This is a genomic window from Microbacterium oleivorans (genome assembly GCF_001644225.1).
In the GTDB taxonomy this organism is placed as follows: Bacteria; Actinomycetota; Actinomycetes; order Actinomycetales; family Microbacteriaceae; genus Microbacterium; species Microbacterium gawkjiense.
In genome coordinates this window covers 401,983-456,164 of sequence record NZ_LSTV01000005.1, presented here as the reverse complement: position 1 = coordinate 456,164, position 54,182 = coordinate 401,983, and the positions used below count along the sequence as shown (strand labels likewise).

The following is a 54,182-nucleotide window of genomic DNA, read 5'->3' as shown; positions in this document are numbered from 1 at the left end:
GGTCCACAAGGCGGCCGACCTCGTGCGCGGCTACCGCGACGACATGGAGTCGATCATCCAGGCCGTCGACAGCCGCGTGAACGGCGACCTGGCCACGGCGCTGCAGGGCAACGCGGGCACGGCGCAGGTCGAGGGGTGGAACCGCAACCGTTCCGACAACATGCAGAAGCTGCTCGACGTGCTCGGCCCCGCGGCGACGGGCATAGACATCGCGGGCGGCATCGTCCTCGCGATGAAGATCAAGGTCATCGCCGAGGTGACACTCACGCTCATGCAGCTCGTCCCCCTGCTCGCCGCGGGTCCCTTCGGCGCCGGCGGCGCGGCGGTGCTGCTGCTCGCCCGCAAGAAGCTGCTCGCGATGGCGATGGAGGCGACGATCGAGCAGGGCATCAACGAGGTGCTGCCCCTCGCCGTCGAGCCGCTCGTCGAGCAGGTCCCGGTGATCGTCATGGCCCTCATGGACGCGCCCGTCGTCGAGGGCGCCGTCGGAGACGTCGACGAGTTCGAGGCCGACATCGAGGCGCTCGAGGCGGCCGCCGACGAGATGGACGCGCAGGCCGTCGACATCGAGGACCGCACCGATCGGCTGCTCGCGGACCTTGCCAACCTGCAGATCTCGGGAGACTGACATGACGATGAAGAGCCTCATGCGCGAGATCGTCGACGCCGTCGACGGCGCCGGCCGCGAGTTCAAGAAGGGATTCGGGAGCGCGTTCCGCAAGCGCGGCGGCAAGCACCGCGCCGACGCCGCCCGCATCCGCGGCACGGACCGGCGCAACGCCGCGGACGCCGGGAAGCACCGTCGCGACGCCCCAGTGGCCAGCCACGCCAAGAAGTACGACCTGCTCACCGACGTCACCCGCGGCCGTCAACAGCTCGGCCACACCGGACGCCACGCCGCGCCCGACTACAACGTCGCGAACGACCTCGGGACCTCGATCGGCAAGGCGGTGCGCGAGACCCCCGGCGAGGTGGGCAAGGAGGTGCTCGGCACGCCGAAGAAGATCCCCGGGCAGATCGTCGAGGAGCTGTACGAGGACGCCATCGGACAGGACAACCCGGATGCCTACGGGCAGACCAGCAGCGGGGACATGGAGTTCCTCGCCCCCGCCGGCGAGGCGGCCGAGCTGCGCCGCCTGAGCCGGGGCGCCCTCGAGCAGCGCTTCGACCTCCCGCCCGGCACGCTCGACGGCGCGACGTTCGAGGTCCGCCCCGTCCCCGGCACGAACTTCGTCACCCTCGACATCTCGCGCCCCGACAACTGACGCCGACCTCGAGCCGACGCCACCGGCATCCGTTCAAGGCGGATGACCGCCGTTCCCGTCGGCTCGAGGCGTCGCAGATGGTCGCGGCGGGTGCGGCGGGGCGACCATCTGCGACGTCTGCGACGTCTGCGACGTCTCGACGTCTCGGCGGCGGGTCAGCCGTGCAGCGCGCCGGGCGCGACGCCGAGCAGCGCGGCGAGCGCGCGGCGGGTGAGGTCGGCGCGCGAGGGATCGTCGCGCCAGCGAACGAGGCCATGGGCTCCGAGGCCGTCGATCATCGCGAGCAGGTGCCAGGCGACGGCATCCGCATCGACCTCGGCGAATTCGCCCCGCCCGGTTCCGCGCACGATCTCGGCCGCGAGCGCGCGCTGCCACGCGTCCATCTCGGCGCGTACGCGTGCGGCGAGCGCCTCGTTGCGGGCGCCGAGTGCCCAGCCCTGGACCCAGACGAGCGTGACGGCGCTCGGCTCATCCCCGAGGACGGTGTCGAGCAGGATGCCGAGCCGCGCCGTCGCGGCATCTTTCACCCTGATCGCGGCCACGACGGCGCGCAGCTCGTCCGCGACGACGGCGCCGAACGCCTCGGCGACGAGCGCGTCCATCCCGTCGGCGTGGTGCGCGACGAGTCCGGGGGCCACGCCGACGCGCGCGGCGACGGCGCGCAGCGTGACGGCGTCGAGACCGTCGGCGAGCGCGATCCCGCGCGCCGCGGCCGCGATCTCGTCGCGGCGTTCGGCGGGCGTCTTGCGCCGCCGGCGGACGGTTGACGTCTGCGTCATGGACTCGATACCCTCCCCTTGTTGATCAAACGATCAATAAGCTACCCGACACCCGAGGGAGACGCCATGGCCTGGCGGATGCCGAGCGAGACCGCCCCGCACGAGCGCACGTGGATGGCGTTCCCCCGAGAGGGTCTCACCCTGGGTGACACCGACGCCGAACGCGAAGAGGGGTACGCCACCTGGGCCGCCGTCGCGGCCGCCGTCGCGCGGTTCGAGCCGGTGACGATGGTCGTCGATCCGACCGAGACGGCGCGCGCACGCCGCATGCTCCCCGGCGAAGTGACGCTTTTCGAGGCCCCCGTCGACGAGTACTGGATGCGGGACCACGGCCCCACCTTCGTCGTCGACGACGAGCGCCCCGGCGTCCTCGGCGCGGTCGACTGGATCTTCAACGGCTGGGGTGCGCCCGACTGGGCGCAGTGGCAGGATTCCGCGGCGCACGCGCGCCTCATCGCCGCCGAGGTGGGCGCCGAGCTCGTCTCGTCCGTCCTCGTGAACGAGGGCGGCGGCATCCACGTCGACGGCGAAGGGACCGTACTGCTCACCGAGACCGTGCAGCTCGACCCGCGGAGGAACCCCTTCGCCGACCGCGCCCGCGTCGAGGCCGAGATGGCCCGCACGCTCGGTGCTGCGAAGGCGGTCTGGCTGAGCCGCGGCCTGACCCGCGACTACGACGAGTTCGGCACGAACGGGCACGTCGACATCGTGGCGACGATCCCCTCGCCCGGCCGCATCCTGCTGCACGATCAACGCGACCCGGCGCACCCCGACCACGCCGTCACCGCGCAGCTGCACACCGAGCTCAAGGGGCAGACGGATGCCGCCGGTCGCCGCTTCGAGATCGTGTCGCTCCCCGCCCCCGAGACCCTGACCGACGCCCACGGGCCGGTCGACTGGAGCTACGTCAACCACCTCGTCGTCAACGGCGGCGTGATCGCCTGCGGCTTCGGCGAGGAGAAGGCCGACGCGCAGGCCCGCACGATCCTGGCCGAGGCGTACCCGGGCCGAGAGGTCGTCACGGTCGACGCCCGCGGCCTGTTCGCCCGCGGCGGCGGCATCCACTGCATCACCCAGCAGCAGCCGGCGGTGACGGCATGATCGACGTCGTCGAGGCGCCGATCGCCGACCTGCGCGCCGCCCTCGAGTCCGGAGAAGCCACGGCGGTCGAGCTCGTGGACGCCTACCTCGCGCGCATCGACGCGTACGACGGGCCCGACACCGAGACGGCGTTGAACGCCGTCGTGGTCCGCAACCCAGACGCGCGAGCCGAGGCCGCGGCATCCGATGCGCGTCGCGCCCGCGGCGAGACCCTCGGACCCCTCGACGGCATCCCCTACACGGCGAAGGACAGCTACCTCGTGCGCGGGCTGACCGCCGCGGCCGGGTCGCCTGCCTTCGCCGACCTCGTCGCGCAGCGGGACGCGTTCACGATCGAGCGCCTGCGCGCGGGCGGCGCGATCTGCCTCGGCCTCACGAACATGCCCCCGATGGCGAACGGCGGCATGCAGCGCGGCGCGTACGGCCGCGCCGAGAGTCCGTATGACGCCGCGTGGCTGACCGCGCCGTTCGCGTCCGGCTCGTCCAACGGGTCGGGTACGGCGACCGCCGCGAGCTTCGCCGCGTTCGGCCTCGGCGAGGAGACGTGGTCGTCGGGTCGCGGCCCCGCGTCGAACAACGCGCTCTGCGCCTACACGCCCTCGCGCGGTGTCATCTCGGTGCGCGGCAACTGGCCGCTCGTGCCGACGATGGACGTCGTCGTGCCGCACACCCGCACGATGGCCGACCTGCTCGAGGTGCTCGACGTCATCGTCGCCGACGACACCGAGACCCGCGGCGACTTCTGGCGGGTGCAGCCGTGGGTGACGCTCCCCGCGGCGTCGCAGGTGCGGCCCGCGTCGTATCCCGCGCTCGCGGAGGGCGCCTCGCTCGCCGGGGTGCGTCTCGGCATCCCGCGGATGTACATCGGTGAGGACCCGGATGCCGGGACCGGCACGGGCATCGGCGGTCCGACGGGTCAGCGGATCGAGACCCGCCCGTCGATCCTCGCGCTGTGGCGTGCGGCCCGCGCCGACCTCGAAGCCGCGGGCGCGACCGTCGTCGAGGTCGACTTCCCCGTCGTGAGCCGGTACGAGGGCGACCGCGCGGGAGCCTCGACCATCCGCGACCGCGTCCCCGAGGGGTATCTGCAGCGCGAGATCGTCGACCTGTCGGCGTGGGCGTGGGACGACTTCCTCGCCGCCAACGGCGACCCCGCGCTCTCGACCCTCGCCGACGTCGACGGCGCGACGATCTTCCCGCATCCGCCCGGGGCGCTCCCCGACCGGTACACCGGCTTCGACGACGACATCGCCGAGTACCCCGACTGGGTGCGCGCGCATCCGGGCGCCGGGCTGGGCGACATGCCCGAGCTCGAGGAGGGTCTGCGTGCCCTCGAACGCGTCCGCCGCACCGACCTGGAGGAGTGGATGGATGCCGCCGGCCTCGACGCCGTCGTCTTCCCCGCCGTCGCCGACGTGGGTCCCGCCGACATGGACGTGAACCCGGTCTCGGCCGACCTCGGCTGGCGCAACGGCGTCTGGATCGCCAACGGCAACCTCGCGATCCGGCATCTCGGCATCCCGACCGTGACCGTGCCGCTGGGCACGATGACCGACACGCGGATGCCGGTGGGCCTCACGATCGCGGGCCGCGCCTACGACGACACCGCGCTGCTGCGCCTGGGCGTAGCCTTCGAACGTCTGGGCACCCGCCGGACCCGACCGCCGCGCACACCCGCGCTCCCCCGCTCGACCTCGGAGAACCGATGACCCAGCCCGCCCGTATGCACGACGTGACCGACGAGACCCGTCAGATCGTCGACCTCGTCCTCGACTACTCGCGGCAGCGGCTGCTGACGGACGACAATCCGCTCGACAAGCCGTTGCCGCCCGCCGAGCTCGCCCGCCTGGCCGGCGTGACGATCACCGAGCAGGGCATCGGGGCGCGCAAGGCGCTCGGCGTCTTCGAGCACGTGCTCGCTCCCGCGTGCATCACGACCGACGACCCGCGGTACCTGTCGTTCATCCCGAGCGCGCCGTCGAAGGCGGCTGCCGCGTTCGACCTCGTCGTCTCGGCGAGCGCGCTCTACGGCGGGTCCTGGCTCGAGGGCGCGGGCGCCGTCCACGCCGAGAACGAGGTGCTCCGGTGGCTCGCCGGCGAGTTCGGTCTGCCCGCGACGGCCGGCGGCGTCTTCGTGCAGGGCGGCACCCTCGGCAACCTGTCGGCGCTCGTGGCCGCACGCGAGACCGCGCGGGACCGCGGCATCCGTCCCGACCGCTGGCGCGTCGTCTGCTCCGCCGAGGCGCACTCGTCGATCGCGTCGGCGGCCCGTGTGATGGACGTCGAGGTCGTGCCCGTGGCTCCGGATGCCGGGGGTGTCCTGCACGGCGACGCGGTGCGCGCCGCCCTCGAGGAGCACGGCGACAGCGTCTTCGCCGTCGTGGCCACCGCGGGCTCGACGAACTTCGGGATCGTCGACGACGTCGCCTCGGTCGCCGAGGTGACCCGCGAGTTCGGGGCGTGGCTGCACGTCGACGGCGCCTACGGCCTCGCGGCTGCACTCTCACCCGAGGCCCGGCACTACTTCGCCGGCATCGAGCACGCCGACTCGCTCATCGTCGACCCGCACAAGTGGCTGTTCGCCCCGTTCGACGCGTGTGCGCTGCTGTACCGCGACCCCGAGCTCGGCCGTCGCGCGCACACGCAGCACGCGGAGTACCTCGACACCCTCACCGAGACGAGCGACTGGAGCCCGTCGGACTTCGCCGCGCACCTCACGCGACGGGCCCGCGGACTGCCGCTGTGGTTCTCGCTCGCGACCTACGGCGCCGAGGTCTACCGCGAGGCGATCACGTGTTCCATCTCGCTCGCCGAGCGCATCGCCGCCGAGATCGAGTCGCGCGAGGAGCTCGAACTCGTGCGCCGTCCGCAGTTGAGCGTCGTCGTCTTCGAGCGGCGCGGCTGGAGCAAGGACGACTACACGGCCTGGTCGAACCGCCTGCTCGACGACCAGCACGCCTTCGTCACCCCGTCCAGCCACGCCGGCCGCACGAACGCCCGATTCGCGATCCTCAACCCCCGCACGACGTTCGAGGACCTCGTCGGGATCTTGGACACGATGCGCTGACACGATGCGCTGACGCCCGGCATCCGCTCCCCCATCCACAACGACGTACGGAGGAACCCATGGCAGCATCCGAGACCGAGCTGCAGGCGATGGCCCGCGACCACCTGTGGCTGCATTTCGCGCGGCAGTCGTCGATGACCGAGGGGGCGGGCGTCCCGATCATCGTCAAGGGCGAGGGGCACCACATCTGGGATGCGAGCGGCAAGAAGTACATCGACGGGCTGTCGGGTCTTTTCGTCGTCGCCGCGGGGCACGGCCGTGCCCGGCTGGCTCAGGCGGCGGCGCGGCAGGCCGAGGAGCTCGCGTTCTTCCCCATCTGGTCGTACGCGCATCCGTCCGCGATCGAGCTCGCCGACCGCCTCGCGCACCTCGCCCCCGGCGATCTGAACCGCGTGTTCTTCTCGACCGGCGGCGGCGAGGCGGTCGAGACGGCGTTCAAGCTCGCCAAGCAGTACTGGCGGCTGCAGGGCAAGCCCACGAAGCACAAGGTGATCTCGCGTTTCGTCGCCTACCACGGCACGCCGCAGGGCGCGCTGGCGATCACGGGGCTGCCCGCCATGAAGTCGATGTTCGAGCCGGTGACCCCGGGCGGATTCCGCGTGCCGAACACGAACTGGTACCGCGCCGCCGAGCAGGGCTTCACCGGCACCACCCCTGAGGAGTACGGGACCTGGGCGGCAGACCGCATCGAGGAGGCGATCCTCTTCGAGGGAGCCGACACTGTCGCGGCGGTCTTCCTCGAACCGGTGCAGAACTCGGGTGGATGCTTCCCGCCGCCGCCCGGCTACTTCGCGCGCGTCCGCGAGATCTGCGACCGGCACGACGTGCTGCTCGTCTCGGATGAGGTGATCTGCGCGTTCGGCCGCCTGGGCGAGTGGTTCGGTGCCGACCGCTACGGCTACCAGCCCGACATGATCACGTTCGCGAAGGCCGTCACGAGCGGGTACTCGCCGCTCGGCGGCACGATCGTCAGCGACCGCATCCATGAGCCGTTCTCGCACGGGACGACGTCGTTCCCGCACGGGTACACGTTCGGCGGGCACCCCGTCTCGACGGCGGTGGCGATGGAGAACCTCGACATCTTCGAGGAGGAGGGGCTGCTGCAGAACGTCCGCGAGAACTCGCCCGTCTTCCGCGCGTCGCTCGAGCGGCTCCTCGACCTGCCGATCGTCGGCGACGTCCGCGGTGACGGCTACTTCTTCGGCATCGAGCTGGTGAAGGACAAGGCGACGAAGCAGACCTTCGACGCCGCCGAATCCGAGCGCCTGCTGCGCGGCTTCCTCTCGAAGGCGCTGTTCGACGCGGGTCTCTACTGCCGCGCCGACGACCGCGGCGACCCCGTCATCCAGCTCGCCCCGCCCCTCACCATGGGGCCGGCCGAGTTCGCTGAGATCGAGGGGATCCTGCGGAGCGTGCTGACCGAGGCATCCGCTCGGCTCTGAATCGCCGAGCCGGGCTCACGCGATGACGTTGCGTCGCGTGAGCTCGGGCTCGCGGGGCGGCACGAGCCAGTTCACGGCCGCGATCCCGAGCGGCAGGGCGACGGCGAGCGCCCCGAGCAGCCACCACGGGATGTCGGCGAGGTTCATCGGCTCCCCGGACGTCTGCGACTGCAGCCAGAACCCGATCGGTGGAAGGATGCCGGCGGCCGCCCCCGCGAACGTGCCGAACCCGGCGATCACGAGCCCCTGCCACAACCCGATGCGACGCCGGAGTCCCGGCGTGCCGCCCACGGCGGCGAGGGTCGCGTCGTCGGGCCGACGCTCGAACCGCGCGAGCCCGAGCGCGACGGCGCTCGCGCCGAGCACGAGGACGGCGACGGCCGCGAGCAGCGGGACGAGCCAGGCAGCGGGGCTCGGCGGGCCGGTCTCCACGGAAACGTAGACCGAGTGGTCGTTGGTCGTCAGGCTGTCCCCCAGCGCGTACGCCCGATCCCAGTTCCGATACGGGGAGTCCTCGGGCATCGCCGCGAACAGGGCCGTCGGCTCCAGGTTCAGGCCGAGCTCCTCAGCGGCAGACGGATGCAGCACAACGCTCAGCGGCTGATCCGGCGCGTCGAGCGCGATCGCGGGGAGGGTCGTCCGCCACTGCGGCTCGGCGAACGCGGCATCGTTCGCTGGAGCGAAGATGTTGTCCGGCGCCTTGCCCGTCGCCCATTCCTGCTCGGTCCACGCGGCGACGTCGATGCGTCCATCGGTGATCAGGTCGCTGTCAGTGATCAGCGCAGCGCCCTGCTCGAACGCCCTCTTGTCGGCGGCGCTCAGTTCGACCCCCATCACGGTCGGAACGTCCGACGCGTCCATCACGGCGATGTTGTTGGTCGGATCGTCGAAGACTCCCGACCATCCCTGATCGGTGTCGTCCCCGCTGAGCAGGTTCCGCTGGGGAACCATGACGGTCGCCCGCACAGCGTCGCCGGGGATGACCTCCTCGCCGCTCCAGTACAGCTGGTATTGGCGCTGCACGAGCGCGGTCGCCGTCGCCCCCGCCTGCTCGAAGGCGTCGCGGACGTCCTCGAACACGGCGAGCCGTACGGTCGGGTCGAGCTGGTCCCCGTCCATGCTCGACACGTCGGCGGTCACGGTCCCGATCGGCGCGGAGTAGTCCCACGTCCGCACCTGCGTCCCGGCCGACATCATCCCGACCCCGACCGCGAACACGCCGACGAACACCGTGGCGCCGATGGCCGCGAACGCCGGCACCGTCCGAGCGCCGTTCGCGACCGCATCTCGCGACGCCATCCGCGCCGCTATGCCGAACCGAGACAGCAGCCGTGAAGCCAGCCAGAGCAGCCACCGCCCGGAGATGAGGATGCCCACCTGCGCCAGGACGGGCCCCGCGATGATGCCCACAACGGGGAGCCACCGGAAGGGCGAGTCCCAGGGGAGCATCGTGTCCGCAGCGACGGCCGCTGCCGCCACGCCGCAGAGGATCGTGACGACGACGCCGACGAGGATCAGCAGCGATCCCCACAGCGGCCGCGCAGCATTCACCCGCTGGGGACGACGTGCTCCGCGAAGCGCGCTGATCGTGTCCGATCGCCCGACGGACCGGGCGGGCACGAATGCGGACGCCGTCCCGACGAGCGTCGAGAAGAGCAGGATGCCGATGAGGATGACCCAGGGCACATGGAAGCCCCAGAACTGCATCGCCGAGCCGGTGTCCGTCAGCCGCATCACGACGGCCGCCAATCCGACGCCGGCGGCGAGCCCCACGCCGCCGGCGACGAGACCGAGCACCGTCCCCTGGAGGAGGACGATTCTGCGCACGTCCCGCGTGTCGGCACCCACGCTGGCCGCGATAGCGAGAGCACGCTGCTGTCGCCGCGCACTCACCGCGAAGGCCGCTCCAGCGAGCATCACCACCATGTAGGCGGCCGCGAGGCCACCCGCGCCCAGGCCCGCTGCCAGGGCGAGCAGTCCTTGCTCTTCCGCTGTCGCCGCGGTGTACACCTGAGAACCGTCCGGCCAAGAGAACGCCGGTGGGTCGAGGACCACCTCGCGCGAGTAGACCCCGATGCCCTGCTCGTTCAACTTCCGGATCTCCGTCCACGACAGGGAGGTCTCGGGCAGGTACCAGGTCGCCCCCTCGAAGCGGTCCGCGTCCGGGAAGGCGACAGCGCTCTCGGTATCGGCGAGCTCCGCGGCATCGAAGGTGCCGACGATCCGAAGGACGTCATCCGAGTCGACCAGGCGCAGCTCTCCGCCCACCCGCGCCCCCACACGATCGAGTGTCGCGGTGGTCACCATGACCTCGCCGTCGCCGTTCGGCGCGTTCCCCGAGACCATGTCGAAACGACCCGTGAACCGAGGATCCCCGATGTCGCCCGCCCAGGCCCGGATCGCCGCGATCCCCGCGCTCGTCTGGACGCGCTCGCGTCCCTGCGACACCTCGATCGTCTCGGTCCCCGCGGGCAGCGCGGAGGTGGGGTCCGATAACGGTTCCCCCTCTGCCTCGGAGGTCCACTCCGGCCCTGTCCCGTACCCGTACGAGTACGGCTCGTCCGGCGCCTGCCAGAACCCCGCATCGGGGACGCCGATCGGCTCCACCCAGCCCTGCATCTCTCCGAGTTGCACCGCCACGCGCTCCGCCGGTGTCGCGATCATGCTCGCGACGTACACCGCGACCCCCGCCATCCCCGCGATCGGTAGCGCGATGAGCGTCATGATGAGCAGCGACGACACCCACGCGCGGCGCACCTGGCGCCGAGCGATGCGCACGGCGACGCGCACCCGCGCCGTGCGCGACGGCGTGGGCCGCTCGGCGCGGCGGCGCGCCCCGGCATCCGCTCGGGGCCGGTCCTGCACCGCGGTCATCGCGTGCCCGACAGCAACGCGTCCGCGCCGTGACGCTGCGACTCGTCGACGATGCGACCGTCGCGGAGGAACACGATGCGGTCCGCCCACGCCGCATGGCGCGGCTCATGGGTGACGAGGATGCCGGCGGCCCCCTGGTCGACGCGGTGGCGGATCATCTTCATGACCGCCTCCCCCGTGGCCGAGTCGAGCGCACCGGTCGGCTCGTCGGCGAGGATCAGTCGGCGGCCGCCGACCACCGCGCGGGCGATCGCGACGCGCTGCTGCTGACCGCCCGACAGGTCGTCGGGGTAGGCGTCCACCTTGTCCTCGAGACCGACCGAGGCGAGCGCATCCCGACCCGCACGGCGCGCCACTCGGGCCCGGAAGCCGTCGAGCTCGAGCGGCAGCGTCACGTTCTCGACGGCCGTGAGGGTCGGGATGAGATTGAAGTCCTGGAAGACGAATCCCAGGGAGCGCCGCCGGAGCTGCGCGAGATCGCGACGTGTCGCCGTCGAAAGGTACGTCCCCTCGACGACGACTTCGCCGCTGGTGGGCTTCTGCAACCCGCCCGCGATCGACAGGAGCGTGGATTTGCCCGAACCGGACGCTCCCATGATCGCGACGAGCTCCCCCTTGTCGACCGTCAAATCGACGCCCGACAGTGCCGAGACGCTCGTCTCGCCCTCGCCGTACTGCTGCGTGACCCCCACCAGCTGCAGGACGGCGGCGCTCACCGCACGACCGCCTCGGCGTTGCCCGTCTCGGATCTGGCAGGCCTTCCCCGCTTGGGTGTCTCGGTGGACAGCTCCAATCCCATCGTGTGGTGAGGATGCCGCGCGAGCCGCTGCTCGGTGTGGTCGAGCCATCGCACCTCGGCCTCGGCGGAGAAGATCATCGAATCGACCACGAGCGACCAGGCGAGTTCCTCGGGGCCGTCGGGGTTCGCACCGGCGTACTTGGCGCGGTTCAGTTCCTGCAGCTGCCGCAGCGACGCAGAGCGCTGCCGTTGGATCACGGCGGCCAGGTCGACCCCCGGCAGGGTGGCGGCGACGGCGAGCTTGATCGCCAGCTCGTCGCGGGTGCCCTGCGAGCGCTCGACGGGAGCGTCGAGCCACGCGCGGACCTCGGCGGATCCGGCATCCGTGATCTGCCAGTAGACGTGACCCTGCTCGTCGACGTCACCCTTCTCGACCAGGCCGTCGCGCTCGAGGCGGTCGAGCGTGTTGTAGATCTGACCCACGTTGAGGGGCCAGGTCGACCCGGTGCGGCGGTCGAACTCCGCCCGCAGCTGGTAGCCATAGCAGGGACCCTGATCCAGGATCGCCAACAGGCTCGAACGTACCGACATCGGGACTCCTCGCTGCATACCGGGTATGTGTTTTCTGAGTATATGCATACTCGGCAACGCCGCCGCAAGGACGCCGCGCCTTACGCTGGAGGAATGGCCGATGACCGCGGCATGGACGACGACCCCCGAGTGAGGGCAGCGCGGTACCGCGTGGAGCAGGCGGCGCGCGAGCACGGCGACGAGCGGCCCGCCGAACCCGAACGCCACGCGGGCACACCGACCGGCACCGAACGCGCGATGTACGTCGAGACCGCCATCCAGCAGGCGATCCGCCGCGGCGATTTCGACGACCTGCCCGGCGCCGGCAAGCCCCTCGAAGGGCTCGGCGGGTCGCACGACCCCGACTGGTGGATCAAGCGCAAGATCCAGACGGAGCAGCTGTCCGGGCTCGGACCGCCCGCCCTGCGGTTGCGCATCGAGCACGCCGAGTTCGAGCAGCGCGTCGACGTCTTCCACCGGGAGGAGGACGTCCGCGAGTACACCGCGGACTTCTCCCGCCGCGTCGTCGAAGCGCGCCGTCAACTGCTCGGCGGACCGCCCGTCGTCACCCCGACTCGGGACCCCGACGCGGAGGTCGCCGCGTGGCGCGCCCGGCGCGCGGCGCGGGCCGCGGCATCCGCTCCCCCGCCCGAGCCCGAGAAACCGCACCGTCGCCGGTGGTGGCGGACCCGCTGACGCTCAGGCGATGCCGCCGCGCCACTCCGCGAGCAGCCGCGCGATCGTGCGGGTCTCGGCCCACGGGATCTCGGGCGCCTCGGTCCGCCCCTCGCGGAGGGCGCGGATGGTGGCATCCGCTTCGGCCGCCATCGGCTGCACGGTCGGCACCTCGATCTCCTCACGGGTGCCGTCGGTGCGGATCAGCGTCGCCGCCGCGGTGCTGTCGGTCCGGCTCCCCCACACGTTCGGGATCTCCAGGCTCGCCTCGCGCCCGACGACGCGGGTGAGGCGCGGCAGGTCGTGGACGATCGCGGTGCGGATGTTCGCCGACGCACCCCCGAGATCGACGGATGCCGCTGCGCTCTCGTCGACGCCGGTCCCACCGATCGTGCCGGCCACCGCCTGCACCTCGAGTCCGTCGAGGTCGTGCCCCGCCCACGCCGCGACGCCGACGACGAGCGACAACGGGTAGCACCCGACGTCGAGGATCGCTCCGCCCGCCGTCGCCGGGTCGAAGAGGCGTCCGGTGCGGCTGCCCGCGGCGAAGCCGAGCGAGGACTCGATCTCGACCAGGTCGCCCAGGGCTCCCCCGCCCACCAGCTCGCGGAGGCGGTCGGCGAACGGTCCGAAGCGGTACTTGAAGGCCTCGACGAGAGGCAGTCCGGCAGCGCGAGCGGCCGCGATCGCGGCATCCGTCTCGGCAGGATCGACGCCGAGCGGCTTCTCGCACAGCACGGCCTTGCCCGCGGCCAGCGCCTGCTGCACGAGGTCCGTGTGCGTCGTGTGCACCGTGCCGACGTAGACGGCGTCGATGTCGTCGCGGTCGAGTATCTCGTCGTACGTCCCCACCACGGGGGCGCCGTGCGCGGCGGCGAACTCCTCCGCCCGCGAGACGTCCCGCGCGCCGACCGCGTACAGCCGGCCGAGGTCGGAGTCGGGCAGCGCGTGCGCGAAGTCGCCGCTGATCGCGCCGGCACCGAGGATGGCCCATCTTGCGTGTGTCATCCGGCCACGCTATCGCCCGCCCGAGACCTCACCCCGCCCGAGCGGCGGAGATCCTCGCCGACACGCCACCCGTTCACCCCGCCACGTCGGCGAGTCGCGAGAATCTCCGCGGTTGCGCTCGCGCCCGCCGGCGTCAGGCCTGCAGCGCCTGCTCGATGTCGGCGAGCAGGTCGGCGGCGTCCTCGATGCCGACCGACAGGCGCACGACCTCGACGGGGACGGCCGCCTCGGTGCCGCGGACCGAGGCGTGGGTCATCGCGTCGGGGTAGTTGACGAGCGACTCGACGCCGCCGAGCGACTCGGCGAGCGTGAACAGCCGCAGCGACTCGGCGAACCGGCGCGCCGCCTCGCCCGACTCGAGCGCCAGCGAGACGATGCCGCCGAAGCCCGCCATCTGCCGCGATGCGAGCTCGTGTCCGGGGTGCGACGCGAGGCCCGGGTAGTAGACCTGCGCGACCCGGTCGTGTCCGTCGAGGAAGGATGCCACGGCGAGCCCGTTCTCGCTGTGCTGACGCATCCGCACGGCGAGCGTCTTGATGCCGCGGGTCGTCAGCCACGCGTCGAGGGGTCCCGACACGGCGCCGACGGCGAACTGCAGGAAGCCGATCTTCTCGGCGAGCTCGTCGTCGTTCAGCACGAGCGCACCGCCGACGACGTCGGAATGACCGCCGAGGTACTTCGTCGTCGAGTGGACCACGACGTCGGCGCCGAACGACAGCGGGCGCTGCAGCGCGGGGGTCGCGAAGGTGTTGTCGACGACGACGAGCGCGCCGACGCCGTGGCCGATCTCGGCGAGGCCGGCGATGTCGGTGATGCGCAGCAGCGGGTTCGAGGGCGTCTCGACCCAGAGGATGCGGGGCGCCCGCTCGGCGACGGCGGCCCGGACCTTCTCGGGGTCGCTCATGTCGACGACGCGCAGCTTCACGCCCCAGTCGCCGAGGACGCGGGAGATGAGCCGGAACGTGCCGCCGTAGACGTCGTTGCCGAGCAGGACCTCGTCGCCGGGGCGCAGCACGGCGCGCAGCAGTGCGTCCTCGGCGGCGAGCCCCGAGGCGAACGAGAGCGCGTGAGTGCCTCCCTCGATCGCGGCGAGCTGGGTCTGCAGAGCGGTGCGCGTCGGGTTGCCGCTGCGGCCGTACTCGTAGCCGCCGCGGAGGCCGCCGATGCCGTCTTGCGCGTACGTCGTCGAGAAGTGGACGGGCGGGATGACGGCACCCGTCGCCTCGTCGGGCTCCTGACCTGCGTGGACGGCGAGGCTCGCGAAGCCGCGAGCGGAGGACTGTGCACTCATGCGAGGCTCCCGGTGGTGGTCTCGGTTTCGGTGTCGACGGTGAAGCCGTGGTCGGTCATCCAGCCGTCGTCGTAGATCTTGCTGAGGTAGCCGCGCCCGTGGTCGGGCAGCAGCACGACGAGCACGGCGTCGGCGGGGAGGTCCCGTGCGACGCGGAGCGCCGCGACGACCGCCATCCCCGATGAGCCGCCGACGAGCAGACCCTCCTCGCGCGCGAGGCGACGGGTCATCGCGAACGACTCGGCGTCGCCCACCCTCTCGTAGCGGTCGACGACGGTCGGGTCGAAGGTCGCGGGCATGAAGTCCTCGCCGACCCCTTCGACGAGGTAGCCGTGGATGTCGCCGCCGGAGTAGATCGAGCCCTCCGGGTCGGCGCCGACCACGGTGACCGCTCCCGAGCTTGCCTCCTTGAGGAACCGCCCCGTCCCGCTGATGGTGCCGCCGGTGCCCACGCCCGCCACGAAGTGCGTGACCCGGCCGTCGGTGTCGCGCCAGATCTCGGGGCCGGTGGTCTCGTAGTGGCCGCGCGGTCCGTGGAGGTTCGCGAATTGGTTGGGCTTGAAGGCGCCGGGGATCTCGGCGGCGAGCCGGTCCGACACGCTGTAGTAGGAATCGGGATGCTCGGGCGGGACGCTCGTGGGCGTCATGACGATCTCGGCCCCGTACGCCTTCAGCACCGCGACCTTCTCGCCGGCGAACTTGTCGGGCACGACGAAGATCATGCGGTACCCGCGCTGCAGCGCGACGAGCGCGAGCCCCACCCCGGTGTTGCCGCTCGTGGGCTCGACGATCGTGCCGCCGGGTTTCAGGTGCCCGTCGCGCTCGGCGGCGTCGATGATGTTCCGCGCGATGCGGTCCTTCGCCGAGCTGCCCGGGTTGAAGTACTCCACCTTGGCGAGGACCGTGGCGGCGATGCCCTCGGTGACGGAGTTCAGACGGACGAGAGGGGTGTTGCCGACGAGGTCGGCGATGGAGCTGGCGTAACGCACGGATTCTTCCTGACGGGATGCCGCGCTCACAGAGGCGCGGAAGCTGATGGGGTCGCGGGAATCGCCGGGTAACCGGCGGTCAGCGACGACAACAGCGAAGGGTCAGCACCCCGCCATGATACCGGACACCCGGCATCCGTGTCCGTCCGCTCTCGTCGTCATCCGGCGCAACAGGACGAAAGGTTCGGACACATGACCCTCCCCCCGTCCGCGTGATCGTAGGTTCGAGGTATGACTTCTCCCGCACACGCCGCTTCGGACGATCACGGACTCGCCGCGTCCGGGCTCGGCGAGTCGCTCTCGCCCGAGGAGTTCAAGGCCGTCTTCCGGGGGCACCCGGGCGGTGTCGCCGTGATCACCGCGGATGCCGGGAGCGGCCCGGTCGCGCTCACGGCGACATCCGTGTCGTCGGTGAGCGCCGATCCCCCGCTCCTGATCTTCTCGGTGTCGTCGCAGTCGTCGGCGGCGCCCGTGCTCGCCGCAGCCGAGACGCTCGTCGTCCACCTGCTGGACGCCGACGACCTGCGCCTCGCCGAGATCGGCGCGACGAGCGGAATCGACCGCTTCGCGGAGCTGCCGTGGTCGCGCCTGGTCACCGGTGAAGCGGTCTATCACGGGGTGCGAGCCTGGGTGCGGTGCGCCGTGATCGACCGGATGGATGCCGGCGGTTCGACGGTCATCGCCGCGCACGCCCTGCAGGCGAACATCTCGCGCGACTCGACGTCGCCGCTCGTCTACCACAACCGCACGTGGCACCGGTTGGGGCCGGACACCGTCATCTGAGAAGAGCCGCGACCCCCTCGAGGGTCGTGGTCAGCCGCGACGGGCGAGCTCGTCGAGCGCTGCGGCGATGCGGCGGATGGTGTCAGCCGTGACGGTCGCGGCCTGCTCGTCGAGACTGTCGATGACCGAGACGACGGCGCCGTGGTGGGCGCCGTAGACCTCGTCGACGAGATCGGCTGCGGTCTCCGTCGGCACGAGATAGTGGGCACGCCGGTCCGAAGGGTGCTGCTCCCGGATGACGTAGCCCTTGCTCACGAGTCGCTCGATCACGTTGGTGACGGTGGCACTGGAGGTCCCGAGCATCACGATGAGGTCCTTCGGGCTGACCTCCCGCTCCTCACGCCGCGCCTGCACGAGATAGCGGAGGGCGGCGAGGTCGATGCCGCCGAGGCCGGAGATGCGCTGGGAACGGTCCGCCTGGACCTGCTCGGCATGACGGAGCTCGAGGATGGCGCTGCTCAGCTCGCGGCCCGCGTTGGTCTTGGGCTGCGCGGCGTAGAGGTGCGTGTGCTCGTGTCGCACGATGGACTGAGGCATGTCAACTCCTCGGCTCGTGACGGGTGTCCAACATCATCCGATCGCCGCCCGAGCCTCAGCCGCGTCCGGATACTTCCCCACGAACCCGCCGGTGTGATCTCGGGCGATCCATCCCGCGGGATTCTGTTCGACGGTTCCGAGGAACGCGCCGTGGGTGTTGCCGACCCAGAAGCCCGCCTCGACCTCGTGCCACGTCGCGACGGTGTCGCTGACGTCCACGGAGCCGTACGAGTCGAGCACCTCCATCGACTTCACCACCTTACATGTCCGAATCTGTGACAGTTCTTGTCCTTCTCGGAATCAATGATAGACAAGAGATGTGAAATCTACTAGATGTATTGTTTAGCTAGTAATTCAGGAACGGAACGATGACACCTACACCCTCACACCCCATCCCGGCGCCCTTCACGGCACTCGGGGTCGCTCTCATCCCCGAGCAGCGGACGGGCTGGAGGGCGCTCATCCTCGATTCGCTTTCACGACAGCGGCCCCACCGGTCTACGGCCCGGCCGGCCCACCACTGACCCCCTCACCACGACCCACACCAGGAGAACGTCATGGGAAGCCTCTACTACGGGAACGTCGATTCCCCCATCGTCATGCCGGACCGCATCCTCGCTCACCTCGCCGCCGTGGCGACGACCAAGCTGCGGCGCAGCGAGAGCTTCGTCGTCTCGTGGAAGGGCACCGGAGGGGAGGGCGAGGGCCGTACGACCCTCTGGTTCCAGCCCGCCATCCCGCTGCGCTTCGTCTACGACCAGGCCGCGGCGATCCCCCTGAACCCCGCGACGCTGCGTGAAATGGCCGACCAGGCCACCTCCAACGGAGGACTCGTCCTCGATGCCGATCTCGACATCCCCGAGATCACCGCCGCCCGTCCTGAGACTCGTCGCCCGGTGGCCGCCGCATGAGTCACCCCGACTTGATCGACGAGGCGGACGCCTACGAGGACGCCCTCGCTGCCGACTTCACCGAACGCTTCGGGAGTCCGCCCCTGCTGGTGTGACCCCACAGGCTCCCCCCTGCCGCCCCGCTCGCCGACCCCCCACGGCGCGGGGCGGCTTCTTGTGCGGACGCCACGGATGCCGCGCCCGTCACCCGTCCGCGCGCGTCGCCTCGACGGTCTGCAGCAGCAGGGCCAGCGCAGCCCCGACCGCCTGGTCGATCACCTCGACGGGATCCCCGTCGAACCGCACGAGCTCGTGGCCGGCGGCATCCGCCGTCGCCCAGCCGAGGTAGACGGTGCCCGGAGCGTGCCCGTCCTGGGCGTCCGGTCCGCCGACGCCCGTCGTCGACACGGCGACATCCGCGTTCAGCAGGGCCCGGACCCCGCGTGCGAGCTGCTCTGCGCACTCGGGCGAGCAGGGATCGGTTCCGGGTTCGAGGCCCAGGACCTCCTCCTTGACGCGCACCTGATACGCGACGACCCCGCCCGCGAACCAGTCCTGGGCGGACGGGCCGCGCCCGACCTCGGCCGCCAGACGCCCGCTCGTGAGGGATTCGGCGACCGCGCAGACCACCCCGACGCGGCCTGCCGCGTCGGCGATGCGTTCGACGAGATCAGGCAGAGCTCTCCGCCTCACCGGGATCGGCGGGCTCGGGGACCAGGTGCAGACCGGCCGGCGAGTTGGCGGCGTACATCAGGGCCTCGGACCACGCGCGATTGATGCGCGACTGACGGCTGCCGTAGTACTTGAAGACGAGCGACGCGTGGGGGTGGAGCCAGACGGACGTGCGGCCCTCGCCGATGCTCCTGTCGTCGCGCCACGTGAAGTGGAAGGACTCGCCGCGGCGCAGCTTGTTGCCGATGACCTGCTGCAGGTGAGCCAGGGTGCGGTCTTCGAAGTCCACCTTGATGGAATCCTCATAGATGAACTTGCCCACTGCCGTCCCCTCCTCGTGTCATCGCGGAGTCGCGACGGACATCTCCCATTATGGTGGCCCCATGGGTGTGATCTACTACGGCAGCTCGGCGATGCCCATCCGGATCGCAGATCGCGCGCTCGCTCACCTGAAGATCGTGATCGCGACCAAGCTCCGGCGTTCCGAGAGCTTCACCGTCTCGTGGCAGCACCCCGAGAACTCGCCGCAGGGACGCACCACCATCTGGCTGCACCCCGCCATCCCTCTGCGTTTCGTGTTCGACGAGCCCGAGCCGCCCGCGCTCAGCCGCGAGTGGATCGAGGAACTGGCGGCATCCGCCAACTCCTCCGGCGGCATCCAACTCATGCCGGAGATGTTCCACGACGACCGCGACGGCCACGTCACGGAGTGACGCGGCCGTCGACGGAAGCTCTCGTCGAAGGATCATCGAGGAGTGCGGTTCTCCGCACTGATCATCCAGGCGAACTGCTCGAGGCTCTCGAGGATGCCGTGCAGGATGTCGGCGCTCGTCGGGTCCTCCTCGTCGACCTCGTCGTGCACGTCGCGGCACGTCGAGATGGTCGCCTCGAGGCGCTCGGTCACGAGGTCGATGACGTCCGAGGTCAACACCTCGCCGTGGGGGAACTCGGGCAGCGTCGTAGTCTCGGCGACGGTGTCGCTGCGGCCGTCGGGGACGGCGTGCAGGGCGCGCATGCGCTCGGCCACGGTGTCGCTGAACTCCCGGGCTGCGTCGATGATCTCGTCGAGCTGCAGGTGCGTGTCGCGGAAGTTCTTGCCGACCACGTTCCAGTGCGCCTGCTTACCCTGGATCGACAGCTCCAGGAGGTCGACGAGGACCGCCTGCAGGTTGTCACTGAGCTTCTGCGACGCGGTGAAGCCGCGCTCCGCATTCTGCTCCTCCGTCAGCTGCGCACCCGACTTGGCGGGGCGACGCTTGTTGCGGGTCGCCGAGGTCGCGGACTTCGTCTGGGTTGTCGTCATGACACATCCTTCTTTCTCGGAACGGGGTCGACTGTCACGCTACGTCCGCGTCGCCGCAGACGACATCGGGTTGCGCCGCCGGCGGCCCCGGTGATAGCCGGGCGGCCGGGCTCACGCGCCCAGGCGCGCCACGGCGGCGGTCATCTCCTCGTCGGAGAGCGTCAAACCGGCGTCCTGCAGTCGGCGCTCCAGCAGCAGGCGCACGTCCGCGCCCTCCTGCCCGGCGAGGTCGGCCTGGCACTGCACGATGATGCCGTCGATCTTCTGCGCGGCATCCGCGGGGTTCTGTGACATCGAGGGGCCGGACTGGACCCCTTCACGGGGATCGATGGCGTCGCTCATGCAGGACAGTCTGCGCACCGGGCGGCCCAGGTGTCATCCCCTTGACCGCCACCGGCACCGGGGATAGAACTCAGACGGACCGCTGCCGATCCGGATGGATGCGGGGGCCGCGCCAGAACGGCGGCAAACCGTCGGGGTCGGGGTCGTCGAACGCCGGCGCCTGGCCGTCGGTGGGCGGGTCCTGCGGCTCCGGTACGGGAATGACGGCGATCGGAACACCCGGGGTGATGAAGAGGTAGGCGGGCCGGGGGCTGCCCTCCCCGTCGTTGACGGCGAGCCAATGCTGCCCTGCGTCCACCCCCTCCTGGATCTCCTGATGGACCTCGTCGAGGGTGCGATTGCCGATGCTGTACCACTGGCCGCCGTACGAGATGTCGATGCGGTTCATCGGTTCTCCTCGGCCTCGGACGGACATCGGAGACCCAGCATGCGCCGGATCGTCCGCGGAGTCACGACCTTGACAGCCGGCGATGAGGCGATTAGCCCCTACAGAGCCGCCAGCGGCGGACGGTGCGCGATCGGCTTCGGCTTGGCGCGGCGGGGCGCGGCTGCCGCGAGGTAACGGATCGCCCCGCGCAGCAGCTCGTCCACGGTGGGGTACCACCCCGTCCCACGACCGCAGAAGACCCAGGTGACGTCGTACCCGCCGTCGTCGGCGGCCTCGACGTACGCGATCAGATGGGCGGCGTCGGACGCCGCCGCCGTCGCGTCGCAGAGCCGCCACGCCGACGCGGACAGCGGCTCGAGGATCAATCGCCCGCGGGGATCCTCACTCACGGTCGCACCTCCGGATGTAGCGTGTTCGCAGATCTTCGTCGATCTGCCGCGAGCTGACCGCCTCGCGGGTCTCACCATCGCTCCGAGCAGGGCGCGCGCCGAGGGGCTTGACACCGCCGGGACCGAGGGTTAGCCGGGGCGAGTAGCAGACGCCGGGATGCGGCGTCAATGCCCCCGGCACGTCAGGTGCGCTCGCCTAGCGTTGACGGTGCAAGGTACGTAGGCGGACGGTCGAGACGAGAGGTGTTCGGGTCACCGATTTTTCTCCCGCGCTTACACCGGGCCCCGGCGATCGGGCTTATCGCCGGGGCCTCACCTGTGCAAGCCCCTGCCCTGCGGCCCGGCGTCTCCGTAACGTCGGGACCTCGACGAGAGGAGCAGTCATGGACCACGACGCGCAGCACACCGAGTCGGACAAGCCGATCCCCGGAGGTGCACTCCCGGACGAGGACCCGATGGATGCGGTCAAGAAGGCGGTCGAGGACGATGCGGCGGTGCCCATCGAGAAGGTCGAGCCGGGCGTCGATCCAGACTCGGCGGATTCCAGCAGGTCGCTGAAGCGCACCGACCATTGATCGCGAAGGCCGCACCCCGTGTGCGGCCTTCGTCGTGTCAGCCCGCCGGCGCCATCTGCGCGTACTCGTTCGCGCGGGTCGCGACGTCGTCGATGTAACGGGTGAGCGGGTTGTAGGTGAACACGGCGTCGCGCCAGGCGGTCTCGGTCGCCATCGGGCCGGACCGGCACAAGTAACGCGCAGCCGCCAGGGCGGCGTCGTCGATGTGGTTCGGGTCGCGGGTGCCGTCGGCGTCTCCGTCCGCGCCCCATCGCCGCCAGGTCTCTGGGATGAACTGCAGCGGCCCGACCGCGCGGTCCCACCGGTCGTCACCGTCGAGGTTCCCGCCGTCCGTGTCGGCGATGGCCGCCACACCGTCCCCGTCCAGCCGCGGCCCCAGGATGCGGGGTGTCACCAGGCCGCTCTCGTCGAGGCGCGACCCGCCGTACGACCCGTGCCGGGACTCGACCCACCCGATCCCGGCGAGGGTGTTCCAGCCGATCGCGCAGGACGGCTGCTCGTGCGCGACCGTGAGGTCCGCCGCCGCGTACGCGATGACGGCGCGACGGGGGATGCCGGTGGCCGCCGCGACCCGCGACGCCCACTCGGCGTCGACGAGATCGACCGCCGGCGCACGGGCGGGGTCGGCTCCCGCGACGGCGAGGGCGGGTGGCGGGGTGTCGGCCCAGCGCGACGAAACCGGCGGCAGGGGCTCGCCCTCGGGCTCGGCGGGACGCAGCGCCGCCGGCAGGCACGCGGCGAGGAGGATCACGACGGCGGCGGGGGCGACACCGATCCCGACGGCGAGCGCCGCGAGCCGGCCGCGCCGCGCGCGCGACGGGGATCGCCTGCGGCGTGCCGCCATCTGCGCCTCCCCGGTCCGACTGCCCGCACCACGCTAACCCGTCGGCGTGAGGGCCCGCTGTGGGCTGCCCGTGTCGCACGTCGCGGTCAGCTCGTCAAGGCCCCTCACCGACCGGAAGAGCGCTGCCTACGGTCCCCGGACGCGGCTCGGATGCATCCGGCATCCCTCCCGCCGCGGCGACCGGACAGGAGACAGGATGTTCTTCCACAGACAGGAACTGCAGTTCACCGCGACACCCGACAAGCCCGACGCGATCTTCGCGCGGCGGATGCAGGAGGTGCTGGGCGGTCAGTACGGCGAGATCACCGTCGCCATGCAGTACGGGTTCCAGGCCTGGAACGCGCACATCCCCGGCAAGTACCGCGACCTGCTGTACGGCATCGGTGCCGAGGAGTTCGGCCACGTCGAGATGCTCGCGATCATGATCGCCCAGCTGCTCGAGAAGGCTCCCGTCGAGCAGAGCGAGGCGGCGGCGGCATCCGATCCCGTCCTCGGTGCGGTGATGGGCGGCATGGACGTGCAGGCGGCGATCGTCGCGGGCGCGGGCGTGCGCCCGGTCGACAGCAACGGCAACCCGTGGCAGGGGTCGTACATCACCGCGAGCGGCAACATGCTCGCCGACTTCACGGCGAACGCGAACGCCGAGATGCAGGGGCGCGTGCAGGTGGCCCGCATCTACAACATGACCGACGACCACGGCGTCCGCGAGATGCTGTCGTTCCTGCTGGCCCGCGACACGATGCACCAGAACCAGTGGATCCGCGCCGCCCAGGAGTTGCGCGAGGAGGGCGTCGAGGACATCCCCGTGCCCCTCAACTTCCCGCTGTCGAACGAGGCGCGGGACCACTCGTACAAGTACATCAACTTCTCCGACGGTCAGGCCGCGGCGGAAGGCTCGTGGGCGAGCGGCCCGACCCCCGACGGCAAGGGCGAGTTCAGCTACCTCGACGGGCCCGACACGTCGGTGCCGATGCCCCCGCCGACGCAGCCGGATCCGCGCTTCTACGGCACCGACGCCAAGCCGAATCTGATCGACAAGGCCGACGGCGTCATCAAGGACAAGCTGTCATGAGACGAGTCGGATGTTGGGCGGCGACGCCCGGCATCCGCTCAGATCGACTCGATGGTCCCCGTCTGAGGGTCCTCGGGCGGCTCGGACATGACGAACAGTCCGCCCGACGAGTTCGCGGCGTACGCGAGCTTCTCGAGCCACGTCCGGTTCATCGCCGGCGCGCGAGACCCGTAGTACTTGAAGTCGAGGTCCGCGGACGGGTGGATCCAGACCGATCGTCGCCCGTCGCCGACGCTCGCATCATCGCGCCATGTGAAGAAGAAGGACTCGCCGCGGCGCAGCTTGTTGCCGATGACGACCTGCAGGTGTGCGAGCGCCCGGTCCTCGACCTCGGTCTTGACCTGACTGCTGTAGTTGAATCGACCCATGGGGCGGCCCTCCCGCCGAGACCGCACCGTCACCCGCGGACACGCCGTGCGTGACGGCGCTGCGGATCCGCAGGGCGGTGCATCTCCGTAGCCGTGCCACGATCCTCTCCCCGCCCGCGCCGCGCAACCCCCGTCGCGCGGTGCGCCGGGGGTCGATGTCGCCCCGGGCGTGTCGGAAGACCGTGTCAGCGGCGGGATGCCGGGGCCACCGCCGCGCGGACGATCCGGAAGACGACCACCGCGGCCACCACCCACGGCCCCACGACGAGGACGGGATCCATCCAGGTGTGGCGCACGTCCACGCGGCCCCGCCCGACACGCGAGGAGATCGGGCCGCGTCCGCGTTCGCCGAGGATGCCCGACTGCGTCACCGGGTCGTCGGGACGGCGGGAGAACAGGGACCTCGCGTGAGCGCCCGCCGACTCGACCCGGTCGCCCAGGATCAGCAGCATCCAGTGCGGTGTCTGCCCCTCGCTGAACCTCGCGTAGGCCAGTCGCCGGATCGCCCCCGAGACGCCGTGGAGCGGCTGCGCGGTCCCGAACACCGGGGTGAGGCGCTCGTGCTCGATCGAGCGCTCGCGACCGGACCCGTGCGGCTGCTGCTCGGGCAGGTCCCAGTGGGCGCCGGTCTCGATCCCGGGCTGCTCGCGCGGGAAGGCGGGGCGGTCGGCGGGGTCGAGGTCGGCGCCCCAGCCGGGGATGCGGCGGCGGAGGTCTTCGGGGTCGGGGGTCTGGCCGGGCTTGTCTGCGCGGTACGGCATGGTTCCTCCTCGCTCAGGCGCCGAACGTCACGACGGGCTTGATGATGCCGTCGAGCTTCGACGAGAAGACGTGGTACCCCTCGGCGATGTCGTCGAGGTCGAAGCGGTGGGTGATGAGCTCCCGCGGGGCGATGTGTCCGGCGCGGATGTGCTCGAGCAGGCGCGGCCACTGCCGCTTGACCGGCGCTTGGTTGGCGCGGATCGTCAGTCCCTTGTTCATGGCGTCGCCGAACTTGATCGCGCTGAACAGCGGCCCGTAGGCGCCCATGACTGAGACAGTCCCGCCCTTGCGGACCGCGTCGATCGCCCAGTTGAGAGCGATGGGCGAGCCGCCCTGGAGCTTGAGCTTCGCGGCCGTGACGTGCTGCAGGACGTGGCCGTCCGCCTCGGCCCCGACGGCGTCGATCACGGCATCCGCGCCGAGACCGTCGGTCATCTTCTTGAGCGTCAGCACGATGTCGTCGACCTGACCGAAGTGCACGGTCTCGGCGAAGGCGAACTCGCGCGCCTTCTGCAGCCGGTAGTCGAGGTGGTCGACGACGATCACGCGGCCGGCCCCCATGAGCCAGCACGAGCGCGCCGCGGCCAGCCCGACGGGACCGGCTCCCAGCACGACCACAGTGTCGCCCTCGACGATGTCGGCGAGCTGCGACCCGAAATACCCGGTCGAGAACGCGTCGGTCAGCAGAAGCGCATCCTCGGACGCGATGTCGTCGGGGATCACCTGAGGGCCGACGTCGGCGAACGGCACGCGCACCAGCTCGGCCTGACCGCCGTCGAACCCGCCGGTCGAGTGCGAGTATCCGTAGATGCCGCCGATCGCCGTCGCATTGGCGTTGACGTTGTGGCAGTTGGAGAAGAGGCCGCGGGCGCAGAAGAAGCATGATCCGCAGTAGATGTTGAAGGGCACCATGACCCGGTCGCCGGGTTTCAGGGCCCGCACCGAAGAGCCGACCTCCTCGACCCAGCCGATGAACTCGTGCCCGAACGTGTGGCCGACCCGGGTGTCGGGCATCATGCCGTGGTACAGGTGCAGATCGGAGCCGCAGATCGACGCCAGCTCGACGCGCACGATGGCGTCGTTCGGGTGAGCGATCACCGGGTCGCTCTTGCGGTCGACGCGGACCTTGTACGGTCCGCGATAGGTCATCGCCTTCATCGATCCTCCTCAGGTTCCGGGCGAGCCTGGTCGGAAGGGAGCACGCGAGCGAGGGGGTTGCGCCCGTCGCGGGGACGTGTCAGTCCGAGGCGCCGAGCTCGAAGCGGTACCCCATGCCCGCCTCGGTGAGGATGTGGCGCGGCTGAGCCGGGTCGTCCTCGAGCTTGCGGCGCAGCTGCGAGACGTACAGGCGCAGGTAGCCCGTGTCGCTCACGTGCTCGCTCCCCCAGATCGACGTGAGGATCGTCTGGCGCGTCACGAGCTTCCCGGGGTTGCGCAGCAGGATCTCGAGCAACTGCCACTCCGTCGGAGTCAGCCGCACCCGCTCGGTGTGCCCGTCGGTCGTCTTCGTGACGCTGCGGGCGGCGAGGTCGACCGAGATCGACCCGAACTCGGTCACCGGGTCGGGCTCCTGCTGCGGCGCGCGCCTCGTCAGGGCGCGGATGCGCGCGAGCAGCTCGTCGATCGAGAACGGCTTCGTCACGTAGTCGTCGGCGCCGGCATCCAGCGCGTCGACCTTGTCGGCGGCTCCCGTCCGGCCCGAGACGACGAGGATCGGGGCGTCCGACCACCCGCGGATCGCGTGGATCACCTCGATCCCGTCGAGCTGCGGCATCCCGAGGTCGAGCAGGAAGATGTCGGGGTGGTGATCCACTGCGGCGGAGATGGCCTGCGCGCCGTCGGCCGCCGTGAACACCTCGTAGCCGCGGGCCGAGAGGGTGATCCGAAGAGCGCGGACGATCTGCGGATCGTCGTCGGCGATGAGGATCCTCACGCGTGCTCCTCCTCGCGGGCCAGCGGCAGGGAGACGACCATCGTCAGCCCGCCGCCCGGCGTGTCCTCGGGGGTGAGCGTACCGCCCATCCCCTCAACGAACCCCTTCGAGAGGGCGAGACCAAGACCGAGGCCGGTGCTGTTGTCGGTGTCGCCGAGACGCTGGAACGGCACGAAGACGTCGTCGCGACGTTCGGCGGGGATGCCGGGGCCGTGGTCGATGATCCGGATCTCGACGGCGCGGCCGAAGCTGCTCGTCGCGATGCGGACCTTGCTCCCCTCCGGCGAGAAGCGCAGCGCGTTGGCGAGGAGGTTGACGATCACGCGCTGCAGCAGAACGGGATCCGCGCGGACGGCGGCATCCGGTTCGAGGTGGATGTCGACGGATGCCGGTCCCGCGTCCAGTTCCTCGAGGGCCGGAAGGATCGCGTCGGCGGGGTCGACGGACTGCAGCGCGACGGCGAGCGCCCCCGCCTGCAGCCGGCTCACGTCGAGCAGATCCGTGACGAGGGTCGCGAGTGTGCCCAGCGATTCGTCGGCCGTCTGCAGCAGTTCCGCGCGATCGCGGTCGCTGTACGTGCCGCTGCGCAGTCCCCCGACGGCGGCGGTCGCCGCGGCGAGCGGGCGTCGCAGGTCGTGGCTGAGCGCCGACAGCAGCGCGCTCCGCACGCGGTCGGACGCCTCCAGCGGGGCGAGCCCGCTCGCGACCTCGGCCAGATCGGCGCGCTGCAGGGCGGCATCCAGCTGCGCGACGATCGCCGACAGCAGCCGGCGCTCCGACGCCGGGAGGTCGTGACCGTGCAGTTCGAGGACGGCGCGGTCGCCGACCGGCAGCGCCGTGTGGCGCCCGTCGCGCAGCGGCTCGCCGCTCGAGGCGAGCGTCGTCTCCCCCGACACGAGTCGCACGCCGGCCAGCCGGAACGCCTCGCGGGTCCATTCGACGAGTGCCTCGACCGCGCCGCCGCCGCGGAGGACGCTGCCGGCCACCGTCTGCAGCAGCTCCGCCTCGGCGGCCGCTCGGCGCGCGACGCGCGTCGTGCGGGCGGCGCGGTCGACGACGACGCTGACGAGCACGGCGATGACGACGTACAGCAGGACGGCGAGCACCTCGCGGGGCGATTTGATCTGCAGCGTGTAGAGCGGCTCGACGAAGAAGTAGTTGAGGGTGACCCCGCTGAGCACCGCCGCCCACAGCGCGGGCCAGATCCCGCCGATGAGAGCGACGACGACGACGAGGAGCTGGTAGCTGAGGACGTCGCTCGTGATGGACTCCGCGGAGTGCAGCGTCACGAGGAGCCAGGTCAGCAGCGGCCCGCCGGTGAACGCCAGCGCGAAGCCCGCGACGCGACGGCGCATCGACAGCGCCCCGCCCAGACGCGGCAGCGCGAACCGACCGCCGGCGGCGGAGTGCGTGACGATGTGGACGTCGATGTCACCGGATTCGCGGATGACGGTGGCGCCGATCCCCGGCCCCGTGACGAGCGCCGCGAGGCGGCTGCGGCGGCTGACGCCCAGGACGAGCTGCGTCGCGTTGACGGAGCGCGCGAACTCGACGAGCGCCGTCGGGACGTCCTCGCCGACGACCTGGTGGAAGGTGCCGCCCAGCTTCTCGACGAGGGCCCGCTGCGCGGCGAGCGCCCCCGGGTCGCCGCTGCGCAGGCCGTCGTTGCTCGTGACGTGGACCGCGAGCAGCTGTCCGCCCGCCGAACGTGCCGCGATGCGGGCACCGCGGCGCAGCAGGGTCTCGCCCTCGGGTCCCCCGGTGAGGGTCACGACGACGCGCTCCCGCGCCTCCCAGCGGCTGTCGATGCCGTGCTCGGCTCGGTACGAGGTGAGCGCCTGGTCGACCTCGTCGGCCAGCCACAGCAGCGCCAGCTCGCGGAGCGCGGTGAGGTTGCCGAGACGGAAGTAGTTCGACAGCGCCGCATCCACCCGCTCGGCGGGATAGACGAGACCGCCCGCGAGGCGGTCGCGCAGGGCCTGCGGCGCGAGGTCGACCACCTCGACCTGGTCGGCGGCCCGCAGCACCTGATCGGGGACGGTCTCGCGCTGCGGCGCTCCCGTGATCTGCTGCACGACGTCGTTGAGCGACTCGATGTGCTGGATGTTGACGGTCGAGATGACCGAGATGCCGGCATCCCGCAGCCGCTGCACGTCCTGCCAGCGCTTCTCGTTCGCCGAGCCGGGGGCATTGGTGTGGGCGAGCTCGTCGACGAGGGCGACGTCGGGATTGCGCGCGATCACCGCGTCGAGGTCCATCTCGGTGAGCGCCACGCCGCGGTGGGCGATCTCGCGGCGCGGCACCTGCTCGAGGCCCTCGGTCATGCGCGCGGTCGCCGCGCGGCCGTGGGTCTCGACGACGGCGATGACGACGTCCTGCCCCTCGGCGGCGAGGCGGCGCCCCTCCTCGAGCATCGTGTACGTCTTGCCGACGCCGGGGGCCGCGCCCAGCAGAACGCGCAGCCGTCCTCGTCCCCCCACTGTCAGCCTCCGAGCCCGTCCAGAGCGAGATTGAGTTCCACCACGTTCACCGTCGACCCGCCGAGGTAGCCGAGGTCGGGCCCCTGCGTGTGCTCGGCGACCAGCCGTCGGACCTCCGACACGGGCAGACCCCGCGCCGCGGCGACGCGGTCGACCTGGATCGAAGCGTACGCGGGGCTGATGTGCGGGTCGAGTCCGGATGCCGAGGCGGTCACGGCGTCGGCGGGCACGGCCGACTCGGGCACACCCTCGCGCGCGGCGATCGCGGCCTTGCGCTCCGCGATCGCGGCGACGAGGTCGGTGTTCTCGGGGCCCAGGTTCGAGCCCGACGACGCGCCGCCGTCGTAGCCGTCACCGGCCGCCGACGGGCGCGACTGGAAGTACTGCGGGAGCGCGGCGCCGTCGGCATCCGTGAAGGACTGACCGATCAGGGCGGAGCCCACCACCTGGCCGGCGTCGTTCCGGACGAGCGAACCGTTCGCCGGCGCCGGCAAGGCGAGCTGCCCGACGAGGGTGACGACCCCGGTGTACCCGACACCGAGCAGGAGGGTGAAGACGACCATCGCGCGGACGGCCACCGCGACGGTACGACCGGTCGCGCGGGAGGTGCTGTTCATGAGAAGAGGTCCTTCGGGTCAGAAGCCGGGGAGGAGGCGGACGAGCAGGTCGATCAGCCAGATCCCGATGAAGGGGGCGACGACGCCGCCGAGGCCGTAGACGGCGAGGTTGCGGCCGAGGATCGACGAGGCGCCGCCGGGGCGGTACCGCACGCCGCGCAGGGCGAGCGGGATGAGGGCGATGATGACGAGCGCGTTGAAGATGATCGCCGAGAGCACCGCGGATGCCGGAGAGTGCAGCCCCATGATGTTGAGCGCCCCGAGCTGGGGGAACACGCCCATGAACATCGCCGGAATGATCGCGAAGTACTTCGCGATGTCGTTCGCGATCGAGAACGTCGTCAGGGCGCCGCGGGTGATGAGCAGCTGCTTGCCGATGCGGACGATGTCGATGAGCTTCGTCGGGTCGGAGTCAAGGTCGACCATGTTGCCGGCCTCCTTGGCCGCCGACGTGCCCGAGTTCATCGCGACGCCCACGTCGGCCTGCGCGAGCGCGGGGGCGTCGTTCGTGCCGTCACCGGTCATCGCGACGAGGTTGCCGCCCTCCTGCTCCTTGCGGATGTAGGCGAGCTTGTCCTCGGGTGTGGCCTCGGCGAGGAAGTCGTCGACGCCCGCCTCCGCCGCGATCGCCGCCGCGGTCAGCGGGTTGTCGCCCGTGATCATGACGGTGCGGATCCCCATCGAACGCAGCTCGGCGAACCGCTCGCGCAGCCCGTCCTTCACGACGTCCTTCAGGTGGACGACGCCCAGCACCCGCCCCGTGCCGGCGGCATCCTTCGTCGCGACGACGAGCGGGGTACCGCCGGACTGCGAGATCTCCTCGGTGCGGGCCGTGAGGTCGGCGCGGACGTCGGCAGGCAGGGCCGCGCCGTCCTGCTCGAGCCACCCGACGATCGCGGAGCCGGCGCCCTTGCGGATCGCCGAGCCGCCGGGCAGGTCGAGACCGCTCATGCGGGTCTGCGCCGTGAAGGGAACGATGACTCCGCGCGGATCAGCGGACACGTCGACGCCGCGGCGGGCGGCGAGGTCGACGATCGAGCTGCCTTCGGGGGTGGGGTCGGCGAGCGACGACAGCGCCGCCGCGCGGGTGAGCTCCTGCTGCGCCATGCCGGCGAGCGGCACGAACTCGGCCGCCTGCCGGTTGCCGTAGGTGATCGTGCCGGTCTTGTCGAGCAGCAGCGTCGTCACGTCGCCCGCCGCCTCGACGGCGCGGCCCGACATCGCGAGCACGTTCCGCTGCACGAGCCGGTCCATGCCGGCGATGCCGATCGCCGAGAGGAGCGCGCCGATCGTCGTCGGGATGAGGCAGACCAGCAGCGCGACGAGGACCGGGATGCTGACGGGTGCCGCCGCGTACGACGCGACCGGGTTCAGGATGAGGGCGACCACGACGAAGATGATCGACAGGCTCGCGAGCAGGATGTTCAGGGCGATCTCGTTCGGCGTCTTCTGCCGCGCCGCGCCCTCGACGAGCGCGATCATCCGGTCGACGAAGGTCTCACCCGGCTTCGACGTGATGCGCACGACGATGCGGTCCGACAGCACCCGCGTGCCGCCGGTGACGGCGCTGCGATCGCCGCCGGATTCGCGGATGACGGGGGCCGACTCGCCCGTGATGGCCGACTCGTCGACCGAGGCGATGCCGTGCACGACGTCGCCGTCCCCGGGGATCAGGTCACCCGCCGCCACGACGACGACATCGCCCAGGGTGAGCTCGGCCGACGAGACGTCGTCGATCGTGACGCGCTCGGCTGCGGCATCCGTCTGCTCGTCGTAGCCCGACACGCGGTGCGCGACCGTGCTCGTGCGGGTCTTGCGGAGGGTCTCGGCCTGCGCCTTGCCGCGCCCCTCGGCGACGGACTCGGCGACGTTCGCGAAGAGGACCGTCAGCCACAGCCAGACCGCGATGATCGCCGTGAAGGGCGTCGGCACGGCCGTGCCGCCCGACTCGCCCGGACCGCCGAGGAAGGGTTCGGCGATCGCGAGCACCGTCGTGAGGACGGCGCCGACCCAGACGACGAACATGACGGGGTTGCGCCACTGGGCGCGGGGGTCGAGCTTGCGGAGCGCCCCGGGAAGGGCGGCCGCGATCGCGGCGCCGTCGATGCCGCGGCGGGGCGCGGCAGCCGGGGCGGCCGGTTCGAGAGTGGTGGTGGACATGTCAGATCAGTCCTTCTGCCAGGGGACCCAGCGCGAGTACGGGGAAGTAGGTGAGGGCGGTCACGATGACGATCACGCCGATGAGCAGCCCGACGAACAGCGGACGGTGCGTCGGCAGCGTGCCGGCCGTGGCCGGGACCTTGTCCTGCGCGGCGAACGACCCGGCCAGGGCGAGCACCAGCACGATCGGCACGAACCGGCCGAGCAGCATCGCGACACCGAGGGCGGTGTTCAACCACGGCGTGTTCGCCGTGAGCCCCGCGAAGGCGGACCCGTTGTTGTTCGCGGCCGAGGTGAAGGCGTAGAGCACTTCACTGAAGCCGTGGATGCCGGGGTTCCAGATCGACGTCGTCGTGACGTCCTCGCGCACGGCGGGGATCGCGAAGCTGAGCGCCGTGCCGACGAGCACGAGGATCGGGGTCACGAGGATGTAGATGCTCGCGAGCTTGATCTCGCGCGGACCGATCTTCTTGCCGAGGTACTCGGGGGTGCGGCCGACGAGCAGACCCGCGATGAAGACCGCGAGGACCGCGATGACGAGAATGCCGTACAGCCCGGACCCCACGCCGCCGGGGGCGAGCTCGCCGAGCATCATGTTGAGCATCGGCATCATGCCGCCCAGCGCCGTGAACGAGTCGTGCATCGAATCGACGGCGCCGGTCGAGGTCAGCGTGCTCGTCGAGCCGAAGATCGTCGATCCGACGATGCCGAAACGCATCTCCTTGCCCTCGAGCGCGGCACCGGCGAGCTCGGGAGCCGTGCCGCGACCGGCCAGCTCGAAGGTCGTGAGGGCGAGCGTCGAGCCGACGAAGAGGATTCCCATCGCCGCGAGGATCGCGTAGCCCTGGCGCTTGTCGCCGAGCATCGTGCCGAACGTGCGCGGCAGCGAGAACGGGATGATCAGCATGAGGACGACCTCGAAGAGGTTGGTCCAGCCCGTCGGGTTCTCGAACGGGTGCGCGGAGTTCGCGTTGAAGAACCCGCCGCCGTTGGTGCCGAGGAGCTTGATGGCCTCCTGCGAGGCGACCGGGCCGCCCGGGATGCTCTGGGTGGCACCGGCGACCGTCGTCACCTGCGTGAATCCGGCGACGTTCTGGATGACCCCGCCCGCCAGCAGCACGATCGCCGCGACGATCGACAGCGGCACGAGGAGGCGGACCGTCCCGCGGGTGAGGTCGACCCAGAAGTTGCCGATCGTGCCGCTGCGGCGGTACGCGAGACCCCGCACGAGGGCGACCGCGACGGCGAGGCCGACGGCCGCCGACACGAAGTTCTGCACGGCGAGCGCGGCGAACTGCACCGTGTAGCCGAGGGTGAGCTCGGGCGAGTACGACTGCCAGTTCGTGTTCGTGACGAAGGAGATCGCCGTGTTGAACGAGAGCGCTTCACCGGGGGCGGGCAGGCCCAGCGACCACGGCAGCCACTGCTGCACCCGCTGGATCAGGTAGACCGCGAGTACGCCGACGAGCGAGAAGGCGAGGACGCTGCGCGCGTACGCCTGCCACGTCTGGGCGGATGCCGGGTCGACGCCGATGAGCCGGTACAGGCCGCGCTCGGCGCGGGCGTCCTTCGGCGAGGTGTAGACCCAGGCCATGTAGTCGCCGAGCGGACGGTACGCGACGGCGAGGATGAGGGCGAGCGTCGCCAGCGTGAGGACGGCGGGCAGCCACCCCATCAGAACTTCTCCGGCTTCACGAGCGCGACGAAGAGGTAGACCACGGCGGCGACCCCGAGGACCGCGGCGATGACGTCGAACGCGGTCATACCCGGTCCACCGCCTTCGCGAAGAGACCGATGATCACGAACAGGACGATGACGCCCAGCACGTAGACGAAGTCGAGCACGAGAGAAGCTCCGTTCCGAGGGACCGCGGGCGCTGGACGGGCCCGCACGCCGGTGTGGCGCATCCCCGATGGAACACCTCGCCGCGCCCCGCTCCCGCGGTCCTCACGGAATCCATACGGCGCCGCACGCCGTCCTCACGGGATCCTCACGGCGCCCCGCTGTGGTGTTCAGCGCGTGGCGGCGCCGGTGTTCAGCGCGCGGCGGCGGCCCAGGTGGCGAGGTCCGCGACGAGCGCGGCGTGCCCGGGCGCGTCGTAGGCGCGCGCGTCGTGACCGAGCACGTCCACCGCGACGCGGGAGGGGCCGACCGTGCGCCGCCACGCCGTCGGCTCGCGGTGACCGGCGTCGCCCTCGTGCCAGGCGACGACGTCCCGGTCGCCGGTGGCCTGCAGCGCGCAGTACCGCTCGTCCTCGACCGTGAACGGCACCCCGTCGCGGGCGTCGACCACGACCCGGCCGAACGGCGGATGGAACGACAGCGTCGGCAGCCAGACCGCCCCGATCGCCCCCGCCCAGCGCGGGTAGTCGCGCAACGACGCGACCGCGCAGTGCATCGCGAGGACGCCGACCCCGCGGTCGAGTGCCGCATCGAACGCCGCGATGGCCGCGGCATCCACTCCCCGCTCCCCGCCGCGCCACGTATCGCCCGCGTTGACGACGACGAGGTCAGCGTCCGCGAGCGACGCCATCGCGGCGTCCACGTCCTCGCGGACGGTCACGTCGTGACCGATGCCCTGCAGGATTGCCGCGAGGCGGGCGGAGGTCTCGGCGAAGGGATGCCACGGGTCGGCGTACCGCCCCGCGCCCGACAGGATCACGGTGCGCACGGTCATGCCGGGAGGCTACCGCGTCGGCGCCCTGCGTCGGGCCGTCAGTGCAGCTCCGCGTCGGCGGAGCCCCGCCGCCACGACGCGAAGGCGACGGTCAGCCCGGCACGGGTCGGGGCGCAGACGAACGGGCCCGCCGCGGCATCCAGGTCGGCCGCGAAGGGGATCACGCGGACCAGCCGCAGCGGCTCGTCGTCGGAGCCCGCCCGCACGGTGAGCGCGTTCCCGTCCCGGCTCACGCGCACCGTGATGCGGCGGCCGAGCCACTCCGGCACGGGAGCGAGCGACCAGTCCGACATCCCGTCGGTCACGACGGCGCCCAGCTGCAGGTCGCCGTCCGAGAACTCGACACCGGCCTTCACCCACCGCGTCTCGTCCACCCGGACGAACAGCCCGGCCTGGTCGAACTGGGCCTCGAAGGTCGCGTCGAAGGCGACCTCCATCGCGGTGCCGTCGGGGATCGGCGCGAGCAGCGCGTGCTCGGTGTCGTGGACGAACCCGTAGGAGGTGATCCGCCACGCGTCGCTGCCCTCGACGGCGGTGACGCGCAGCATCCCGTCCTGCTCCACCACCGCCTGCGGCGGGGTCGTCCACGTCCCCTCCGACCAGGCGACGGGCTCTTCTGCTCGGGTGACGGCGCTCATCCCGTCAGGCTATCGGGCGCCTCAGCCCAGGCGGAGGCCCGCGGACGCGACGGCGCGGAGGGCGACGTCGAGCACCGCCGCGCTGTGGTCGAGCCGCCGGTCGCGCTCGGCGAGATCGTGCTCGGCGATCATCCGCACGAAGGCCCGGAACTCTGCGATCATCCGATGCGGGTCGTCGTCCAGAGCGATGCGCTCGCTCGTCCCGTCCCGCAGCTGCAGCTCGACGGCGGCGATCTCGTTGGGCGGTCCCTCGACGATCATGACGCCCTGCGTCCCCTGGATCTTGGTGCGCGAGGGGCCCGGCGAGTCCTTCGCCGCGACGCAGACGGCCGTCAGATCGGGGTAGCCGAGGACGGCGACACCCGACGTGTCGACACCGCGTTCCATCCGGGGCGTGTAGACGACAGAGTCAGGGGCGCCGACGAGACCGACGACCAGGTGCAGCGCGTAGATGCCGAGGTCCATGAGGGCGCCGCCGCCGGCCGCCGGGTCGAAGGCGGGCGCGACGTCCCCCGCGCGGAACGCGTCGTATCGCGAGGAGTACTGCGAGTACTCGCTCTGCACGAGCCGCAGGTCGCCGAGGCGGCCGAGGTTCCGCCGCATCCACTCGACGTTCGCGAGGTACTGCGTGCTGATGGCCTCCACGAGGATCAGCCCGCGCTCCTCGGCGAGCGCGCGGAGCTCGGCGAGGTCCTCGGCGCGCAGCACGAAGGGCTTCTCGCAGACGACGTGTTTTCCGGCGAGCAGCGCCCGCCGCGCGACGTCGGCGTGCAGCACGTTCGGCACCGCGACCCACACGGTGTCGACGGCGGGATCGGCGAGACAGGCGTCGAGGTCGGTGAAGACGGACGGGATGCCGTGGGTCGCCGCCGTCTGCTCGAGCTTCGCCCTGCTGCGCTGGGTGCCGACGATCGCGGCGAGGGTGACGCCCGGGATCTGCCGGGCGTGGGGCAGGAACTCGGCGACGATCTTGCCGGCGCCGACGACCGCGAGTCTCAGAGCGCCAGGCCGATCGCCAGCAGGACGACGCCGAGCAGCGGCGCCGTCAGCTGGATCATCGCGGCACGCGCCTTGGAGCGATCCGACAGCAGCAGCACGAGACCGGCAGCAACCATCGACCCGGCGCCGACGAAGACGAGGGTCGCGCCGATCGCGGTCGACCCGGTCGCGACGAAGACGATGCCGAGGAAGACGGCGATCGCGAGGAACAGGTTGTAGAAGCCCTGGTTGTACGCGAACGGCTTCGTGACGTGCACGGTCTCGTCCGTCGTGCCGAAGGTGCGCCGCGCCGCTGCCCCCGTCCATGCGATCGACTCCAGATAGAAGATGTAGACGTGGATGGCGGCGCCGAGCGCCGCGAACACCAACCCGGCGATGATCATGCCGCCATCATCCCAGACGCACCGCGTCGCGCCAGAGCGACGCGACCTCGATCGGGTCGCTGATGCCGAGAGGGGCGCCCCCGGCATCCCGCGTGAAGGCGAGGAGCGCCGGCGAACCGTCACGACCGCGGACCACCCGACCCGCATAGGCCGGGGCAGCGGCGATCAGGCGGGCGTCGTCGGGGCTCGCGTCGATCGGGACCTGCCCCGTCGGCATCGCCCAGACGCCGTCGACGCCGTCGGAGCGCGTGGCGCAGAACAGCGTGAGGTGCTCCTCCCCCACCTGGACCGTCTGCAGGACCTCGAGGTGGGGAAAGCGCGTCGACACCGCCCCGAGGTGCGGCTGAGCGGTCCAGGTGTCGAGGTCGGGCGACCAGGCGTGGCCGACGACGCCCCCCGAGCGGTCGTCCGCGCCCTTCGCGCGCGCGGTGAGGAGCATGTGCCAGCCGTTGCCCTGCGGATCGCGGAACACCCACGGGTCCCGCCAGGCCTCGTCGGCCCACGAGCTGTCACCGAGCTTCTCGTACAGCTCCCCCGCCGCTGCCAGGACGAACCCGTCCCGCTTGGTCCACGCAATCAGATCGGGCGACGTGGCCATGAGGACGGATTCGACGTTGCGGGTCGAATCCTCGTCGAGGAACACGGTGCCGGTGTAGAACATGCGCCACAGCCCGTCGTCGCCGCGCACCACGGATCCCGTCCACGTCGCCGTACCGTCGGGGCTGCCCGCCCCTCCCGGACCGAGGACGACCCCGTGGTCGGTCCAGGTGCGCAGGTCCCGGGAGCTCGCGCGCCCGATGCGGGCGTGCCGGTGGCGCCGCTCGGGGTCGCCGAGGCTGCGCGGTGCGCGCAGATGGAACAGGTGGAAGGCGTCGCCGTCGTCGGCGACCCAGAAGTCCCACACCCACTCGGACTCGAGCCGGAAGGTCATCTCAGCCCTTGAGCGAGCCCTGCAGGAGCGCCGAGACGAAGTGCCGCTGGAAGATCAGGAAGATGATCAGGGTCGGCGTGAGGATCAGGAGCGACCCGGCGCACAGCAGCGGGATGTCGGTGCCGTAGCGCCCCTGGAACGCCCCCAGCGCGCCGGCCATCGTCCGCTGCTCCGGGTCGTTGACGAGCACGATCGCCAGCAGGAACTGGTTCCACGTCCATAGGAACAGCAGGATCGCGAGCGAGGAGAGCGCCGGGACGGACAGCGGGATGTGGATGCGCCAGAAGAGCTGCCACGTGGTGGCCCCGTCCATGCGCGCCGCCTCGGAGAGGTCGGCGGGCATGGTCACGAAATGCGCCCGCATCCACATCACTGCGAACGGCATGAACAGGCCGATGAGGGGCAGGATGATCGCCCACCGCGTGTTCAGCAGGCCGAGCTCGCGCACCTGGAAGTACAGCGGGGTGATGATGCCCTCGAACGGCAGCGTGAGACCGAGGATGAAGGCGACGAACACGATGCGACCGCCCCGCGGCTGCAGGTGACCGAGCGCGAAACCGGCGAGGGTCGCCAGCAGGACGGCCACCGGGACGACGGCGATCTCGATGAGGAAGCTCGACTGCAGGAGCGCCCACATGTTCGCCGACTCGAACGCGGTGACGAAGTTGTCCCACCGCGGGGTCTCGGGCCATTCGAGCCCGCGGGGGTAGGTCCCCGGCTCGTGCAGCGCCGTGACGAAGAGGCTGACGAACGGCATCACCGTCACGAGCATCAGGACGATCAGCAGGATGCGGCCGATCCACTTCTCCTGCGGGCGGACGATCACGATTCTTTCCCTCGGAGGATCCGCTGCAGCGGGAGGACGATCAGGAGGACGAGGGCCATGAGCACGAGGGCGAACGCCGACGCGGTGCCGATCTCGCGCTCGTAGAAGGCCAGGTAGAAGATCTGCAGACCGGGGACCAGCGTGCTGTCGCCGGGGCCGCCCTGGGTCGCGATGTAGATGATGTCGAAGCTCGCGAGCGCGGCGATCACGGTGACGGTGATGCAGACCGCGACCTCCTGGCGGACGCCGGGCAGCGTGACGGAGAGGAACTCCCGCACGGGACCGGCCCCGTCGAGGCGCGCGGCTTCGTAGAGGGCGGGGTCGACCTTCGTCATACCGGCGAGGATGAGGACGAGGCAGAGCCCCACCTGCACCCACGCTCCGATGACGCCGACCGCGGGGAGCGCGGTCGAGAAGTCGCCGAGCCAGGCCTTCGTGACGCCGCCGAGGCCGATGAGGCCGAGCAACTGGTTCACGAGGCCGTTGGTCGACAGCTGCCAGCTCCACATGATGCCCGCCGCCACCAGCGGGATGACCTGGGGCAGGAACAGCACGGTCCGCGCCACCCCCGCGAGAGGGCTGGCCGCGATCGCGCGGATCATGTTGGCCGCAACGAGGGCGATCGCCACCGGGATGAGGCTGAAGTAGATGATCAGCTCGAACGCGTTGAGGATCGCGCCGATCAGCTTCGGGTTGCTGAAGACCTCCACGTAGTTGGCGAAGCCGACCCACGTGGCGGGGCCGATGCCGTTCCACTCGTAGAACGAGTACTGCGCCGACAGCGTGATGGGGCGCAGCACGAAGAAGATGTAGAACGCGGCGGCCGGGAGCACCAGGAGGTAGGCGGCCACGCTCGCGCGGAAGCGCCGCCGTCGGCGGCGCTTCCGGAGTCCGGTGTCGTCGAGCGCTGCTGCGCCGGTGGCGACCACCGGCGCAGCAGCGGCAGGAGCGGAGGTCATGCTCAGCCCTCGACCTGGCTCTCGTAGTCGGCCTGCACCGAGCTGAGCAGTCCTTCGGGGGTCTGCTCGCCGGCGACCAGGCGCTGCAGGTTCGGCGTCCAGCTCTGCGCGTAGATGGCGCCCGTCGCGTTGGCGATGAAGTCCATCGCGCCGTTGGCCTCGCTGAGCTGCGCGCCGGCGGCGAGGGTCGCCGCCGTCGTCGAGTCGGGGTCGACTTCGGGCATGAACGCGTCGGCCGGTCCCATCGGGTGCGAGCCGCCGACCTCGACGCTGATGGTGCGCGCCTTCTCGTTGGTCGCGGTCCAGTTGAGGAAGAACGCCGCGCAGTCGGGGTGCTCAGCCGTCGCCGCCACGCCGAAGGTCAGCGGTGCCGACATGGCTCCGATCTGGCCGCCCTCCTCGCGCGGGGGCATGAGGAAGAAGCCGGCCTTGCCGGGCATCTGGGTGTCGAGGTTGCCCGACTCCCAGTCGCCGTCGAAGATGAACAGCGACTCGCCGCCGATGAAGCGGCTCATCATCTGCGCGTAGTCGAACGAGTTCACGTCGTCGGCGAAGTAGCCCGACTCGATCCAGCGCGCGAGGTGCTTCGCGGCTTCGAGGTTCTCAGGGGTGTCGATGGTCGCGCCCGGCTGCTGGAAGATCCAGTCGTTGATGGCGGCCGGGTCGCCGTACGAGGCCATCAGCGCCTGGAGCGGGAACGCGAGTCCACCGGTGGCACCACCGTTGAACTGGGCGATCGGAGTGATGCCAGCATCCTTTGCGGCCTGCAGCGCCGCGTCGAACTCGTCGAGCGTCTTCGGGGCTTCGGTCATCCCGATCTGCGCGGCGAGGTCCTTGTTGTAGAACACACCGGTCATCGAATAGTTGAGACCCAGGGCGTAGAGCGGGCCGTTGCCGCGGCGCCCCTCGTCGTCCACCCGCAGCTGCTGCAGCTGCGAGTCGGGCCAGTCGGTCCACCCGAACGCCTCGGCGTACGGGTCGAGGTTCAGCAGCAGGCCGTCAGTGGCGAGCTCGGACATCTGCGGCAGACGCATGAGGTCCGGCGGCGAGTCCTGCAGGACGCGCGGGGCGTTCTGGGTGATGACGGCGAACTGGTCCTCGCGGATGTCGAAGGTGACGTTCGGGAACTGCTTCGTGAACTCCTCGGTGAGGGCCGTCGGCAGCGGGAAGCCGGTTTCGAAGTAGCCGCTGAGGACGACGTCCTCGTCGCCGCACGTCGGTCCTTCCGCACCGAAGTCGGACGTCGAGGAGGCCTGCGGGGCCGCCGTGCCGCCGGGAGGGGCGCACGCCGTCACGCCGAGCGCGACGGTCGTGAACAGGCCGGCCAGGATCAGCGGGCGGAGGGGGTGCTGTGAGGATCGAGACATCGATGTCTCCTTTCGGGGAACCACATCGTTCGGGTGATCGCGGGGAGCGCCTGCGTGCTAAATCGCGTTAGCAAGGTCATCTTGCGGCACCGGAGCAGAGGATGTCAATGGGATGCCGCGCCGCGTGATGCAGCTGTGATCCACGGATGCGTCGCGGTCGCCGCCCTCGCGCTCTCCGGCGGCGGGCCGCCCCCGCACTAGGATCGCGGGACAGGAGGAAGCCGTGAGCAAGAACCGCGTGACGCTCGCCGACGTCGCCCGCGCGGCCGGCATGTCGCGGACGACCGCCTCCCTCGTCCTCTCGGGGCGCGGCGACGAGATGCGCATCGCGGAGTCCTCGCAGGAGCGCATCCGCCTGGTCGCCGCCGAGCTGGGCTACCGGCCCAACATGATCTCCGCGGGCCTGCGCAGCGGCACGAGCCGCACGATCGGGTTCATCTCCGACACCGTCGCGACCTCGCAGCTCGCCGGCGACATGATCAAGGGCGCGCTCGAAGGCGCGCGCCGCCACGGGCACCTGCTCTTCATCGGCGAGTACGAGGGCGACGAGTCCGAGCGCGGGCGACTGATCGACGCGATGCTCGACCGTCAGGTCGACGGGGTCATCATGGCGTCGATGTTCACCCGCGAGCGTCGCGTCCCGAAGGCCCTCGCACACCGCAACGTGGTGCTGCTGAACACCCTCCCCGAGGACCGGGCGGCCGACGTGCCGGCGATCCTCCCGGACGAACTCGACGCCGGCCGGCGGGCCGCCCGACTCCTGCTCGAGCAGGGGCATCGCAACGTCCACCTCATCGGGGCGGGGCCGACACTCGTCGACGTCCCGCGGGACACCGTCGCCGGTCGCGAGCGGCTCGAGGGCATCCTCGACGAGCTGGCGGGGGCCGGGCTCGCGCCGGCGTCGGGCCGCGTGCTCTCGATCTGGCTCCCCGTCGACGGCTGGAAGGCGACCTCGGATCTCATCTCGTCGGGGGTGCGGTCGGGGGCGATCATCGCGTTCAACGACCGCATCGCCTTCGGCGCGTACCAGGCCATCGCCGAGGCGGGACTGCGTGTGCCGGAGGACTTCTCGATCGTCTCGTTCGACGACCATCAGCTGGCCGGGTGGGTCCACCCCGGCCTCACGACGTTCGCCATCCCGCACTTCGAGCTGGGCCTGCGGTCGGTCGAGGCACTGCTCGATCCCGACGCCGACGCCGCGACGGGCGTGCAGCGGATCCCCCTGCCCCTGCGCAACCGGGGGTCGGTGAGCGCGCCGCGGCAGGCGTGACGCGCACCACGGCATCATCCGCTATCCTCCGAGCTAACGCGATTTAGCTTCGGAGAAGGGATGCCGGCGGTGCAACGGAGCCCCCACGCAGCGAACCTCGACGGCGCCGTCGCGCGGCCCCCGTTCGACCCGGACGTCCGCGCCGCCCTCGACACCGCCGACGACATCGTGGTCTCGCTCACCCCCGCGGAGATCCCGGCGCTCCGCGCGCGCGCCGTCGTCCCGACCCGCGACGAATACACCCTGGGCGGCCGCTTCGACGCCGAGGAGCACGTCGCCCGCAGCGCCGACGGCGCACCGGTACGGCTCGTGGTCCTGAGACCTCGACCCGGGGGCGACGCGCTCCCGGTGATCTACCACGTCCACGGCGGCGGCATGGTGGTCGGGACGCCCTACGACGTGCTCCCCTCCCTCGGCGAGCCGGCGCTCGAGCTCGGCGCGGCGATCGTGTCGGTCGATTACCGCCTCGCGCCCGAGCACCCCTACCCGGCCCCGCTCGACGACGTCTACGCGGGCCTCGTCTGGCTGTTCCAGCACGCGCGGGAGCTGGGCTTCGACCGCGATCGCATCATCCTCGAGGGCGTCAGCGCCGGCGGCGGACTCGCGGCCGGCGCCGCCCTGATGGCCCGGGATCGACGGGGTCCCGCGCTGCTCGGGCAGATGCTCGTCTACCCCATGCTCGATCACCGCAACGACTCGGCATCCGCTCATCAGATGGCGGGTGCGGGCACGTGGGACCGCACGGCCAACGCCACGGGGTGGGCGGCGTACCTCGGCGGGCTCGCGGGCGACGACGTACCGACCTACGCCTCCCCCGCTCTCGCCGACGATCTCGGCGGGCTGCCCCCGACGTTCATCGAGGTGGGATCGGCCGAGACGTTCCGCGACGAGGACGTCGACTACGCGCGCCGGATCTGGGCGGCCGGCGGCGATGCCGAGCTGCACGTCTGGCCCGGCGGCGCGCACGCCTTCGACGCCCTGGCGCCCGATGCCCCCCTCAGCCGCGACGCCCGCCGCGCGAGACTGCGCTGGTTGCAGCGTCTGCTCTCGCGCTGACGGGCGCCGCGGCGGTGACCGTCGGTGGTCAGGATGCCGGGACGAGCACCCGGTCGATGGTGTGGATGACGCCGTTGGAGGCCTTGATGTTGATCGCGCGGAGCACGAGCTTGGGGTTCTTCAGCTCGGGCGTCTCATCGCGCAGGACGATGCCGCGGGGCTCGATCGTGCCGCCGTTCGCCATGTCGATCGAGCGCGAGAAGAGCACCTTGACCGGCGACAGCTTCTTGCCCGCGACCACGTGGTACAGCAGGATGTCGCTGATCTGATCCGCCGTGAAGGTCGACGTGATCGCCTCGAGGGCGGCCGCCTCGGATGCCGGCGCCGTGCCGGTGAGATCCGTGACGAGGCGCAGGAAGGCCCGATCGTTCGGCGCGAAAACGGTGTAGGTCGAGCCCGTGTCGGCGAGGCTGTCGTCGAGCCCGGTCGCGACGAGGGCCTGGACCAGGATGTCGTAGTCGGCCGCGTTGCCGTCGGGGTTGCCGCCGCCGGAGGCGTTCACGGCGACGTCGACGATGGAGCCGGCGGGCTTCGTCGCCTGGTGCGCCGACGCGGGCGAGGCGGTGAGCGCCAGCGCGCCCGTGACGACGGCGGCGAGGGCGATCCCGAACTTCTTGTTCATCATGCTGCTCCTTCGATGAGAAGAGTCGCGCCCGGCGGACATGTCGGGCACCACTGTGTATTCCCGTCGAAGGGCCGCCGTGGATGCACCCGGCGGAAGAATCTGCGCGTTACGGCGACAGCTCGGCTTCGAGCCTGTCGAGGAGGACCTCGAGGGCGGTCTCGAACTCCTCCTTGCTGTGGTCCTCGCTCAGGAGGGGGCGTAGTCGGCGCACCTGCGGTGCGTCGTCGAGGTCGTCCTCGCCCTGGCCCGAGAAGGAGGGCTCCCCCGTCCCGGACGCGGCTCCCGCCCCACCGACGTCGGCACCGCGGACGGCGGCCTCGAGGAGCAGCTGACCGAGCAGGAAGCTGCTGAAGCCGCGATAGGCACGGACGGCCTGCTCGTCGGAGAACCCGTGCGCCAGCAGGACGCGCAGAAGGATGTCGACGGCCTCGATGCTGCGCAGCGGCGGGCGCAACCACGGCGCGGCGGGGTGGCGGGTCGCGATGAGGGGGAAGGCGAGCGGATGCGTGATCGCGATCTCGCGCACGGCGTGGGCCACGTTCTGCAGGAACGTCTGCCAATGCTCCTCGGCCTCGCGCTCCATCACCTCGGTGAGCTCCGACGTCAGCAGGTCGACGACGCCTTCGAGGAGGTCCTCTTTGCCGTGGACGTGGCGGTACAGCGACATCGCTTCAACGCCCAGGTGATTGCCCAGGGCGCGCATCGACAGCCCCGCGGGACCCGAGCGATCGACCAGCTCGAGCGCCGCGTCGACGATCCCTGCGCGACTCAGTCGCGGCGTCATCGCACGATCGGTCTGTCTGCTCATGAGGAGCCTCCACGCCGATCCTCCCCCTTTCTCGGCGGATCCGCATGCTTACAGCGTAAGCTTGCGCTGATGGGACGTTTGGCATTCGGCTCCGAGACGGTCACGCTCGATGACCGCCTCCTCGCTCACCTCGAAGTCGTGATGGTGACGAAACTGCGGCGTCGCGAGCCGTTCATCCTCACCTGGACGGTCGACCCGAGCCTCGGAAGCGGCCGCGTCTCGCGCTGGGTGGGCGTGTCCACCAGTTGGGACGTGCGCTACCAGAGCCGTTCCAGCGGTCCGCTGAATCCCGCGTGGATCGAGAGCCTCATGGCCACCGCGAACTCCCCCGGCGGACTCCGCATCGTGCCGGAGCCCGACGAAGAGGAGCAGGTCGCCGGTCTCTGAGAGCCGGCGATCAGGCGCCCGCGACGCGGCGGGCGGCATCCCCCATCGCGTGGACGGCGTCGCGCAGGACCGGGCGCGGCGTCGCGAACACGATGCGGACGAAGTCCTCGTAGCCACGGCCGAGCAATGCGCCGTCGGTGAGGACGACTCCCGCGTCCTCGCGGAAGAAGGTCGCCGGCGATGTCGGCAGCTGGAGGCCGGACGCGTCGATCCACCCGATGTAGGTCGCCTGCGGCGGGGTGTACCGCGCGGCGGGGAGGTGCTCGGCGAGCAGTCGCCCGAGCTCGTGCCGCTCGGCATCCAGGTACGCGATCACGTCGTCGAGCCACGGCCGCCCCTCGCGGTAGGCGGCGATCGCCGCGACGACGCCAACGGTCGCCGCACCGTGCTGCACCGCGAACCCGAAGCGGCGGTACGCGGCCTGGTCGGCGTCATTCGAGGTGATGAGCTGCGCGGTCTTCACCCCGGCGAGGTTCCACGCCTTCGACGCGCTCGTGCCGGTGATCGTGTGGGCCGCCGTCGCCTCGGACAGCGACGCGTACGGCACGTGGGGTGCGCTCTCGTAGCGCAGCGGCGCGTGGATCTCGTCGGCGAACACCCGGCCGCCGTGCCGTTCGACGACCTCGGCGAGCGCGGTCAGCTGTTCGCGGGTCAGAACGGTGCCGGTCGGGTTGTGCGGGTTGCACAGCACGAGCGTCCGCGCCCCGGCGGCGAACGCCGCATCGATGCCGTCGAGGTCGTGCTGCCAGCGGCCGTCCACCACGACACCGGATACCTCCACGACGGGGTGTCCGATGGTCGGCAGGTAGGTGAGGAAGGGCATGTACGCGGGGGTGGGCACGATGACCGCCGACCCCGCCGGCGCGTACTCGGTGATCGCGACGCCGAGGGCGGCCATGACGTCCGACACCGGGTGAACCCGCTCGGGGTCGACCTGCCACCCGTATTCCGTCCGCATCCAGTCCGCCGTCGCGTGCCCGAGTTCGGCCGCGAGCGGCGGGGACAGATAGCCGAGGATGCCGTCGGTCACCGCTCGCTGCAACGCCTCCGAGACCGGCGGCGCGATGCCGAAGTCCATCTCGGCCACCCACGCGCCGACGGACCCCGGGTGCAGGCTCCACTTGCGGCTCTCGGGACGATCGAACCGCGACCGATCGATCCGGTCGAACGGGTGGGATCCGATCGGGGGGATGACGCTCATCCCCCGACGATGCGGGGCGCGCGACGGCCGTGCAAATCGGGTGGTAACACTGGGCATCCGAAACGCCGGAAGCCCCGGCGAACCGGGGCTTCTCGTGGCGGAGACATGGCGGTGTCGCCTCCTGCAGCAACCCGAACGGCGCGATCACAGCCGCCAGTGCTCGGAAATGGTCCCGCAGACGCTCCTGCCGACTCGTCAGTCAGGCGTGCGCGGATAGGGCTTCGTCCAGCGTCCAGACACCTGCACGTATACGCGATCGGTTCGAATACGCTTGCCTTTCGGTCAGGATGCAGAGATCTCCCGCACCGAGACGCGCCTGCGCATGCTCAACATAGCTCGTCGACGTGTCCGCGCCGTTCAGCAATTGTTCGAGGAAAGCCTTGTCCCAAGCGACATCGTGCAATATCCACGGAGCTTGCCCCGCGCAGACAGTCCTCAGCACTGCGTCGAATTTCTGAGCCGCGGTCAGGCGATCATGGCCGGACTTGAGTTGCGCGATGTGATTACCCGTCTCCACCACCGCAGTGATGGGGAGAATGAACCGCTCACCTGAGTTGAGCCGCTCTCCCATCTCGCGGACGACTTCGTCCCTATGTTGATCGAAACCAGGTACTGGAACGAGGTTGCAAAGGATGGACGTGTCGATGAAGGTGATCGCGCCCATCAAGCGATACCCAGCAACCGGCGGAACTCACTAAAGTCTTCCTCTTCCGACAAAGACCCACCCAACTTGCCAGCGGTGAGCGCGGCGCCGAGGCTACCCTCCGCGAGCGCCTTCGCGTAGCCCGGAAGATCGATGATCGGCGTCAGGAGACTGTGTCCAGTGGTGAAATCGCGGTGACAGACAATGATGTGCTCGTTCAATTTACCCTCCGCCGCATCGAGCAGGGAGGGGCTGTGGGTAGTAGCGAGAACGCTCGTTTCCGCGCCATCACTGCTGTCGCGCACAAGCGCGAGTATCCGATCGGCCTGTGAGGGGTGGAGGCCGTTCTCGAGTTCTTCGAGGACGACGAGCACACCGCTCTTGACCTCGCCAGTCCCATCAGGCTGAATCGACGGGACCAGGGTATCGATGTCCAAGCCGGTCTGAGCGGATAGAAGAGCGGTGGCGATTCCGATGAGTCGCAGTAGTCCATCGCTCATTTCCCTGGCCGGGGTGATCTCGCGCAGATTTTTAGATTCACCCCGATCTTCTTGAAGCGCAAGCATGACATCCCCGAGGTCAGTCCCGACGAATCCGATACCCGCTATTGATTCGTCCGCGACCGTACGGGCCAAGTCTTCGATTCGCGCAAACGCTTCTGCATCGACCTCGCGGAGATTGGCCAGGGCAGCCGAGAGATTCTGACCGGTGCGGCGCAGTTCGATGTCTCGCTCCTGCACATAGCTGCGCATCAAATGGGGGACGGGGTCGAAGTGGAAAACGCCGCGCAACGCGCCGAGCACCGTATCGACTGCGGTAAGCACCGACTTTTCGGCGCGGTTTGCGCCGCCGACTGCCAAAGCAATCTGAGTAAGGATCAAGCGGTTGTCACGGAACCTGGAAACACTGTTCGGCCCTCTCTGACCGTTGTGGATCTCGACGTCTATCCCCATACCCGGCTCACCGGCAGGGCGGGTCTCGAAGATGACTCCGCGGGTGATCGAACCACTCTTCACAGCGATGCCTGGCCCGACCAGACGCTCGCGCACGATGCGCAACTCCGGTTCCACCTCTATTTGCACCTCGTACTCAAACGAGTCCGTATCAGTCTTGACTTCGCACCCGAGCCGAAAGCGATTCATCCCGTGCGGTGCGCATCCATGCGATCCGCCGCGCACAGCACCGCTCTCTCGTCGTCGCCCATCCAAGGCGTCGACGAGGTCATCACCTTCGGCGAGCCTGGCCAGCACCTCGAGGCCGTCAAGCGCGTTCGACTTCCCAGAGCTGTTCCGTCCGATTAGCAGCGTGGTCCCGCCAAGCGGGAGCGTCGCGTCTCGGTAGGACTTGAATTCGCCAATGCGGAGTTCGGTAATTCTCGCTGCGGCCATGAGCCGATCGTAGGGCATAAAGTCGCTTGCGCTGGCCCTTTGGCTGCGCGCGGCCGCAGTCGGCCCGGCCGCGGTTCCCCTCATTGTCAAGGAGGTTCCACCTCATAGTCGCACTTCGGGTTTCGCCGGGCGGACGACGGAACGCCGGGAGGACCGAGGTAACGGCTGGCGCCACTGGGCTTAGTGCGCAGGATGTCGTTTTCCTCTGCAACTTGGTGAGCGGCCACGGCCCTTCGCGTGCAAAATGATTTGGATCCTGAGGACGCGGTGGATCCGCGATGGCGAGGCCCGGTCGGAGCTCAAGACGTCTAAAGCCAGAGCAAACGCACGTGATGAAGAACACTCGGCATCCGAAACGCCGGAAGCCCCGGCGAACCGGGGCTTCTCGTGGCGGAGACGGAGGGATTTGAACCCTCGGTCCCCTAAAGGGGACTCCACCTTAGCAGGGTGGTGCACTAGGCCTGACTATGCGACGTCTCCAGGCATCCGGCCGCGAACGGTGCGGATGCACCACGCAAGCATAACCGCTCTGCGGCGCCTCACCGAACCGGGGCTCAGCGCTGCGCGACGGTGCAGGTGACCTCGTTGGCCGACTGGCCCGTGATCTCGCCCGGCAGGTCGACGGCGCCCTCTTCGCCCGCCGGCGGGGTCGCCGTGGCCCCGGGGGTCCCGCTCGGGTCGGGCGTCGCGGATCCGGTCGGATCGGGCGTCGCGGATCCGGTCGGATCGGGCGTCGCGGATCCGGTCGGATCGGGCGTCGCGTTCGGGTCGTCGGCCTCGCCGACGACCTCGACGCCGTTGCCGCCGCTCGCGGAACCGGTCACCCGGATCGGCTTGTTCTCGGACAGCGCCGTGAAGAGCACGTCGGCCGCCGACGTGACCGGCAGCACGCGCGCGCCGCCCGGCGCATACACGGTCGGGTACTGCACGAAGACGATGTCCTTGTACGGGACGTCCGCGACGGCCATCGCGATCTGCACCATCCGCTGCGGGTTGGTGAGCGACTCGCTGAGGACCAGCTGCTTCTCGTTCACCTGACGGAGCGCCGTGTTGGCGAGGTTCAGCAGCGCGGGGTAGTTCGAGAGCACCTCGCCCGACTGCAGCTTGCGCACAAGCGAGCTCATGAACTGCTGCTGGTTCGAGATGCGGCCGAGGTCGGACCCGTCGCCGATGCCGTGGCGGATGCGGAGGAACTGCAACGCCTCGGCGCCCACGAGCGTCTGATTGCCCTTCTTGAGGTCGAGACCCGTGTGCCGGTCTTTGATGTCGTCGCTGAGGCAGACGTCGACACCGCCGATCGCGTCGGACATGTTGATGACACCCGTCCAGCGGATCGCGGCGGCGAACTGAATGTCGATCCCCGTCAGCTCCTCGACGGTCGCGACCGAGCAGCCGAGGCCCCCGTAGCTGTACGACGTGTTGATCATCTGCGCGCTCATCGCAGAGGACGTCGTGCCGTCGGGCGAGGTGCACGACGGGATCGGCACGATCATGTCGCGCGGGAACGACACGACGGTCACACGGCGGGGCGCGTCGCTGATGTGCACGAGCATCGTCACGTCGTTGCGCTCGCCGCCGTCGTCGTGCGCGCAGCGCGGGAAGAGCTTGAGGTCCTGACCCTCGCACGAGTCGGTGCCGACGACGAGCATGTTGACGCCGCCCTCGATCTCGCCGATGTGCGGCGGCAGGGCGGCGTCGTCGCCGATCGCCACACCGTTCTCGTCGAGGCTGCGCGCGGCATCCCACACGTAGAAGCCGCCGATGGCGACCGTGCTGACCAGCGCGACGGCGAGGACCGCGGCGAGGATCGTGAAGACCTGGCGCAGCGGATGCGGCGACGTCAGCGCTCCGTGACGGGCGACGGGTTGACGGCGGAACTTCGTCGCCTTCGCGTCATGCCTTGCGCTCACGGATCACCTTTCGGACAGTGCGGAGGGTGTGGGATTCGAACCCACGGGACATTGCTGCCCACCGGTTTTCAAGACCGGATCCTTCGGCCGCTCGGACAACCCTCCCGACCGCGCAGACAGCCCCGGTCGAACAGGCCGAGTCTAGCCGACCCCAGAACCCGTCCATTCTCGCGGCAGCGCCTGTGGGCGGCCTGAACGAGGCCGGTCAGAGGGCCTTCAGCACCGCCGTGACCCCGCCCTCGGTGACGGATGCCGTGAGCTCCGACGCCTCGGAGGTCACCTCATCGGGCCCCTGGCCCATGGCGATCGCCCGTCCGCCGTTCGCGCGCGCCCATCGGAACATCCCGATGTCGTTGCGCCCGTCGCCGATGACGACGACGTGGGCGGGTTCGATGCCCAGCCACTCGCGCACCTTCTCGAGACCGGTCGCCTTGTCGACGCCCTGCGGCGCGATGTCGAGCCACGCCGACCAGCCCACCGCATACGAGACCTCGTTCAGGCCGATCCGCGACACGAGGTCGACGAAGTCCTGATCGGTGCCCTCCTCCGACACCACGACGACGCGCGAGACCGGCTGCGCGGAGAGGTCCTCGAACGGGACGCGGTCGGCGCGCGACACGTTCCACTCGTCCATGTCGTCGGTGTAGAGGCGACGCCCGTCGGGCAGTTCGACCATGTACCGCGCCGAGGGGAGGTGGTCGCGCAGCAGGGTCAGCACCTCGGACGCGTCGAACTGCTCGGTGTGGAACCGCTCGTACTCGCGGGTGCCGGCTGGGCCGGTGCGCCGCAGGATCACGGCGCCGTTCGAGCACACGACGTACTCGGGGGTGAGCGCCAGCCCTTCGAGGATGTGGCGCGTCCCCTCCCACGAGCGACCCGTCGCGAGCATGACCTCGTGCCCGGCCCGCTGCGCGTCGGCGATGGCGTCCACGACACCGGGACTGTAGCTCTCGTCCTCGAGCAGGATCGTGCCGTCGACGTCGAGCGCGATGAGCAGTCGCTCGCGCGGGGGCTCGGCGGCATCCGTCGCGATCTCGTCGACCACCTCGGCGGCGTCGTCGGGCGAGACGGCGCGGAACTCGCCGGTCGCGGGCGCTCCCTCGGGGCTCACGCGATCGGCTCCGCCACCTCGAGGCCGCCCAGGTAGGGGCGCAGGACCTCGGGGATGACGACCGAGCCGTCTTCGCGCTGGTGCGTCTCGAGCAGGGCGACGATCCAGCGGGTTGTCGCGAGCGTGCCGTTCAGCGTCGCGACGGGAGCCGTGCGGCCGCCCTCGGGGCGGTACCGGATGTCGAGGCGGCGAGCCTGGTAGGTGGTGCAGTTCGACGTCGACGTGAGCTCGCGGTACGCGCCCTGCGTCGGGACCCAGGCCTCGACGTCGTACTTGCGCGCGGCGGACGACCCCAGGTCGCCGGCGGCCACGTCGATCACGCGGTACGCGAGGCCGAGGTCCTGCAGCATGCGCTCCTGCATCTCGACGAGGCGCAGGTGCTCGGCCTCGGCGTCGTCGGGCGTCGTGTAGACGAACATCTCCAGCTTGTTGAACTGGTGCAGACGGATGATGCCGCGGGTGTCCTTGCCGTACGAGCCGGCCTCGCGGCGGTAGCACGTCGACCAGCCGGCGTAGCGCTTCGCGCCCGCCTCGAGGTCGAGGATCTCGTCCATGTGATAGCCGGCGAGCGGGACCTCGCTCGTACCGACGAGGTAAAGGTCGTCGTCGTCGAGGTGGTAGACCTCGTCCGCGTGCTGACCGAGGAAGCCGGTGCCGCGCATGACCTCGGCGCGGACGAGGGTCGGCGGGATCATGGGGATGAAGCCGGCCTCGAGCGCCCGCTGCATCCCGAGGTTCATGAGGGCGAGCTCGAGTCGGGCACCGATCCCGGTGAGGAAGGTGAACCGCGCGCCCGAGACCTTCGCCCCGCGCTCGGTGTCGATCGCCCCGAGCATCTCGCCGAGGGCGAGGTGGTCGCGGGGTTCGAAGTCGAACGTCGCGGGCTCGCCGTGCGTGCGCAGGGTGATGAAGTCGTCCTCGCCACCGGCGGGCACGCCGTCGATGACGATGTTCTCGATGCGCGCGAGGGCCGCCGAGGCTGCCTCCTCGGCCACGGTGACCGCCTGCTGGGCGGCCTTCACCCGTTCGCTGAGGTCCTTCGCCTCGGCGACGAGCGCCGCCTTCTCGTCCTTCGGCGCCTTCGCGACGCGTTTGCCGTGCGCGTTCTGCTCGGCGCGGAGCTCCTCGAAGGCGGTGATCGCCGCGCGCCGCTCACGGTCCGCGGCCAGGGCGGCGTCGACGGTGTCGGGCGACTCGCCGCGGGCTTCCTGCGAGCGCTTCACGAGGGCCGGGTCGTCACGGAGGAGGGCGAGATCGATCACCCGTCGAGTCTAGTCGCGGGCCTCCCGCCCCCCTCCCCTGGTGCGGATCGCGCAGCCGCGCAAGGGGCCCCGGGAGACGGATGCCGGGCCCTATCCTGTACGCATGGCGACCGACCCCGGCACGACGCACGGCTCCGACGACGCGCACGACCCGGCTGCTGCCGCAGAACCCGACGGCGTCATCCGCGAGCCCGACGACATCGCGCCCGACACGGAGGACGGCGAGACGGGCGAGGCCCGCCGCGTCGACCGCAGCGGATCGACCGAGCCGATGCCCGACGAGGACGGTCGGCCGAGCCCGAAGGCCGCCCTCGTCTACAACCCCGTCAAGGTCGACGGCGATGCGCTGCGCGAACAGGTCGCGACCGCCGCCAAGGCGGCCGGCTGGTCCGAGCCCCTCTTCTACGAGACCACCGTCGACGACCTCGGCGACGACGTCGCCCGCCAGGCCCTGAAAGAAGGGGTGGATGCCGTCCTCGTCGCCGGCGGCGACGGCACCGTCCGCGCCGTGAGCGAGGCGATGACGGGCTCGCCCGTCCCCCTCACGATCGTGCCGAGCGGCACCGGCAACCTGCTGGCCCGCAACCTCCGGCTCCCGCTCGACGACCCGGCGGCGATGATCGCCGCCACCTTCGACGGCGACACCCTCGCGATCGACGTGGGCCTCGCGCAGCTGCGTCGTCCCGACGGCGAGACCGCCGAGCACGCGTTCGTCGTCATGGGCGGGATGGGGCTCGACGCCGCGATGATCGCCAACACGAACAGCGACCTGAAGAAGAAGGTCGGCTGGGTCGCCTACGTCGACGGCGCCGCCCGGTCGATCGCCCAGGCCAAGCCGTTCCCGGTCGTCTACCAGGTGCCGGGTCACCGCATCCACCGGGCCGACGTGCAGAGTGTGCTCTTCGCCAACTGCGGGTCGCTCCAGGCGGGGCTCGAGCTGATCCCCGAGGCATCCATCACCGACGGCGAACTCGACGTCGCGATCCTGCAGCCGCGCTCCGCGTTCGGCTGGCTGCTCGTCTGGCGGCGCCTCGCGTGGGACAACAGCGTGCTGCGCAAGTTCCGCACCGGGCGCAAGATCCTCTCGCTCCGCACCGCCGACAACTCCGTGCGCTACTCGCGTGGCAAGGGCATCGACCTCGCCGCCGAGGAGGCGCACCCCGTGCAGCTCGACGGCGACGAGTTCGGCGAGGCGACCCGCATCGCCGTCCGCGTCATCGCCGGCGGACTCACCCTCGCGATCCCGCGCGGGCACTCCGTCGAGGCCGTCTGAGGGATTCCGCGCCGGATTGCAAGGGGCGGCGCCGGCCTCGTCGGGTGACGAGGATGTGGGGATGCCGTCCCCTTCGATCGTCTGGTTCCGCGACGACCTGCGCCTCGCCGACCACCCCGCCCTGCGCGCGGCCGTGGACCGCGGCGAGCCCGTCATCGGTCTCTACGTCCTCGACGAGGAGTCCGAGGGCATCCGCCCGCTCGGCGGGGCGGCCCGGTGGTGGCTGCACCACTCGCTCGCCTCGCTCGCCGAACGGCTCGCGGAGCGCGGTTCGCGGCTGATCCTGCGCCGTGGACCCGCCGCCCGGGTCGTGCGCGACGTGGCCGACGACACCGGCGCGGGCGCCGTGTTCTGGAACCGGCGCTACGGCGGGCCCGAGCGCGAGATCGACGCGCAGCTGAAGGCGGGCCTGCGGGACGGCGGCGTCGAGGTCGCGTCGTTCGCGGCATCCGTCCTCTTCGAGCCGTGGACCATCCAGACGGGGTCGGGGAAGCACTTCTCGGTCTACAGCCCGTTCTGGCGGGCGTGCCTCGCGCAGCCCGCTCCCCGCGCA

Annotated in this window: 59 protein-coding genes and 2 tRNA genes (2 of these 61 only partly in view); 17 read left to right on the top strand and 44 right to left on the bottom strand. The window is 70.7% G+C overall.

What is annotated here, in order from left to right:
• Together AYL44_RS13715 and AYL44_RS13710 are read left to right on the top strand one after the other, a co-directional pair.
• Positions 1-628, top strand: the 3' portion of a protein-coding gene (locus AYL44_RS13715) for a hypothetical protein (RefSeq protein WP_064003831.1). Its footprint begins 74 nt before the window's first position; the window shows 628 of its 702 coding nt (coding positions 75-702); its start codon lies beyond the left edge, outside the window; its stop codon occupies positions 626-628.
• 1 nt (position 629) lies between these two features.
• A complete protein-coding gene (locus tag AYL44_RS13710; protein ID WP_064003830.1) occupies positions 630-1,265 on the top strand; it encodes a hypothetical protein in 636 nt (211 codons plus the stop codon).
• A 155-nt stretch (positions 1,266-1,420) separates the two neighbouring features.
• Here AYL44_RS13710 and AYL44_RS13705 read toward each other — a convergent pair whose 3' ends face one another.
• A complete protein-coding gene (locus AYL44_RS13705) occupies positions 1,421-2,044 on the bottom strand; it encodes a TetR/AcrR family transcriptional regulator (protein WP_064003829.1) in 624 nt (207 codons plus the stop codon).
• A 66-nt stretch (positions 2,045-2,110) separates the two neighbouring features.
• On the opposite strand from AYL44_RS13705, the gene AYL44_RS13700 reads away from it, so the two are divergent.
• From AYL44_RS13700 to AYL44_RS13685, 4 genes are read left to right on the top strand one after another with little or no spacing between them, the layout of a single operon-like run.
• Positions 2,111-3,145, top strand: coding sequence for an agmatine deiminase family protein (locus AYL44_RS13700; RefSeq protein WP_064003828.1), 1,035 nt, complete (start codon positions 2,111-2,113; stop codon positions 3,143-3,145).
• Positions 3,142-4,854: an amidase gene (locus tag AYL44_RS13695; protein ID WP_064003827.1), complete on the top strand. Its 1,713-nt coding sequence runs from the start codon at positions 3,142-3,144 to the stop codon at positions 4,852-4,854. The genes AYL44_RS13700 and AYL44_RS13695 overlap by 4 nt, the downstream gene beginning before the upstream one ends.
• A complete protein-coding gene (locus tag AYL44_RS13690; protein ID WP_064003826.1) occupies positions 4,851-6,212 on the top strand; it encodes a pyridoxal phosphate-dependent decarboxylase family protein in 1,362 nt (453 codons plus the stop codon). The genes AYL44_RS13695 and AYL44_RS13690 overlap by 4 nt, the downstream gene beginning before the upstream one ends.
• Before the next feature lie 59 nt (positions 6,213-6,271).
• Positions 6,272-7,654, top strand: coding sequence for an aspartate aminotransferase family protein (locus AYL44_RS13685; protein ID WP_064003825.1), 1,383 nt, complete (start codon positions 6,272-6,274; stop codon positions 7,652-7,654).
• Between the two features lie 15 nt (positions 7,655-7,669).
• Here AYL44_RS13685 and AYL44_RS13680 read toward each other — a convergent pair whose 3' ends face one another.
• From AYL44_RS13680 to AYL44_RS13670, 3 genes are read right to left on the bottom strand one after another with little or no spacing between them, the layout of a single operon-like run.
• A complete protein-coding gene (locus tag AYL44_RS13680) occupies positions 7,670-10,528 on the bottom strand; it encodes an FtsX-like permease family protein (RefSeq protein WP_064003824.1) in 2,859 nt (952 codons plus the stop codon).
• Positions 10,525-11,244: an ABC transporter ATP-binding protein gene (locus tag AYL44_RS13675; protein ID WP_064003823.1), complete on the bottom strand. Its 720-nt coding sequence runs from the start codon at positions 11,242-11,244 to the stop codon at positions 10,525-10,527. The genes AYL44_RS13680 and AYL44_RS13675 overlap by 4 nt, the downstream gene beginning before the upstream one ends.
• A complete protein-coding gene (locus AYL44_RS13670) occupies positions 11,241-11,858 on the bottom strand; it encodes a PadR family transcriptional regulator (protein ID WP_064003822.1) in 618 nt (205 codons plus the stop codon). Before AYL44_RS13670 ends, AYL44_RS13675 begins: the two co-directional genes overlap by 4 nt.
• A 93-nt stretch (positions 11,859-11,951) precedes the next feature.
• On the opposite strand from AYL44_RS13670, the gene AYL44_RS13665 reads away from it, so the two are divergent.
• Complete coding sequence (locus AYL44_RS13665; protein WP_064003821.1) at positions 11,952-12,533, top strand: DUF1992 domain-containing protein; 582 nt, start codon at positions 11,952-11,954, stop codon at positions 12,531-12,533.
• Positions 12,534-12,536: 3 nt separating this feature from the next.
• Here AYL44_RS13665 and AYL44_RS13660 read toward each other — a convergent pair whose 3' ends face one another.
• From AYL44_RS13660 to AYL44_RS13650, 3 genes are all read right to left on the bottom strand, one after another.
• On the bottom strand, positions 12,537-13,520 hold the full coding sequence (locus AYL44_RS13660) for a Gfo/Idh/MocA family protein (RefSeq protein ID WP_064003820.1): 984 nt from the start codon (positions 13,518-13,520) through the stop codon (positions 12,537-12,539).
• Between the two features lie 133 nt (positions 13,521-13,653).
• Complete coding sequence (locus tag AYL44_RS13655) at positions 13,654-14,811, bottom strand: cystathionine gamma-synthase (RefSeq protein WP_064003819.1); 1,158 nt, start codon at positions 14,809-14,811, stop codon at positions 13,654-13,656.
• Complete coding sequence (locus tag AYL44_RS13650) at positions 14,808-15,800, bottom strand: pyridoxal-phosphate dependent enzyme (protein ID WP_064003818.1); 993 nt, start codon at positions 15,798-15,800, stop codon at positions 14,808-14,810. Before AYL44_RS13650 ends, AYL44_RS13655 begins: the two co-directional genes overlap by 4 nt.
• Before the next feature lie 231 nt (positions 15,801-16,031).
• Here AYL44_RS13650 and AYL44_RS13645 point away from each other — a divergent pair, with 231 nt between their 5' ends.
• A complete protein-coding gene (locus AYL44_RS13645) occupies positions 16,032-16,583 on the top strand; it encodes a flavin reductase family protein (protein WP_064003817.1) in 552 nt (183 codons plus the stop codon).
• Between the two features lie 30 nt (positions 16,584-16,613).
• Here AYL44_RS13645 and AYL44_RS13640 read toward each other — a convergent pair whose 3' ends face one another.
• On the bottom strand, positions 16,614-17,120 hold the full coding sequence (locus AYL44_RS13640; RefSeq protein WP_064003816.1) for a MarR family winged helix-turn-helix transcriptional regulator: 507 nt from the start codon (positions 17,118-17,120) through the stop codon (positions 16,614-16,616).
• A gap of 33 nt (positions 17,121-17,153) precedes the next feature.
• Positions 17,154-17,366 carry a hypothetical protein gene (locus tag AYL44_RS13635; RefSeq protein WP_231872826.1) on the bottom strand — a complete coding sequence of 71 codons (213 nt, stop codon included), beginning with the start codon at positions 17,364-17,366 and terminating at the stop codon, positions 17,154-17,156.
• A gap of 311 nt (positions 17,367-17,677) precedes the next feature.
• Here AYL44_RS13635 and AYL44_RS13630 point away from each other — a divergent pair, with 311 nt between their 5' ends.
• Positions 17,678-18,031, top strand: coding sequence for a hypothetical protein (locus AYL44_RS13630; protein ID WP_064003814.1), 354 nt, complete (start codon positions 17,678-17,680; stop codon positions 18,029-18,031).
• A gap of 183 nt (positions 18,032-18,214) precedes the next feature.
• Here AYL44_RS13630 and AYL44_RS13625 read toward each other — a convergent pair whose 3' ends face one another.
• A complete protein-coding gene (locus tag AYL44_RS13625) occupies positions 18,215-18,703 on the bottom strand; it encodes a CinA family protein (protein WP_064003813.1) in 489 nt (162 codons plus the stop codon).
• Positions 18,681-19,004, bottom strand: a complete 324-nt coding sequence (locus AYL44_RS13620; RefSeq protein ID WP_064003812.1) for a hypothetical protein — start codon at positions 19,002-19,004, stop codon at positions 18,681-18,683. The genes AYL44_RS13625 and AYL44_RS13620 overlap by 23 nt, the downstream gene beginning before the upstream one ends.
• Positions 19,005-19,065: 61 nt before the next feature.
• On the opposite strand from AYL44_RS13620, the gene AYL44_RS13615 reads away from it, so the two are divergent.
• Positions 19,066-19,395 (top strand): hypothetical protein, encoded by a 330-nt coding sequence (locus AYL44_RS13615; protein ID WP_064003811.1) that lies wholly within the window; start codon positions 19,066-19,068, stop codon positions 19,393-19,395.
• Positions 19,396-19,427: 32 nt separating this feature from the next.
• Here the strand turns inward: AYL44_RS13615 and AYL44_RS13610 are convergent, their stop codons facing one another.
• From AYL44_RS13610 to AYL44_RS13595, 4 genes are all read right to left on the bottom strand, one after another.
• Entirely contained in the window at positions 19,428-19,985 is a 558-nt protein-coding gene (locus tag AYL44_RS13610; RefSeq protein ID WP_064003810.1) for a Dps family protein, read from the bottom strand.
• A gap of 111 nt (positions 19,986-20,096) precedes the next feature.
• Positions 20,097-20,327, bottom strand: a complete 231-nt coding sequence (locus AYL44_RS13605; RefSeq protein ID WP_064003809.1) for a hypothetical protein — start codon at positions 20,325-20,327, stop codon at positions 20,097-20,099.
• Positions 20,328-20,397: 70 nt separating this feature from the next.
• A complete protein-coding gene (locus AYL44_RS13600; protein ID WP_064003808.1) occupies positions 20,398-20,715 on the bottom strand; it encodes a hypothetical protein in 318 nt (105 codons plus the stop codon).
• Positions 20,716-20,813: 98 nt separating this feature from the next.
• Complete coding sequence (locus tag AYL44_RS13595) at positions 20,814-21,104, bottom strand: hypothetical protein (RefSeq protein ID WP_064003807.1); 291 nt, start codon at positions 21,102-21,104, stop codon at positions 20,814-20,816.
• 383 nt (positions 21,105-21,487) lie between these two features.
• On the opposite strand from AYL44_RS13595, the gene AYL44_RS13590 reads away from it, so the two are divergent.
• Positions 21,488-21,679 carry a hypothetical protein gene (locus AYL44_RS13590; protein WP_064003806.1) on the top strand — a complete coding sequence of 64 codons (192 nt, stop codon included), beginning with the start codon at positions 21,488-21,490 and terminating at the stop codon, positions 21,677-21,679.
• A 37-nt stretch (positions 21,680-21,716) separates the two neighbouring features.
• Here AYL44_RS13590 and AYL44_RS13585 read toward each other — a convergent pair whose 3' ends face one another.
• Complete coding sequence (locus AYL44_RS13585; protein ID WP_064003805.1) at positions 21,717-22,523, bottom strand: lytic transglycosylase domain-containing protein; 807 nt, start codon at positions 22,521-22,523, stop codon at positions 21,717-21,719.
• 196 nt (positions 22,524-22,719) lie between these two features.
• Here AYL44_RS13585 and AYL44_RS13580 point away from each other — a divergent pair, with 196 nt between their 5' ends.
• Complete coding sequence (locus AYL44_RS13580; protein ID WP_064003804.1) at positions 22,720-23,595, top strand: manganese catalase family protein; 876 nt, start codon at positions 22,720-22,722, stop codon at positions 23,593-23,595.
• Between the two features lie 38 nt (positions 23,596-23,633).
• On the opposite strand, the gene AYL44_RS13575 is transcribed toward AYL44_RS13580, so the two are convergent.
• The 18 genes from AYL44_RS13575 to AYL44_RS13495 form a co-directional block, all read right to left on the bottom strand.
• On the bottom strand, positions 23,634-23,963 hold the full coding sequence (locus AYL44_RS13575; protein WP_064003803.1) for a hypothetical protein: 330 nt from the start codon (positions 23,961-23,963) through the stop codon (positions 23,634-23,636).
• Between the two features lie 185 nt (positions 23,964-24,148).
• The gene (locus AYL44_RS13570) at positions 24,149-24,724 is read right to left on the bottom strand and encodes a hypothetical protein (protein WP_064003802.1); all 576 of its coding nucleotides are present in this window, start codon (positions 24,722-24,724) and stop codon (positions 24,149-24,151) included.
• Between the two features lie 13 nt (positions 24,725-24,737).
• Positions 24,738-25,883 carry a zinc-dependent alcohol dehydrogenase gene (locus tag AYL44_RS13565; protein ID WP_064003801.1) on the bottom strand — a complete coding sequence of 382 codons (1,146 nt, stop codon included), beginning with the start codon at positions 25,881-25,883 and terminating at the stop codon, positions 24,738-24,740.
• Positions 25,884-25,962: 79 nt separating this feature from the next.
• Positions 25,963-26,658 carry a response regulator gene (locus tag AYL44_RS13560; protein WP_064003800.1) on the bottom strand — a complete coding sequence of 232 codons (696 nt, stop codon included), beginning with the start codon at positions 26,656-26,658 and terminating at the stop codon, positions 25,963-25,965.
• Positions 26,655-29,138 (bottom strand): sensor histidine kinase, encoded by a 2,484-nt coding sequence (locus AYL44_RS13555; RefSeq protein WP_064003799.1) that lies wholly within the window; start codon positions 29,136-29,138, stop codon positions 26,655-26,657. Before AYL44_RS13555 ends, AYL44_RS13560 begins: the two co-directional genes overlap by 4 nt.
• 2 nt (positions 29,139-29,140) lie before the next feature.
• On the bottom strand, positions 29,141-29,755 hold the full coding sequence (gene kdpC, locus AYL44_RS13550) for a K(+)-transporting ATPase subunit C (RefSeq protein WP_064003798.1): 615 nt from the start codon (positions 29,753-29,755) through the stop codon (positions 29,141-29,143).
• 18 nt (positions 29,756-29,773) lie between these two features.
• Complete coding sequence (gene kdpB / locus AYL44_RS13545; RefSeq protein WP_064003797.1) at positions 29,774-31,915, bottom strand: potassium-transporting ATPase subunit KdpB; 2,142 nt, start codon at positions 31,913-31,915, stop codon at positions 29,774-29,776.
• A gap of 1 nt (position 31,916) precedes the next feature.
• Positions 31,917-33,590: a potassium-transporting ATPase subunit KdpA gene (kdpA, locus tag AYL44_RS13540; protein WP_064003796.1), complete on the bottom strand. Its 1,674-nt coding sequence runs from the start codon at positions 33,588-33,590 to the stop codon at positions 31,917-31,919.
• Positions 33,590-33,679, bottom strand: a complete 90-nt coding sequence (gene kdpF / locus AYL44_RS13535; protein ID WP_064003795.1) for a K(+)-transporting ATPase subunit F — start codon at positions 33,677-33,679, stop codon at positions 33,590-33,592. Before kdpF ends, kdpA begins: the two co-directional genes overlap by 1 nt.
• Positions 33,676-33,822 (bottom strand): hypothetical protein, encoded by a 147-nt coding sequence (locus AYL44_RS14730; RefSeq protein WP_197471659.1) that lies wholly within the window; start codon positions 33,820-33,822, stop codon positions 33,676-33,678. The genes kdpF and AYL44_RS14730 overlap by 4 nt, the downstream gene beginning before the upstream one ends.
• A gap of 128 nt (positions 33,823-33,950) precedes the next feature.
• The gene (locus AYL44_RS13530) at positions 33,951-34,592 is read right to left on the bottom strand and encodes a ThuA domain-containing protein (protein ID WP_082886215.1); all 642 of its coding nucleotides are present in this window, start codon (positions 34,590-34,592) and stop codon (positions 33,951-33,953) included.
• 38 nt (positions 34,593-34,630) lie between these two features.
• Positions 34,631-35,230: a DUF1349 domain-containing protein gene (locus tag AYL44_RS13525; protein ID WP_064003794.1), complete on the bottom strand. Its 600-nt coding sequence runs from the start codon at positions 35,228-35,230 to the stop codon at positions 34,631-34,633.
• Positions 35,231-35,251: 21 nt separating this feature from the next.
• Positions 35,252-36,229, bottom strand: coding sequence for a Gfo/Idh/MocA family protein (locus tag AYL44_RS13520; RefSeq protein ID WP_064003978.1), 978 nt, complete (start codon positions 36,227-36,229; stop codon positions 35,252-35,254).
• Positions 36,226-36,612 carry a DUF1304 domain-containing protein gene (locus tag AYL44_RS13515; protein ID WP_064003793.1) on the bottom strand — a complete coding sequence of 129 codons (387 nt, stop codon included), beginning with the start codon at positions 36,610-36,612 and terminating at the stop codon, positions 36,226-36,228. Before AYL44_RS13515 ends, AYL44_RS13520 begins: the two co-directional genes overlap by 4 nt.
• Before the next feature lie 7 nt (positions 36,613-36,619).
• Positions 36,620-37,543, bottom strand: a complete 924-nt coding sequence (locus AYL44_RS13510) for a glycoside hydrolase family 68 protein (protein WP_064003792.1) — start codon at positions 37,541-37,543, stop codon at positions 36,620-36,622.
• 1 nt (position 37,544) lies between these two features.
• Positions 37,545-38,369, bottom strand: a complete 825-nt coding sequence (locus AYL44_RS13505) for a carbohydrate ABC transporter permease (RefSeq protein ID WP_064003791.1) — start codon at positions 38,367-38,369, stop codon at positions 37,545-37,547.
• Positions 38,366-39,328, bottom strand: a complete 963-nt coding sequence (locus AYL44_RS13500) for a carbohydrate ABC transporter permease (RefSeq protein ID WP_064003790.1) — start codon at positions 39,326-39,328, stop codon at positions 38,366-38,368. The genes AYL44_RS13505 and AYL44_RS13500 overlap by 4 nt, the downstream gene beginning before the upstream one ends.
• Before the next feature lie 2 nt (positions 39,329-39,330).
• Complete coding sequence (locus tag AYL44_RS13495) at positions 39,331-40,695, bottom strand: ABC transporter substrate-binding protein (protein WP_064003789.1); 1,365 nt, start codon at positions 40,693-40,695, stop codon at positions 39,331-39,333.
• Between the two features lie 223 nt (positions 40,696-40,918).
• On the opposite strand from AYL44_RS13495, the gene AYL44_RS13490 reads away from it, so the two are divergent.
• Together AYL44_RS13490 and AYL44_RS13485 are read left to right on the top strand one after the other, a co-directional pair.
• Positions 40,919-41,965 (top strand): LacI family DNA-binding transcriptional regulator, encoded by a 1,047-nt coding sequence (locus tag AYL44_RS13490; RefSeq protein ID WP_419865923.1) that lies wholly within the window; start codon positions 40,919-40,921, stop codon positions 41,963-41,965.
• Positions 41,966-42,034: 69 nt separating this feature from the next.
• Complete coding sequence (locus AYL44_RS13485) at positions 42,035-43,021, top strand: alpha/beta hydrolase (protein WP_231872814.1); 987 nt, start codon at positions 42,035-42,037, stop codon at positions 43,019-43,021.
• A 28-nt stretch (positions 43,022-43,049) separates the two neighbouring features.
• On the opposite strand, the gene AYL44_RS13480 is transcribed toward AYL44_RS13485, so the two are convergent.
• Together AYL44_RS13480 and AYL44_RS13475 are read right to left on the bottom strand one after the other, a co-directional pair.
• A complete protein-coding gene (locus AYL44_RS13480; protein ID WP_064003787.1) occupies positions 43,050-43,646 on the bottom strand; it encodes a fasciclin domain-containing protein in 597 nt (198 codons plus the stop codon).
• Positions 43,647-43,752: 106 nt separating this feature from the next.
• Positions 43,753-44,454 (bottom strand): TetR/AcrR family transcriptional regulator C-terminal domain-containing protein, encoded by a 702-nt coding sequence (locus AYL44_RS13475; protein ID WP_064003786.1) that lies wholly within the window; start codon positions 44,452-44,454, stop codon positions 43,753-43,755.
• A gap of 69 nt (positions 44,455-44,523) precedes the next feature.
• Here AYL44_RS13475 and AYL44_RS13470 point away from each other — a divergent pair, with 69 nt between their 5' ends.
• On the top strand, positions 44,524-44,841 hold the full coding sequence (locus tag AYL44_RS13470; protein ID WP_064003785.1) for a hypothetical protein: 318 nt from the start codon (positions 44,524-44,526) through the stop codon (positions 44,839-44,841).
• A 10-nt stretch (positions 44,842-44,851) separates the two neighbouring features.
• On the opposite strand, the gene AYL44_RS13465 is transcribed toward AYL44_RS13470, so the two are convergent.
• From AYL44_RS13465 to serS, 8 genes are all read right to left on the bottom strand, one after another.
• A complete protein-coding gene (locus AYL44_RS13465) occupies positions 44,852-46,042 on the bottom strand; it encodes a MalY/PatB family protein (protein WP_064003784.1) in 1,191 nt (396 codons plus the stop codon).
• A 199-nt stretch (positions 46,043-46,241) separates the two neighbouring features.
• Positions 46,242-46,706: a hypothetical protein gene (locus tag AYL44_RS13460; protein WP_064003783.1), complete on the bottom strand. Its 465-nt coding sequence runs from the start codon at positions 46,704-46,706 to the stop codon at positions 46,242-46,244.
• A complete protein-coding gene (locus AYL44_RS13455; RefSeq protein WP_064003782.1) occupies positions 46,706-48,073 on the bottom strand; it encodes an AAA family ATPase in 1,368 nt (455 codons plus the stop codon). The genes AYL44_RS13460 and AYL44_RS13455 overlap by 1 nt, the downstream gene beginning before the upstream one ends.
• A 388-nt stretch (positions 48,074-48,461) precedes the next feature.
• Positions 48,462-48,553 (bottom strand) — tRNA-Ser (locus AYL44_RS13450).
• 74 nt (positions 48,554-48,627) lie between these two features.
• Positions 48,628-49,983: an LCP family protein gene (locus AYL44_RS13445; RefSeq protein WP_064003781.1), complete on the bottom strand. Its 1,356-nt coding sequence runs from the start codon at positions 49,981-49,983 to the stop codon at positions 48,628-48,630.
• A 20-nt stretch (positions 49,984-50,003) separates the two neighbouring features.
• A tRNA-Ser gene (locus tag AYL44_RS13440) sits at positions 50,004-50,088 on the bottom strand.
• 100 nt (positions 50,089-50,188) lie between these two features.
• Positions 50,189-51,094, bottom strand: coding sequence for an HAD family hydrolase (locus AYL44_RS13435; RefSeq protein WP_082886214.1), 906 nt, complete (start codon positions 51,092-51,094; stop codon positions 50,189-50,191).
• On the bottom strand, positions 51,091-52,356 hold the full coding sequence (serS, locus tag AYL44_RS13430; protein ID WP_064003780.1) for a serine--tRNA ligase: 1,266 nt from the start codon (positions 52,354-52,356) through the stop codon (positions 51,091-51,093). The genes AYL44_RS13435 and serS overlap by 4 nt, the downstream gene beginning before the upstream one ends.
• Positions 52,357-52,459: 103 nt before the next feature.
• Here serS and AYL44_RS13425 point away from each other — a divergent pair, with 103 nt between their 5' ends.
• On the top strand, positions 52,460-53,629 hold the full coding sequence (locus tag AYL44_RS13425) for a diacylglycerol/lipid kinase family protein (protein WP_064003779.1): 1,170 nt from the start codon (positions 52,460-52,462) through the stop codon (positions 53,627-53,629).
• A gap of 61 nt (positions 53,630-53,690) precedes the next feature.
• On the top strand, positions 53,691-54,182 hold the start of the coding sequence (locus AYL44_RS13420) for a cryptochrome/photolyase family protein (RefSeq protein ID WP_064003778.1). It continues 873 nt past the right edge of the window; 492 of the gene's 1,365 nt are visible here — the first part of the coding sequence; its start codon is at positions 53,691-53,693; the stop codon falls past the right edge of the window.

Excerpts from the sequence above, each read along its gene's own strand:
- AYL44_RS13600 (WP_064003808.1), bottom strand. The coding sequence starts at position 20,715 with ATGAACCGCATCGACATCTCGTACGGCGGCCAGTGGTACAGCATCGGC.
- AYL44_RS13570 (WP_064003802.1), bottom strand. The coding sequence starts at position 24,724 with ATGCCGTACCGCGCAGACAAGCCCGGCCAGACCCCCGACCCCGAAGAC.
- AYL44_RS13465 (WP_064003784.1), bottom strand. The coding sequence starts at position 46,042 with ATGAGCGTCATCCCCCCGATCGGATCCCACCCGTTCGACCGGATCGAT.
- AYL44_RS13695 (WP_064003827.1), top strand. The coding sequence starts at position 3,142 with ATGATCGACGTCGTCGAGGCGCCGATCGCCGACCTGCGCGCCGCCCTC.
- AYL44_RS13710 (WP_064003830.1), top strand. The coding sequence starts at position 630 with ATGACGATGAAGAGCCTCATGCGCGAGATCGTCGACGCCGTCGACGGC.
- kdpF (WP_064003795.1), bottom strand. The coding sequence starts at position 33,679 with ATGACCGCGTTCGACGTCATCGCCGCGGTCCTCGGGGTCGCCGCCGTG.
- AYL44_RS13565 (WP_064003801.1), bottom strand. The coding sequence starts at position 25,883 with ATGAAGGCGATGACCTATCGCGGACCGTACAAGGTCCGCGTCGACCGC.
- AYL44_RS13510 (WP_064003792.1), bottom strand. The coding sequence starts at position 37,543 with ATGACCTTCCGGCTCGAGTCCGAGTGGGTGTGGGACTTCTGGGTCGCC.
- AYL44_RS13670 (WP_064003822.1), bottom strand. The coding sequence starts at position 11,858 with ATGTCGGTACGTTCGAGCCTGTTGGCGATCCTGGATCAGGGTCCCTGC.
- AYL44_RS13655 (WP_064003819.1), bottom strand. The coding sequence starts at position 14,811 with ATGAGTGCACAGTCCTCCGCTCGCGGCTTCGCGAGCCTCGCCGTCCAC.
- kdpC (WP_064003798.1), bottom strand. The coding sequence starts at position 29,755 with ATGAACAGCACCTCCCGCGCGACCGGTCGTACCGTCGCGGTGGCCGTC.
- AYL44_RS13500 (WP_064003790.1), bottom strand. The coding sequence starts at position 39,328 with ATGACCTCCGCTCCTGCCGCTGCTGCGCCGGTGGTCGCCACCGGCGCA.
- AYL44_RS13645 (WP_064003817.1), top strand. The coding sequence starts at position 16,032 with ATGACTTCTCCCGCACACGCCGCTTCGGACGATCACGGACTCGCCGCG.
- kdpB (WP_064003797.1), bottom strand. The coding sequence starts at position 31,915 with ATGTCCACCACCACTCTCGAACCGGCCGCCCCGGCTGCCGCGCCCCGC.
- AYL44_RS13475 (WP_064003786.1), bottom strand. The coding sequence starts at position 44,454 with ATGAGCAGACAGACCGATCGTGCGATGACGCCGCGACTGAGTCGCGCA.
- AYL44_RS13635 (WP_231872826.1), bottom strand. The coding sequence starts at position 17,366 with ATGGAGGTGCTCGACTCGTACGGCTCCGTGGACGTCAGCGACACCGTC.
- AYL44_RS13425 (WP_064003779.1), top strand. The coding sequence starts at position 52,460 with ATGGCGACCGACCCCGGCACGACGCACGGCTCCGACGACGCGCACGAC.
- AYL44_RS13515 (WP_064003793.1), bottom strand. The coding sequence starts at position 36,612 with ATGATCATCGCCGGGTTGGTGTTCGCGGCGCTCGGCGCCGCCATCCAC.
- AYL44_RS13580 (WP_064003804.1), top strand. The coding sequence starts at position 22,720 with ATGTTCTTCCACAGACAGGAACTGCAGTTCACCGCGACACCCGACAAG.
- AYL44_RS13685 (WP_064003825.1), top strand. The coding sequence starts at position 6,272 with ATGGCAGCATCCGAGACCGAGCTGCAGGCGATGGCCCGCGACCACCTG.
- AYL44_RS13585 (WP_064003805.1), bottom strand. The coding sequence starts at position 22,523 with ATGGCGGCACGCCGCAGGCGATCCCCGTCGCGCGCGCGGCGCGGCCGG.
- AYL44_RS13705 (WP_064003829.1), bottom strand. The coding sequence starts at position 2,044 with ATGACGCAGACGTCAACCGTCCGCCGGCGGCGCAAGACGCCCGCCGAA.
- AYL44_RS13495 (WP_064003789.1), bottom strand. The coding sequence starts at position 40,695 with ATGTCTCGATCCTCACAGCACCCCCTCCGCCCGCTGATCCTGGCCGGC.
- AYL44_RS13640 (WP_064003816.1), bottom strand. The coding sequence starts at position 17,120 with ATGCCTCAGTCCATCGTGCGACACGAGCACACGCACCTCTACGCCGCG.
- AYL44_RS13575 (WP_064003803.1), bottom strand. The coding sequence starts at position 23,963 with ATGGGTCGATTCAACTACAGCAGTCAGGTCAAGACCGAGGTCGAGGAC.
- AYL44_RS13630 (WP_064003814.1), top strand. The coding sequence starts at position 17,678 with ATGGGAAGCCTCTACTACGGGAACGTCGATTCCCCCATCGTCATGCCG.
- AYL44_RS13470 (WP_064003785.1), top strand. The coding sequence starts at position 44,524 with ATGGGACGTTTGGCATTCGGCTCCGAGACGGTCACGCTCGATGACCGC.
- AYL44_RS13665 (WP_064003821.1), top strand. The coding sequence starts at position 11,952 with ATGGCCGATGACCGCGGCATGGACGACGACCCCCGAGTGAGGGCAGCG.
- AYL44_RS13700 (WP_064003828.1), top strand. The coding sequence starts at position 2,111 with ATGGCCTGGCGGATGCCGAGCGAGACCGCCCCGCACGAGCGCACGTGG.
- AYL44_RS13525 (WP_064003794.1), bottom strand. The coding sequence starts at position 35,230 with ATGAGCGCCGTCACCCGAGCAGAAGAGCCCGTCGCCTGGTCGGAGGGG.
- AYL44_RS13610 (WP_064003810.1), bottom strand. The coding sequence starts at position 19,985 with ATGACGACAACCCAGACGAAGTCCGCGACCTCGGCGACCCGCAACAAG.
- AYL44_RS13455 (WP_064003782.1), bottom strand. The coding sequence starts at position 48,073 with ATGGCCGCAGCGAGAATTACCGAACTCCGCATTGGCGAATTCAAGTCC.
- AYL44_RS13690 (WP_064003826.1), top strand. The coding sequence starts at position 4,851 with ATGACCCAGCCCGCCCGTATGCACGACGTGACCGACGAGACCCGTCAG.
- AYL44_RS13660 (WP_064003820.1), bottom strand. The coding sequence starts at position 13,520 with ATGACACACGCAAGATGGGCCATCCTCGGTGCCGGCGCGATCAGCGGC.
- AYL44_RS13460 (WP_064003783.1), bottom strand. The coding sequence starts at position 46,706 with ATGGGCGCGATCACCTTCATCGACACGTCCATCCTTTGCAACCTCGTT.
- AYL44_RS13680 (WP_064003824.1), bottom strand. The coding sequence starts at position 10,528 with ATGACCGCGGTGCAGGACCGGCCCCGAGCGGATGCCGGGGCGCGCCGC.
- AYL44_RS13615 (WP_064003811.1), top strand. The coding sequence starts at position 19,066 with ATGGGTGTGATCTACTACGGCAGCTCGGCGATGCCCATCCGGATCGCA.
- AYL44_RS13530 (WP_082886215.1), bottom strand. The coding sequence starts at position 34,592 with ATGACCGTGCGCACCGTGATCCTGTCGGGCGCGGGGCGGTACGCCGAC.
- AYL44_RS13480 (WP_064003787.1), bottom strand. The coding sequence starts at position 43,646 with ATGATGAACAAGAAGTTCGGGATCGCCCTCGCCGCCGTCGTCACGGGC.
- AYL44_RS13605 (WP_064003809.1), bottom strand. The coding sequence starts at position 20,327 with ATGAGCGACGCCATCGATCCCCGTGAAGGGGTCCAGTCCGGCCCCTCG.
- AYL44_RS13590 (WP_064003806.1), top strand. The coding sequence starts at position 21,488 with ATGGACCACGACGCGCAGCACACCGAGTCGGACAAGCCGATCCCCGGA.
- AYL44_RS14730 (WP_197471659.1), bottom strand. The coding sequence starts at position 33,822 with ATGCGCCACACCGGCGTGCGGGCCCGTCCAGCGCCCGCGGTCCCTCGG.
- kdpA (WP_064003796.1), bottom strand. The coding sequence starts at position 33,590 with ATGGGGTGGCTGCCCGCCGTCCTCACGCTGGCGACGCTCGCCCTCATC.